Annotated in this window: 25 protein-coding genes and 7 pseudogenes (1 of these 32 running past the window's edge); 20 read left to right on the top strand and 12 right to left on the bottom strand. The window is 33.5% G+C overall.

From position 1 onward, the window contains the following. The 4 genes and pseudogenes from N3Z16_RS09470 to N3Z16_RS09465 form a co-directional block, all read right to left on the bottom strand. Positions 1-425: pseudogene (locus tag N3Z16_RS09470) on the bottom strand (IS982 family transposase); its annotated part reaches 349 nt to the left of the window's first position; the annotation flags it as partial. A gap of 80 nt (positions 426-505) precedes the next feature. After that, positions 506-745, bottom strand: a pseudogene (locus N3Z16_RS11510) (ATP-binding protein); the annotation flags it as partial. 294 nt (positions 746-1,039) lie between these two features. Further along, on the bottom strand, positions 1,040-1,396 hold the full coding sequence (locus N3Z16_RS11505) for a transposase (RefSeq protein ID WP_410519649.1): 357 nt from the start codon (positions 1,394-1,396) through the stop codon (positions 1,040-1,042). 189 nt (positions 1,397-1,585) lie between these two features. Then, positions 1,586-1,879, bottom strand: coding sequence for a transposase (locus N3Z16_RS09465; protein WP_282487167.1), 294 nt, complete (start codon positions 1,877-1,879; stop codon positions 1,586-1,588). Between N3Z16_RS09465 and N3Z16_RS09460 the strand changes: the two genes are divergently transcribed. Further along, a complete protein-coding gene (locus N3Z16_RS09460) occupies positions 1,873-2,910 on the top strand; it encodes an IS630 family transposase (protein WP_282485609.1) in 1,038 nt (345 codons plus the stop codon). The genes N3Z16_RS09465 and N3Z16_RS09460 overlap by 7 nt on opposite strands. Here N3Z16_RS09460 and N3Z16_RS09455 read toward each other — a convergent pair. The 3 genes from N3Z16_RS09455 to N3Z16_RS09445 form a co-directional block, all read right to left on the bottom strand. Further along, entirely contained in the window at positions 2,867-3,289 is a 423-nt protein-coding gene (locus tag N3Z16_RS09455; RefSeq protein ID WP_282487166.1) for a transposase zinc-binding domain-containing protein, read from the bottom strand. The genes N3Z16_RS09460 and N3Z16_RS09455 overlap by 44 nt on opposite strands. A gap of 73 nt (positions 3,290-3,362) precedes the next feature. After that, positions 3,363-3,617, bottom strand: coding sequence for a hypothetical protein (locus N3Z16_RS09450; RefSeq protein WP_282485543.1), 255 nt, complete (start codon positions 3,615-3,617; stop codon positions 3,363-3,365). A gap of 325 nt (positions 3,618-3,942) precedes the next feature. Next, the gene (locus N3Z16_RS09445) at positions 3,943-4,620 is read right to left on the bottom strand and encodes an HD domain-containing protein (protein WP_282487165.1); all 678 of its coding nucleotides are present in this window, start codon (positions 4,618-4,620) and stop codon (positions 3,943-3,945) included. A 372-nt stretch (positions 4,621-4,992) separates the two neighbouring features. Between N3Z16_RS09445 and N3Z16_RS09440 the strand changes: the two genes are divergently transcribed. The 6 genes from N3Z16_RS09440 (at position 4,993) to N3Z16_RS09215 (ending at position 36,836) form a co-directional block, all read left to right on the top strand. Next, on the top strand, positions 4,993-5,499 hold the full coding sequence (locus N3Z16_RS09440) for a nucleotidyltransferase family protein (RefSeq protein ID WP_341850351.1): 507 nt from the start codon (positions 4,993-4,995) through the stop codon (positions 5,497-5,499). A 117-nt stretch (positions 5,500-5,616) separates the two neighbouring features. After that, positions 5,617-6,552 (top strand): Rpn family recombination-promoting nuclease/putative transposase, encoded by a 936-nt coding sequence (locus N3Z16_RS09435; RefSeq protein WP_282487203.1) that lies wholly within the window; start codon positions 5,617-5,619, stop codon positions 6,550-6,552. A gap of 2 nt (positions 6,553-6,554) precedes the next feature. Then, on the top strand, positions 6,555-6,701 hold the full coding sequence (locus N3Z16_RS09430) for a hypothetical protein (protein ID WP_282487164.1): 147 nt from the start codon (positions 6,555-6,557) through the stop codon (positions 6,699-6,701). Between the two features lie 14 nt (positions 6,702-6,715). Beyond that, a complete protein-coding gene (locus tag N3Z16_RS09425; RefSeq protein WP_282487163.1) occupies positions 6,716-6,994 on the top strand; it encodes an HU family DNA-binding protein in 279 nt (92 codons plus the stop codon). A gap of 29,339 nt (positions 6,995-36,333) precedes the next feature. Beyond that, the gene (locus tag N3Z16_RS09220; RefSeq protein WP_282486201.1) at positions 36,334-36,480 is read left to right on the top strand and encodes a hypothetical protein; all 147 of its coding nucleotides are present in this window, start codon (positions 36,334-36,336) and stop codon (positions 36,478-36,480) included. A 5-nt stretch (positions 36,481-36,485) separates the two neighbouring features. Continuing rightward, positions 36,486-36,836, top strand: a complete 351-nt coding sequence (locus N3Z16_RS09215; protein ID WP_282486200.1) for a hypothetical protein — start codon at positions 36,486-36,488, stop codon at positions 36,834-36,836. Positions 36,837-37,575: 739 nt separating this feature from the next. Here the strand turns inward: N3Z16_RS09215 and N3Z16_RS09210 are convergent. Beyond that, entirely contained in the window at positions 37,576-37,977 is a 402-nt protein-coding gene (locus tag N3Z16_RS09210; protein WP_282487130.1) for a transposase, read from the bottom strand. After that, positions 37,929-38,720, bottom strand: coding sequence for a winged helix-turn-helix domain-containing protein (locus tag N3Z16_RS09205; RefSeq protein ID WP_282487128.1), 792 nt, complete (start codon positions 38,718-38,720; stop codon positions 37,929-37,931). Before N3Z16_RS09205 ends, N3Z16_RS09210 begins: the two co-directional genes overlap by 49 nt. A gap of 85 nt (positions 38,721-38,805) precedes the next feature. Between N3Z16_RS09205 and ltrA (N3Z16_RS09200) the strand changes: the two genes are divergently transcribed. The 9 genes and pseudogenes from ltrA (N3Z16_RS09200) to N3Z16_RS09160 all read left to right on the top strand — a co-directional run bounded on the left by ltrA (N3Z16_RS09200) (position 38,806) and on the right by N3Z16_RS09160 (position 45,673). Continuing rightward, on the top strand, positions 38,806-40,140 hold the full coding sequence (ltrA, locus tag N3Z16_RS09200; RefSeq protein WP_282487127.1) for a group II intron reverse transcriptase/maturase: 1,335 nt from the start codon (positions 38,806-38,808) through the stop codon (positions 40,138-40,140). A gap of 91 nt (positions 40,141-40,231) precedes the next feature. After that, positions 40,232-40,762 (top strand): annotated as a pseudogene (locus tag N3Z16_RS09195) (MFS transporter); the annotation flags it as partial. Between the two features lie 67 nt (positions 40,763-40,829). Next, positions 40,830-41,090: a helix-turn-helix domain-containing protein gene (locus tag N3Z16_RS09190; protein WP_282487125.1), complete on the top strand. Its 261-nt coding sequence runs from the start codon at positions 40,830-40,832 to the stop codon at positions 41,088-41,090. A gap of 33 nt (positions 41,091-41,123) precedes the next feature. Beyond that, positions 41,124-41,423, top strand: coding sequence for a transposase (locus tag N3Z16_RS09185; RefSeq protein WP_282485684.1), 300 nt, complete (start codon positions 41,124-41,126; stop codon positions 41,421-41,423). A gap of 7 nt (positions 41,424-41,430) precedes the next feature. Then, positions 41,431-42,249 carry an IS3 family transposase gene (locus N3Z16_RS09180; RefSeq protein ID WP_282485683.1) on the top strand — a complete coding sequence of 273 codons (819 nt, stop codon included), beginning with the start codon at positions 41,431-41,433 and terminating at the stop codon, positions 42,247-42,249. Positions 42,250-42,323: 74 nt separating this feature from the next. After that, a pseudogene (locus N3Z16_RS10850) lies at positions 42,324-43,135 on the top strand (IS630 family transposase). Positions 43,136-43,429: 294 nt separating this feature from the next. Beyond that, positions 43,430-43,684, top strand: coding sequence for a hypothetical protein (locus tag N3Z16_RS09170; RefSeq protein ID WP_282485543.1), 255 nt, complete (start codon positions 43,430-43,432; stop codon positions 43,682-43,684). Positions 43,685-43,757: 73 nt separating this feature from the next. Further along, a pseudogene (locus tag N3Z16_RS09165) lies at positions 43,758-44,887 on the top strand (IS91 family transposase). A 321-nt stretch (positions 44,888-45,208) separates the two neighbouring features. Then, positions 45,209-45,673 (top strand): hypothetical protein, encoded by a 465-nt coding sequence (locus tag N3Z16_RS09160; protein WP_282487123.1) that lies wholly within the window; start codon positions 45,209-45,211, stop codon positions 45,671-45,673. Here N3Z16_RS09160 and N3Z16_RS09155 read toward each other — a convergent pair. From N3Z16_RS09155 to N3Z16_RS09145, 3 genes and pseudogenes are all read right to left on the bottom strand, one after another. Beyond that, positions 45,633-46,133, bottom strand: a pseudogene (locus N3Z16_RS09155) (HD domain-containing protein); the annotation flags it as partial. The gene N3Z16_RS09160 and the pseudogene N3Z16_RS09155 sit on opposite strands and share 41 nt — an antisense overlap. An 86-nt stretch (positions 46,134-46,219) precedes the next feature. Next, positions 46,220-47,472, bottom strand: a pseudogene (ltrA, locus tag N3Z16_RS09150) (group II intron reverse transcriptase/maturase). 513 nt (positions 47,473-47,985) lie between these two features. Next, on the bottom strand, positions 47,986-48,171 hold the full coding sequence (locus tag N3Z16_RS09145) for a hypothetical protein (protein WP_282487121.1): 186 nt from the start codon (positions 48,169-48,171) through the stop codon (positions 47,986-47,988). 173 nt (positions 48,172-48,344) lie between these two features. On the opposite strand from N3Z16_RS09145, the gene N3Z16_RS09140 reads away from it, so the two are divergent. From N3Z16_RS09140 to N3Z16_RS09125, 4 genes are all read left to right on the top strand, one after another. After that, positions 48,345-48,584: a hypothetical protein gene (locus N3Z16_RS09140; protein ID WP_282487120.1), complete on the top strand. Its 240-nt coding sequence runs from the start codon at positions 48,345-48,347 to the stop codon at positions 48,582-48,584. Between the two features lie 126 nt (positions 48,585-48,710). Next, on the top strand, positions 48,711-48,989 hold the full coding sequence (locus N3Z16_RS09135) for an HU family DNA-binding protein (protein WP_282487119.1): 279 nt from the start codon (positions 48,711-48,713) through the stop codon (positions 48,987-48,989). A gap of 59 nt (positions 48,990-49,048) precedes the next feature. Beyond that, complete coding sequence (locus tag N3Z16_RS09130) at positions 49,049-49,252, top strand: cold-shock protein (protein WP_282487118.1); 204 nt, start codon at positions 49,049-49,051, stop codon at positions 49,250-49,252. Positions 49,253-49,403: 151 nt separating this feature from the next. Further along, a complete protein-coding gene (locus N3Z16_RS09125; protein ID WP_282487117.1) occupies positions 49,404-49,904 on the top strand; it encodes a hypothetical protein in 501 nt (166 codons plus the stop codon). Positions 49,905-57,671 lie beyond the last annotated feature (7,767 nt).

The following is a 57,671-nucleotide window of genomic DNA, read 5'->3' as shown; positions in this document are numbered from 1 at the left end:
GATGATTTGCCTTGCTTGGCAAGCCCAGCAAATGTTTTATTCCTATAGCGTCTTTTATTGTGGCAGATTTTGATTGCGGTAGTATCCATAAAATATGTGCCAGTTTCTTCGCCAAATAACATATGCAAAAGTATATTAAACGGTAAAAATAATCTAGACATTAGTTCTACAAAACGGTTATAACTTAAGGCATTCGGAAAATCGTTTTTGTGGATATACTCTATACAAGTTTTGTAAAAATATTTAAAGTTCTTTGCATGAGACGTATGATACATTACCATGATCGTCATAATCTCGCTCAAGCTCATACTACATAAGCGATTTCGCTGTTTATTGCCAGGTAATAATTGCTTTTTTTCGTAACCAGAGTAAATTTGGCAAAAATCATCTATAAAGCTGTACAATTCCGTGATATCTTTTTTCATGCCTGTGGTTGCCATTTTTTGTTAAAAAAGAGCTTTATCACAGGCATCACCATCTTGCAACCCTTGTATCTACTATATATTTATGCAATCCTTATCCCGAACTGGGGTAAATCAGATGATTGTTCCGCTGATAAGGTTTTTAGGCCAAAATCATCTAAGATCAATAAATCAACTTTTGTATAACGCTTAAAAATAGCGTCATAAGTAAAATCAGCTCTAGAACGGTAAAATTCGTTAAGCAACTCGTTGCTCCTTATAAACTTTACCTTTTTATTACGTTGGCAAGCCAACATTCCAAGAGCTTGAGATAAGTGCGTTTTACCGGTACCTACGAGTCAATCATTTATTTTGTGTAAGTTGTATTTTTTAATTCCAGTAAATCCTGCCTAAAATCCCCGCATAAAATTTCATAGTATAGGAAATTCAAAATTTGCAACCAGAAAAATCATCAATCAGCTTTTTAAAAATTCGTTTAATAAATATGTAGTTACCAGCCACAATATTAGAAATTATCAACACTTTTACAAAAATCTCTGCCAGAATCTATCTAAAAATAGGTTCAGTTTTACAAATTATGTGGCCAAGACGTGAAAGAAGTGTTCGCCATAATGATGTTATCTAGGCGTTGATAATAATTCATTGGTTCTTATTAATAACAATGGCGGAGATAAACCGTAATAAACTTGCCGCAGATTCATACATTTATTGCAATTATAGCAAAACAGAGGATCTATTTTAAAATTCAACCAAATCATTAATCTCCAACTAATGAGCTTAGTTTTCTTATGAACGATTTGATTAATTGCCTTATATACGATAGGTAATTGTACGCCCCTAGTTCTATTAGATAAAAAACCGTAATACCTAATCATTCGAAAATAACGATCTGGTACATCCATAATCAGACTAGCTATGAACTGCATCACGGGCATAGTTATGCGATCAATTGTATTATTATAGTGATCAAAAATTTAAACGTTACCTGCTTTCCGTCGTAATTTTCTATTCTTGTCTCAAATAATTTTATATACCGCCCTAAATATTCTATGTTGCGTTTATGATCATCCGATGGTTTTTAAATAAACATACCAACTGATTTTATTATAAACTACTCATCCAGTTATTAAAATTCTCAGCATTTTGATATGCGGACGGCAACTTCAAATTACTTGAGATATATTGAAAGCGAAATAACTCAAGGACTCTATGTCTCCACATTTTTTAATAGGTTCGGCAGGAAAAAATAATTTTTGCCACTTGCCTTTGCTATTTATACCGCCGCAAGTAACCGATAAATGGATATGAACATTGCGTTTTAAATCTCTACCGAAAGTGTGTAAGGCAGTAAATATACCAACCACAAGATTTTTCTTTGTAGCTATTAACCCACCAATTAAATACCCGACATAACTATTGCCAAGAAGGAAGGAATTTGTATAATGCAATAATGTCAAAAAGTGAAGATTTTAGGAAATTATCAATAAGCGCACAAGCGTCGATGAGAAAGATTGCTCTAAAACTAGTAAAAAGAGGAGAGAGTCAATCGTCGGTAGGTGAATTAATAGGAGTGAGTCGCCAGACAGTAAATGAATGGGTAAGGAGGGAAAAGAGAGGCGACAAGTACGCAATTAGTGGGAAGTTAAGAGGTAGAAAGATAGGAGAGAAAAGGCTTATAACCGAAGATCAAAGTAAAATAATACAAGGGTACGTAAATATCTCTAGACCAGAAGATCACAATATCAAATCAGCATTATGGTCAAGAAAATCAGTTAATGCACTCATCAAAAAACATTGTGGATTTTTTCTTCCCCTAAGTACAATAGGCGAATATTTAAGAAGATGGGGGTATACTGCACAAAAGCCAAAGAAGTTAGCATATGAGCAGCAACCCAAAAGGGTTCAATTTTGGTTAGATGAAGAATATCCGTCAATAGCCAAGCAAGCAGAATATGAAAAGGCAGAAATACATTGGTGCGACGAAGTAGGGATAAAACAAGAGTGTCAGGTATTACAAAGCTATTCTTTAAAAGGAAAAACCCCTGTTGTGATTCATAAATCGAAGAGATTTAGTATAAACATGATATCCACTGTTACAAATAACGGTAAGCTAAGGTTTATGCTGTACGAAGAGACACTAAAAACAAATGTATTTATAGAATTTTTACGGAGGTTGGTAAAATACTCCAAGAAAAAAATCTTCTTAATCCTAGATAATCTCAAGGTTCATCATAGCAAAAAAGTACAAATATGGACTCGGAAACATAAAAAGAAAATTTCTTTATTTTTTCTGCCTCCGTATACTCCGCAACATAATCCGGATGAATATTTAAACAACGATTTAAAAAGAAATGTAAATAGGAAACATATACCTCTTACAAAATCTGAACTCCAAGGGAATTTAAAATCTTACCTAAGGACTCTGCAAAATAACCCAGAACATATCAAAAGATTATTTCAGGCGAAAGAAGTAAAATATGCCGCCTAAGTCGGGTATTTAGTTGGTGGGTTAATATCTCCTTAATAATTCCTGCTGCAATACCGGAAATCAATCCAAACAGATCACGATTGAGCCAAAATATCGGCCATAAAGAGTCCGGCATTGTAAATGTAATGTGCTGCCATCGTGTTTTTGGTAGAACATTGCTAGCCTTACTCACCCATTGATCCGTTTGTTTCTTACCACAACGAGAACAAAACCTACCTTTACAGCTGAATGCTACCGATTTATTGCGGTTACAATCACGGCAGCTATAACGTTTAAATCCTAAATATTTCGTTCCACACGATATAACTTTAGTGACGTTGAAAATAATGCCGTATCTTAGCTTGCCGTATTTTTTAGCGAAATCGAGACCAATTACCACGGTCTAGAAAAATATGTTTTATAGATATTCCTTTACCGACTATTTCCATAAATTACTTATAGTTAATGTTTTCTTACCAAGGAATCTTTCTTCCTTTGCGTTCTAAATCAAATTCTTTACAATCAGGGCAATAGTAAACAGAATTATACTTATGATTGGGAGATATTTTTCGCAACATTATCCAGAAAGCCTTGGCTATTTCCTTATCTCCTTCGGAAAAAATCTTTTTGATCCTGCTGTAAGGAATTGCTTGCTCTTTAGAAATGGCCTTAAGAGTTTTTACCGCTAATTCATTGACCAAATGCTGCTCAGAGTGCAAGTTACTCATAACTCAATTATATATTATCTTATGTATGTCTAACATTCAGTCTTTATAACTCAAGTTAAAACAAATCAAATACCAGTATTATAATCCTCCATAAATATTTATCGGTCAAGGGTATCTTCTTTTAAGCTGCCACCGATAGGTGGCTTATCTTGTAGACATTTTCCAGTGATGAAAAGATTTACCTATACCAGTTTACTAAGCTCAATTGCCAAGTTAATGACGTATGTCATTACTTCATTTGGTTTAGTATATTCTACTAAGTACTTTGGATATTATGGAATATTTATTGTACTAATTCCTATAGGAATATTATATTACTTCGCTGTTAATCATTTTGATTCACTAGAGCGGGCAAGCTAAATTCTTTATCAAATATAGGTTCTCTGTATTGTAAATCGCTTAAAGAAACCACCTTTAGCTTAATGTTAAGGTTTACGCACTCTTTATAAATATATTCACTGATGTCGTGTAAAGATAAGTCTTCTGCAAAAATTAAAAAATTTCTAATGGATTCATTAATCTGTAGTTTCTGTTTTTCTACTGACATAAAATTCAAGGTACTTATGTTATGGGTTCTATCCATTAATTTAATTAATAACACTTCTTCATCTTGCATTTGATAAGCATTGGTAATTATTTCCTCTACACTTAACTTCGTCCCATCAGGCCTATCACGACTAAGCCTATCAACCATTTCAGCTATTCTCTGCCCAAAGCTACTATTTATCATCTCTACGGTAACTTCCGTATCTTCTACAATATCGTGTAATATGCTAGCAACTATTACATCAGTTTTTAGCTTATAATCAGATATCATATAAGCGACTTCTAAGGGATGACTATAAAACGGCTCTCCGCTTTTTCTCACCTGTACTCCATGATATTTCCTAGCCCAATAAATAGCCTTATTAACCAAATCAAAATTCAGTATATTTTTAGTATCTAATGATTTTAGCTTTTCTATCAATCTTATTGAATATTTACAAGGCGCTGAATAATCCATAATTTAAGAATTAATTAACTACATAATTATATAATAACTCCATATTAGTTGAAATATAAGTAAATTATAAATTATTTATTAAATTATTTTCTTTAATATTACAAATTAAATATTAACAGATTAAAAAATGGCACAAAATTTAATTAGGACAATACTTACAACGATTACTTAAATAGGTAAGATATTATTTGCTATAGACATAGTGTTTACGATATATAACTTAATCATATATCCCATTTACAGGGGCGTTGACAGGCTTAACCACCCTTGTTAGACTTGGGCTCCTAGTTAAACCTAACCGAATAAGCTTAAAATGGATAAGCAAACAAAAGACTTTTCGTATAACCAAGAAATTAACTTAACTTATAATCAATTACAAGCTCTCGGTATAACAGCAGAGATTTCCTGAGAGTTAAAGATCCTTATTCCATTTTACAAAAATTAACTAGAAAATCAGTTAAGCTTAAAGAAATAACTGATATTGTTGTCTTTAGAATTATAGTAAACGAACAAGACGAATGCTATACAGCGCTAAAACTTATTCAGGAAATTTACAAGGTAATACCACGAAAGTATAGAGATTACATTGACAAGCCAAAGACTAATGGTTATCGCTCCCTGCATACTGTTATTCTTTTAGGTTCATATGGATTACCTGTTGAAATACAAATACGCACTAGGGGAATGCACAATATAGCTGAAAATGGTGGAGCTGCGCATAGTAGATATAAACAAAATCAAGAACCACGGACTATTACCCCTGCAGAACTTAACCTTTTAACGAAAGCTTACGAAACCTTAGGTCAAGATAACTTAACAGAATCTGCTCTGATTGCTTATTTACAAAAGATACAGATTATTTGGAACGTAGCTTTGTAGAACTTCAAAATAAAACTAATAACGATAATTATTATAAAAACCCTTAAAAACCAATAAAACTATGGAACTTCATGAGGATTTGTGATACAATGTTTGTAAGTATTTATGACGGTAATTATGGAAAAAATATCTCCTCGCGTTGACTTGGCCTTCAAGAAAATCTTCGGTGTCGAAGAGAATAAGGATCTTCTTATTTCTCTTATAAACTCTATTGTTGACACGGAAGATCAGGTATCAGATATTACTTTGTTAAATCCTTATAATCCTAAAAACTTTAAACAGGATAAATTATCGATACTAGACGTTAAAGCTACAAATCAGGACGGTAAAAGATTCAATATTGAGATTCAGATTAGCGACGAAGCCGATTATGACAAACGAGCCCTCTATTACTGGGCAAAATTATATACCGAGCAGCTAAAGGTAGCACAGGATTATTCTGCTCTGTCCAAAGCCATAGGTATTCATATACTGAACTTTACTTCTATCCCTAAGGCAAAAAATTATCATAACGTTTTTCATATTACCGAAAAAGAGAACGGGTTTGCCTATTTCAAGGATTTGGAATTGCATACAATAGAACTCAATAAATTTACTAGCGATTCAAGTGAGGAATTAAAGGATATAGTTGCTAAAACCAGAACCGCTCTTGATATGTGGGTTGCTTTCTTAACAAGGCATGATTTACTAAAAGCAGAACGCTTACCGAAAGAACTGGATGATGAGAATTTGAAAAAAGCACTACATGTATTGGATGTTCTGAACTTTAGCGAAGAGGAAAGAGAACTTTATGAGGACCATCTCAAATGGCTTAGAATAGAAGCCAATACACTAAAAAAAACTGCAGAGAAGGCTTTAGCTGAAGGTATCTCCATCGGTAAACAGGAAGGTATCTCTATCGGTGAAGCTAGAGGTATTGAGAAAGGTATTGAAAAAGGAGAAACCAAAAAAGCTGTAGAAATCGCCAAGGCTATGCTAACAAAAAATAAACCTATGGAAGAAATAGTAGAATTTACCGGTTTAACTGTTAAAGAAATAGAAAAGTTAAAATAATCATGAGTATTGATATTAATACAAATACACATCCCATTTTGGTAAAAACAGCAATTAATATGATAAACCAGAAGCTGGATGATAAACTTATTTCATCCGTAACGGGCTTAGATTTAGAAGAAATTGCAAAACTTAAAAACAAATTATAATTTAAAGGTAATAAATGAACAAATCAGAATTTATCACCCATATCGCAGACCAACACAAATGCACAAAAATAGAAGCTGAGAAAGTAATTGATACATTTACATCTTCAGTAATTGATGCCATAGGACAAGGCAAGGAAATATCCCTTCTTGGCTTCGGTAATTTTACTATTAGTAAAGTTGCAGCAAGAAACGGACGTAATCCTAGAACAGGTTCGGCATTGAAGATTGCAGCTTACAATCAACCAAAATTCAAAGTAGGATCAAAACTAAAAGACGCGGTGAATAAAAAATAACCATAGGCTAAAATGACAGAAGTACTAGAAACTGGAAAACTGTGTGCCTTTAGTAAAAATGTATAAACTATTAATTTATAGGTGATACTATTATAAATTTTTTTAATTATCTTAAATGTTAATTAATAGTTGTGAGACGATAAAAAATTATTTAAGATTCTAAAAAAGCACCTAATTATAAGCATCCGGCAATGAAGAAACCAGCAATAGTTAGCTTAAGTTCAGCACAGCGACAAGAAGTTGTAAATACCCTAGATGAGATACTAAAAGAAAATAATTATCGTTACAAAGATTTAGTATTAGAGACGTTAGACTTTGTTAAAGTCCTAATGGAAGAGTTAAAGTCTGGAAAAATCAGTACCAATCAATTAAAACAGATATTATTGAGCCTGGATCAGGAGGCGCTAAAAAAGCTATCGGAGATTCATTAGAACCGCAAAATGAATCTCATGGTAATGGTGCTTGCGGTAACGGTAGTAATACTGATTCAGATTCTAAAGTAATAGATATTGCATCACATCAAAGAAAGAGAGCCAGTAGGACTGGTAAAGGCCGATATAGTTTTGATGATTATCCAGATGCCCCTATTAATAATATAGAGATTGAAGGTATAGGAGTTGGCGATATATGCGGGTCTTGTCATAAAGGAAAGCTTTACGAGGGTCAGGCACGTAAGTTATTACAATTCAGCGGTAATTCTCCAGTAAATGTCGAACGATACCAGAAGTCAGTATTACGCTGCAACACTTGTGGTTTAGAGTTTATGAATCATCAATCAGTAGATAAATGGACTCATAGTGCAAGAAGTTCAATTATACTGCAGAGAGTTTATGGAATGCCTTTTCATAGATTATCAAAATTACAGTCCTTATATAACGTGCCCATAGCTGAAAGTACATTATGGATTCAATCTTTAGGTGTATGGGAAGATTGTGGTTATGCTATATATCAGCAGTTATTGGCTGCAGCGAGTGAGAGCAAGATTTTTTATTCAGATGATACCGGAGCAAAAATTCTTGAAGTGATGAAGACTAATAAAACCTTGCCTGAGAAACAGCAGCGCAGTTGTAATACAACTACCATATGTACTAGAACGGCCAGAGGTGAGAGTATCATATTATACATGACTGATAATAAGCACTGTGGGGAGAATTTTGTACCAATCATGACCAACAGGGGTAATAAAGATCATTATTTTAAATTAATGGTAGATGCAAGTAGTAAAAATACGCCTAAAGTTGATGAGCAAGAGCTAGGTAAGTTAATAATAATAAATTGTTTATTTCATGGCCGGGAAAAATTTGCCGAGATAAAAGATTATTATCCCGAAGAATGCAAATATTTTCTAGATGAAATCAGTTCGATCTACAAAATTGACCATGAATGCCGAAATTATGATTCCAGAAAAAGGCTAAGACATCATAAGAAAAATAGCAGTAAGCATATTAAAAACATATATGATAAGATCAGGTATTTATATGATCAAAAATTAGCTGAGCCTAATAGCGCACTGGGTAAGGCAATGAATTATTGGCTAAACAATAAAACCGGACTGACACGGTTTTTAAAGGTTAAGGGAGCCCCTCTAGATAATAATAAATCCGAGCGGGCTTTAAAGAGCATAATATTACAGCGCAAGAATTCTCTGTTTTTCAAGACCAGGAATAGCGCTGCAATATGGAGTGGCTTAAGTAGTATAGTAAGGACATGTGAGGCAAACGGCATCAACGGCTTTGCTTATTTTAACTGGATTCAAACGAACTGGAATAAAGTACAGAAGGATGCAAGCAGTTACCTACCTTGGAAATACCTGGAGTACCGGAATAATACGGAGTTAGTGGCCGCTTAAAGGTCTCCAGTTTTTTGCCAGTTTTGCTGATAAAGGGTCACCATTATTAATTAGAATGTGCAGTGATCGATGACAGATTTGTTGGTACATTGAACCATTTAGAGATTGTATTTTATATTTGAATTTACCTTGAGAAAGTCTTTTGGTACAGAGCCAGAATCCTTGACCATCGAACGATAGGACTTTAATAGTGGTTTTGCTTTTGTTATAAAATAGAAATAAAGCCCCACTCATAGGGTTTATGGTAAGTTTTTGGTTGCAAACAGCAATAAGACCATCGATGCCTTTGCGGAAATCAATATGTATGGTTGCAACAAATATGGTTGATTGAGGCGTTAATTGGAGCATAAAAAGGTATTAATAATGCTGGTTGGATCTGAAGTGTGAATAATAAGCCTGATACCATTTGGTTTTATCATCTCGCAGGTGAAATTTAAGGGTGTCGCAGGGTTGATTAGGTGATTCTTTTGTGGCTGGTTTGGATCAGCGAAATTGAAAGGAATAAAATTAAGTGATTCAGTTACTGAAGTTTGCTGATTTTTGCTATCAAGTGAGTAATTTTGATCTTTTTGGATATTATAAAGAAAGGATCTACTGATATTTAAGGCAGCAGCAACTTGTGATATTGAATATGAAGTTAATAATTGCCTGGCATGGGCTTTTAGATGGGGAGGAATAGGAGAAAATTTACTACTTTTTTTATTATCTCGCCAGACTTGGAACTGGTTAGCAACTTCTTCTAATGTAGATATAGTTGAACTCATATTAATGCACCTATAATATATTTTAAAAGTGCATAATATTTTAATATTTTGCCCTAGTTATGCATTTTTACTAAAGGGACACGGAAAACTAAAACAGATCATAGATAAAATAGAAACCATAGAACAGGAACGCCTAGAAAGTACCGATCTCCTGAAAGATGCATTTAATGAGGCTAAATCAATGGGTTTTGACGTTAAAATCATTAAACATGTCCTTAAGCTCCGTAAAAAAGATAAGAAAAAGCTGGAGGAGGAAGATAGCCTGATTGAATTATATCGTACTGCTTTACAAATTTAAATTACTTTATGGAAAAACTAGATAACCTTCTTCAAAAGTATAAGGCCCTAACATACAACACTCCAGTACTTCATGGTCTTTATACTTCTCTAGTATGTACTCCGGTTAGCATGATCCCGTTAAAGGCACATATGGAAATGATTTTTGGTAGCAATAATATTGTAGAATGGGACTCCATTGATGAAGCACAATATTTTCTAGAAAAAAGTAAAGATTTATGGAACAGTATAATAGACATTCTACGCAACAAGTGGAAATACGTACCATTAACCTATTCTGACGAACTAGATAACCCAATTATTGAAGACTGGATTACCGGTTTTGCAATAGGTATGCATGCAATACCTTCATTTTGGCAGATATTGCTTGATAACCCAACACATCATGAACTGCTAAATCCTATAATCACTTTATATAACAGAGACAATTTACCTTCTGCGCTATTAAGATCATCAGAATCCGAAAGTTTGACAAGGGCGGAGTGTATCAAATTAATTCAAATAAATATACCGGCTGTATATGATTTTTATGATACTTATAGACGTATATGGAATGAGCGACTTATGTCTGGGTATAAAACGGGACGCAATGAACCTTGTCCGTGCGGTTCTGGCAAAAAATATAAAAAATGCTGTATGGACATCACTTTTAATTAATGATTTCTGTCATTAAGGGTATACCTCACGTAGACTACCAAAATCCGGTCTATTTTAAAGTATCGCATAATATATAATAGGTTGTTGTTATAAAACTACTTATGCTACACTACCGATAGCATATTTTAGAAAAATTCTTGCAAGCTACGCACTTTATGGGAAAATACCTCTTAATTCACGCGATTAGTTTTTAGCGCCGATGGAAGTATTACACGGAATATGGCATCCCACAAAAAACCAAATAGGTCTTTGGATTGAAACAAAAGATAAAATATACGCTCCTAATAAAAAAATAGCTTCGGGTATAGTAGGAAAAGTTAATATTCTACTCCCTACGCACAATATGGCAGCGGTCGCTTCACCCTTAATAGCGCGAGAATATAATTTAGATACACCTGATAAACTAGATTGGCAATACCATCAAGTCGGCTGTTTATATGTTACTCCTTCGATAATTAAAAATATTTTTTCTGCAGAAAGTTTTCGCTTTGCACCAGACTTTGTGTATTGGCAACAAATAGTCGATATAGTTTCTGAAATTCTAGAACATGAATTATATATACCTAGCATTAACCAAAATAACGAACCTGTTTGGACTACGTATCATCCAGACGTAGAACTGTTAGCTAAGCAAATGCCCGAGATATGTCGCTATATAGATAATAATTGTTATAGCAACATTGGATTATTGCGGCATTTTTTTGACCATACGGTTACAAATCTTGTCAAAACAACATACTTATCTAATGACCAGAGCAGAATTATTTCCGGTACTTTTTTAGAAAGTTTTTTTAATTCAAAAACAAAGAAATTCTCAGATTTAGATAAAGAGCATTGGCTAACTTGGAAATCAGCATTAGACCACAATAAGCATAACATATGTATTAAACTTGAAGCACCCGAGAATAGGGATTCTCAATGGAGTCTTGCTGTTCTCAAAAAGAGTGATGAAGATCAGTCTAAATATGAAATTATTAATAATAGATGGCACGATTGCTTAAGTGATTTGGGTTTAGCAATGCGTATTTATCCTGACCTTGAACGTGCATTTAATGAAGATAGGGTTATACCGTTTAAATTGACACAGGAAGATGCTAGATTTTTTTTTAAAGAAACAGCTTGGACCTTACAACAGTCCGGCTTTACCGTAATTATACCTTCTTGGTATACGCCGAAAGGATATAATACGGCTAAATTAAAGCTCAAACATAAAAAAACCAAAATTTCATCACAAAATGAAAATAGCTATTTTACCCTTGAAGGTATTTTATCATTTGAATACTCATTATCGCTAAACGGACAAGATATTACCGTAGAAGAATGGAAACAATTGATTGCTAATAAAGAAGAGCTAGTACAATTTAGGGGAGAATGGGTGCAGCTTGATTTGGCACATATGGATCGCATACTTGATTTCTGGAAGTACAATCAAGTAGAAGATCTAAATATTTTTCAATTACTTAATAAAGCCGCTCATCCGGATATTGAATTTGACCACAATACCGATCAATTCCTTATGTCTTTGTATAGCAAGCAAAATTTTACCATACTGGATACTCCCGGCACATTTCAAGGGACGCTTAGACCTTATCAACAACAAGGTTTTTCTTGGATAAGGTATATGGAACAAATTGGACTAAACCCATGTCTAGCCGATGATATGGGTCTTGGCAAAACTGTTCAGATTATTGCACATATAGCCGCAACCCAAAATGCGGGAAATAACCTTTTGGTTGTTCCTACTTCGGTAATCGGTAACTGGGAAAGGGAATTTGCGAGATTTGCTCCGCATATTTCCATATGCACATACCACTCTAAAGGTAAAGATCAGAATCTTACCGAGTATGATGTAGTACTGACGACATTTACCATGCTTCGTAAAAATTATAAACTTTTTACCGACATAAAGTGGCATAGAATCATCCTCGACGAGGCACAAAATATAAAGAATCCCAAGGCTCAACAAAGTAAATCCTTATTTGCTTTGAAAGCTAAGCACTATGTTGCGCTCACCGGCACGCCTATAGAAAATAGCGTAGTTGATCTTTGGTCAATATTTAACTTTCTAAATAGAGATTATTTAGGTGATTTAAAAATATTCAAGCGACAATTTCATGGGGAACCGGAAAATAGACCGCGGCTAAAACGTCTTATAGAACCGTTTATATTACGTAGACTCAAAACTGATAAATCTATTATATCCGAATTACCCGATAAAATTGAACAAAAAGTTTATTGTCAGTTAACTAAAGAGCAAGCTTCATTGTATCAGGCGGTAGTTAACCAAATAAGCGATAAAATTAAAAACAGAGAATTTGCTAGCGCGGATATGCTATCAAGTTTAACTAGATTGAAGCAAATTTGTAATCACCCGATGCAATATTTACAAGATAACAGCGAATTTGCCGCAAAAAGATCGTTAAAACTGCAACGACTTGATTCAATAATTGATGAAGCTATAGAAAACAAAGAAAGTATTTTAGTTTTTTCTCAATATAAAGAAATTTGTGAAGCCATAAATAAATTTTTTGCTCTAAAATATAATACCTATTTATTACACGGATCTATTAGCAGAACTGCAAGAGATGCCATGATCGAAGAGTTTCAGGACGAAGCTACCCCACCGTCAATATTTATTTTATCATTAAAAGCGGGAGGTGTTGGTATCACCTTAACAAAAGCGAGTCAAGTAATCCACTTTGATAGATGGTGGAATCCTGCGGTTGAGAATCAGGCAACCGACAGAGCTTTTCGTATCGGACAGCAGAAAAAAGTTTTAGTACATAAATTTATTACCCAAGGTACCTTGGAAGAAACAATAGATCAAATCATTGCGGATAAAGTTACTTTGTCCGAATCAATACTTAGCGATGATTCTTCATGGCTTAAAGATCTTAATACCCAAACTTTTATGGATTTAATAAAATTAAGACAGGAGGCTCTCTCAGGTGAATAATAAAACGTGGTGGGGAGAAAAGTTTCTAGAAGCTTTAAAGTCCTTTATAGAAGAAGGAAGGTTGAAGCGTGGAAGCGCATACCGGACGGCAAACAGGCTATCTAACTATCAACAGAAACAAAATCAAGTATCGGCTACCATGATGGGTAATATAAATCCATATTTTGGAGTTTATAAAGTTCCGTATTACAAAAGTAAAATTGTTTTCTCAAAATTATCTAATGCTGAATCGATAATTAACAATATTGAAAATGATCCATTATTACTTGCCAAACTAGTGATAAGAGAATTACCTTCCGGTATCTCTAATATCTTACCGCAAAGCAGTAAAGATATAGACACCTCCTGTTCATGTCCGGATTGGGAAAACCCTTGTAAGCATATAGCCGGATTATATTTAAAGATTGCGGAAGAAATTGATTATAACCCTTTGTTATTATTTGAACTTAGAGGAATAGAAGAGAAATTATTATCTCAAAAAATAAAAAAATATATTATTTCATCAAATTTTGTTAATAGTTCTTTAACTCCTACCGAAGTCACAGGTAAAATAGAACTTAAAAATTTCTGGGGTAACCCTCATCAGAAACTTAAAACAAGTTTAATAGTTAAAATCCCCGCCGTTTTGATTAAGAAAACGGGGATAAACCCACCATTTTGGCATAAAAGAAAATCGTTTTTAAGCAGTATGCAACACATATATCATAATGTTAGACGTTCTTGGCAGAAGCAAATAAAGCTATAAAATAAAAGAAATCCCCGCCGCAAGCAGCGGGGTATTTTAGAATTTTAGAAAAAAGCTAACTGATGGTCGTCATGCAGTTTCTTATATTCCTTGCCTTGATTTTTTACGTATTTTCCTATCATATTCTCATTTCCATGCTTACCTACCGTACTTGTGAAATATCCATCAGTCCAAAATTCTCCGCCCCATAATTGTTTCTTAACCTGTGGACATAATCTGAATATTTGACGAGCCGTAACACTTTTAATTATCGTTACTATTTTTGTTACGCTATAAGTCGGTACAGATTGTACTAAAAAATGTACATGGTCTTCATCAGTTCCTATTTCTAAAAATTTTATTTGATATCTCTTTTCTATCCCTAAACATACTTCCCTTAGCACTTGATCAACCGATACATCAAACACCGCTCGGCGATATTTTGCTGGAAATACCAGGTGATACAGTAAAACAGTAACATTGTGACTCTTGTGTATATATTTGCTCATCCCCACATCTTACGCCGCAAGCGGCGGGGAATATACCCAAAAGAGATTTAACATACAAAATAGCTGTCAATCGTAGATTAATATATTGTTAATATACCAGAATCCGGCAATTTCTAGCTTTAGAGCACCACCTCCCAGTCGTTTGCTAAAACATCTTCACCTGAAAAACTTGCAGATCTTTCTTCCTTACTTCCCTCGGTATGTTCAAGCAAATATGTTATTTTATCATCGATACCCCGGTAACCGTATATATAGACACATCTTTCACTATCTATAAAAAACCACTCTTTGCGTCTTATTCGTTTCCTTTCAAAAGCCGCCCTGACCGCCTCAACTATATCCATGATTTGTAACGCTCTTAACCTGCTTACATAACAAAAAATTAATAACCCTGAATCATTTGTTAAACTTTTATACTTCCGTTAGCAATGGCACCGGCGGTATTTTCCAGTATCTTCATATATCGATAAAATCCGTCATAAGAATCACAATATTTATTCAACTCTTCTTTATCGGCGGAATCGATAATGGTTTTAATTTGAGGCATTTCTTCTAACAATGAAATCATTACCGATATTTCATTACCGCCACTTGACAAAATATCTTTTACCTTTTGATCGATCAGAGATATTAAATTTATTTGTTCTGGCTTAAGCGACATATTAGATGCTAATAAAATTTAAATTGGATACCACATATTAACTTATTTAATAGAATTTGCACAGCAAAAATACATTAGCCATTTTATAAGGAACATAATGTACTATAGTTATGCATTAATTATTAATAATATTCCTAATACGCATAATAGTTTGCCGGCTTGTATTAAAATTTCTTGCTATTGCAGCTACAGTTTTTCCTTCCTCTAATTGATTTATAACTTCCTGTCTTTGCGACTCTAAAAACACTTTTGGTCGTCCAAGAGTCTTTCCTTGTGACTTAGCTCTAGTAAGCCCAGATTGTGTACGTTCAATTAACAAATTACGTTCAAACTCTGCAACAGCATTAATTACTCCCATAGTCATTTTTCCAGATGAACTGGTAAGATCGACTCCTCCAAGAGCCAAACAATGGACTTTGATTCCAGCTTTTTCAAGTTTGGCTACAGTTGCACTTACATCTATAGCATCACGTCCTAGTCTATCAAGCTTGGTAACGACCAAGATATCCTTACTTTCAATTTTATCCAACAGGCGAATAAAGCCCTTACGGCGTGCGGTAGGCATGGAGCCGGATATAGTTTCTGAGATTATACGATGTGGTTCAACTTTAAATCCTGCGTCTTCTATTTCTTTTATTTGATTTTCAGAATTTTGTTCTGTTGTCGAAACTCTAACGTAAGCAAAAGTGCGGGACATAACTCGGTATAAAATGTATTGAAAAGGCTGTACTAAATATTAGCTATGTTCTTAATTATGTCAATATAACTTTTGAACATAGAAACAAGCCCTGTTCAAAAACGATCCTTTTCGGATAGTTAAAATATTTGACATTAATGTGCAATAATAGTATTATTATACTTGCACATACTTGTTTATATTTGCTTGATTATTAGAATGCCACTTTCCTTTTTATTAACTGATGATTTAATTCAAGATTTAGCAAATTTAAATAATCAATTTGCTGATAAATTTGCAATCTTAAAAAATTGCAATATCGAAGAATTAGATGCGCTTCATAAATATGCTAGAGTTAGCACGATAGGAGCATCTACTCGTATTGAAAATGCATTGCTGACAGATATTGAAGTGAACTGGATTGACACAATTCTAACTATAGATGGAAAGCTTACTGCTTTTAACCGTAATAGAACTCTTATAAACAATAAGTTATCTAAAGATAGAGAAAGAAGCATAGAAGAAGTAGCAGGCTGTCGAGCTATGTTGTTATTAATTTATGCTAATCCTTTTGATTTTTTTCCTCTAAAAGAAAATGATCTCAGAGCTTTGCATTATGAACTTATGTCACCTTATAAAAAAGCAATTCCATATGCTGGAAAATATAAAATTCAGTCTAACTCAGTAATTGAAAAAAATAAGTTTACGAATGAAGAAAGGGTTATTTTTAAAACAGCAGATCCAGGACCTATTACATCCGCTGCCATGCACGACCTAATTAAATGGTATAATAACTCCATGTTCTTCTCTCCTTGGTCTATAGCTATTACAGCAGAATTAGTATATAGATTTCTAGCAATACATCCTTTTCAGGATGGTAATGGTAGATTAGGTAGAGCTATGTTTCTAATGAGTCTATTACATTCTACATCCAATGTAATATCTTTTGTTTCAAAATATATTGCTATTGACCGATGTATAGAAAAACATAAAGAAGAATATTATTATGTATTAAATCGCTGCTCCGATGGTGCGTTTAAAGAAGATCCTAAAAAATATAAAATTCAATATTTTTTAAGATTTATGATAAAAGTTTTACAGGAATCTATAGAAGATATAGAGTTATACAAAAATAGATTTAAAGCTGAAAGACTTTTATCTACCACAGCACTATCAATTCTTAATTGTTTTAAAGATAACCCAGCCATACGATTAACAACGTCTAAAATAATGAAAGATACTAATTTACCCAGACGTACTGTTGTATACACTATTAATAATTTATTAAATGCACGCCTAATTCAAAAGTATGGCCAAGGCCCGTCTAGCAGATATCAACTATGCTTTTAGCTTCCAACCTTAAAGGTATCATTGTCCAAAAATGACGCTTTTCGGACAGTTATTATATTTTTAAAATTAGCGTTCAGAACAAGGACATTGGGAATGGTATAAGTCAAATTAAAAAGTCTTTAATTTTTTTTATATTCAGGTTAAGTTTATAGTATACCTCAGTTCGGGATAAGCGCGTAGTTTAGAGATAAATCAAAACTATAATTTATTGAAGGTTTATTTTTTTTAAAGCAATATGATATAAACGTGGATAGTATATGCACAAAGGCATTGATTGGTGATCTATGTCTCGTGTGTTCAAGGTTCATTTTATTTTTTAAATAATCAAATACAGTTTCAATTATATTTCGTTTGCGTAGTAAGATTTTTTCGTTTAAATCCATTAATTTATTTGGCATATTCTTTTTAATTCCATGCACCATTTTCAATCCTCTTTCATATAAATTAATGAATAGATTTTGCTTAATATAACCTTTGTCGGCGTATATAAAACCAGTTAAATCCGTTGTTAGATCAAGCACAGGAACTCTATCATCTACGTTTCCCTTAGTCATTTTTAGCGCGATAAATTCACCTTTTTCGTTGATCACTAAATGTAATTTAAACCCATAAAAAAAGCCCATAGATGATTTGCCTTGCTTGGCAAGCCCAGCAAATGTTTTATTCCTATAGCGTCTTTTATTGTGGCAGATTTTGATTGCGGTAGTATCCATAAAATATGTGCCAGTTTCTTCGCCAAATAACATATGCAAAAGTATATTAAACGGTAAAAATAATCTAGACATTAGTTCTACAAAACGGTTATAACTTAAGGCATTCGGAAAATCGTTTTTGTGGATATACTCTATACAAGTTTTGTAAAAATATTTAAAGTTCTTTGCATGAGACGTATGATACATTACCATGATCGTCATAATCTCGCTCAAGCTCATACTACATAAGCGATTTCGCTGTTTATTGCCAGGTAATAATTGCTTTTTTTCGTAACCAGAGTAAATTTGGCAAAAATCATCTATAAAGCTGTACAATTCCGTGATATCTTTTTTCATGCCTGTGGTTGCCATTTTTTGTTAAAAAAGAGCTTTATCACAGGCATCACCATCTTGCAACCCTTGTATCTACTATATATTTATGCAATCCTTATCCCGAACTGGGGTAGTATAGGAAATTCAAAATTTGCAACCAGAAAAATCATCAATCAGCTTTTTAAAAATTCGTTTAATAAATATGTAGTTACCAGCCACAATATTAGAAATTATCAACACTTTTACAAAAATCTCTGCCAGAATCTATCTAAAAATAGGTTCAGTTTTACAAATTATGTGGCCAAGACGTGAAAGAAGTGTTCGCCATAATGATGTTATCTAGGCGTTGATAATAATTCATTGGTTCTTATTAATAACAATGGCGGAGATAAACCGTAATAAACTTGCCGCAGATTCATACATTTATTGCAATTATAGCAAAACAGAGGATCTATTTTAAAATTCAACCAAATCATTAATCTCCAACTAATGAGCTTAGTTTTCTTATGAACGATTTGATTAATTGCCTTATATACGATAGGTAATTGTACGCCCCTAGTTCTATTAGATAAAAAACCGTAATACCTAATCATTCGAAAATAACGATCTGGTACATGCATAATCAGACTAGCTATGAACTGCATCACGGGCATAGTTATGCGATCAATTGTATTATTATAGTGATCAAGAAATTTAAACGTTACCTGCTTTCCGTCGTAATTTTCTATTCTTGTCTCGGAAATAGGGGGGCGTTTTATATACCGCCCTAAATATTCTATGTTGCGTTTATGATCATCCGATGGTTTTTGTAAATCAACCACTTTCATCTGAGAGATGAAAGTTTGATCTTTGCGACTAGAAGTCGCTTATCAAGCTAAAGCTCATTCTAGCCTAATATTTGAAGTAAAGTCGGTCTCATGAGCGTCAGTGTGTTTGTTGATATATTCGTTAATCATATCATCTGTAACATTACCGCTAGTTGAACTGAAGTATCCTCTGCCCCATAAATGTCTACCCCAGTATTTCTTTTTTAGTATCGGAAATTCTTCCTGTATTCTTTTAGATGATCTTCCCTTAGCTTTCTGAACAAATTCACTAATTTTAATATGCGGAGGAATATTTGCAAATATATGGACATGGTCGCTTGATACAACGCCATTTTCTATCTTTATACTCATTTCCTCAGCTACCTGTAACACTAGTTCCCGAACACGTTTTTTTATGTCGTAAGTAAGTACCTTATAGCGATATTTCGTTATCCATACTATATGATAACGATGATAAAAAACTGAATGTGATCTTTTGTTATAGTAAGTCATAGACTTATGATGCTACCGCATCATGGCGCATTAGACAAGCTAAAGCTTTTCCATCTGGAAGATGGAGGTTTTCACCACCAAAGGGACTATAAACATACCAACTGATTTCGTATAAACTACTCATCCAGTTATTAAAATTCTCAGCATTTTGATATGCGGACGGCAACTTCAAATTACTGAGATATATTGAAAGCGAAATAACTCAAGGACTCTATGTCTCCACATTTTTTTAATAGGTTCGGCAGGAAAAAATAATTTTTGCCACTTGCCTTTGCTATTTATACCGCCGCAAGTAACCGATAAATGGATATGAACATTGCGTTTTAAATCTCTACCGAAAGTGTGTAAGGCAGTAAATATACCAACCACAAGATTTTTCTTTGTAGCTATCTCCTTAATAATTCCTGCTGCAATACCGGAAATCAATCCAAACAGATCACGATTGAGCCAAAATATCGGCCATAAAGAGTCCGGCATTGTAAATGTAATGTGCTGCCATCGTGTTTTTGGTAGAACATTGCTAGCCTTACTCACCCATTGATCCGTTTGTTTCTTACCACAACGAGAACAAAACCTACCTTTACAGCTGAATGCTACCGATTTATTGCGGTTACAATCACGGCAGCTATAACGTTTAAATCCTAAATATTTCGTTCCACACGATATAACTTTAGTGACGTTAATAATGCCGTATCTTAGCTTGCCGTATTTTTTAGCGAAATCGAGACCAATTACCACGGTCTAGAAAAATATGTTTTATAGATATTCCTTTACCGACTATTTCCATAAATTACTTATAGTTAATGTTTTCTTACCAAGGAATCTTTCTTCCTTTGCGTTCTAAATCAAATTCTTTACAATCAGGGCAATAGTAAACAGAATTATACTTATGATTGGGAGATATTTTTCGCAACATTATCCAGAAAGCCTTGGCTATTTCCTTATCTCCTTCGGAAAAAATCTTTTTGATCCTGCTGTAAGGAATTGCTTGCTCTTTAGAAATGGCCTTAAGAGTTTTTACCGCTAATTCATTGACCAAATGCTGCTCAGAGTGCAAGTTACTCATAACTCAATTATATATTATCTTATGTATGTCTAACATTCAGTCTTTATAACTCAAGTTAAAACAAATCAAATACCAGTATTATAATCCTCCATAAATATTTATCGGTCAAGGGTATCTTCTTTTAAGCTGCCACCGATAGGTGGCTTATCTTGTGAGTACAGTGGGTAAGCATGGAGACGAAAAGAAGCTACGGAACGTTAAAAATCAAGGTTCAGGCAAACCTTCTTATAAAGCCTTCCAACAAAAGCAGTTGAAACTTTTTTAGATACCTCGTAGCTCTGCTGCGAGGAGTATCGTTCAAAAACACATTCCTCAAATGTAAATGCGACAGAACCCAGGCTTCTTATATTTTCTTACTCTCATGTCTATTAAGGATACAAACTTTATTACCCACCCTTGCAGCGTAGCGTGGTCTATTGTAGCACCTCTTATACTAGTCATTTCCTCTAAATCCCTATAGCTTAAGGAGAATCTACACTTCATATATACAAACAACATTATTATCTCTGGTGAAGAACAAAATCCTTTGAAATATTTGCGTAGTTTTGAAGAAATGTGAAATGGCATTTTGTTAATTTTTAACTCAGTATATCTAATTTATAGCTTGCTGGCAACAGATCCGACAGAACCAAACAATGGATATTTGAAAACAAGAAACTGTTAGAAATAAGTGGTTCAGCAAATAAAAGCTGAACAAACAAAATAATTACAATTATACTGATAAATTGATATTTTATACCCCTAATCCAATAACTAGAAGTGTTGTCAATTTACAACTGAATATAGAATCTTAAGTAAAAGCAAAAATAAACTTTTGATTTTTTATGCTGGGTCAATAACTATAAGATGGTTAACGTATAATTATTTTAATAAAAAAGGAGAGTAAAAGCATGGGTAATAGTACAAAAGTGGTTCTGTCGCATCTGTTGCCAGCAAGCTATAAATTAGATATACTGAGTTAAAAATTAACAAAATGCCATTTCACATTTCTTCAAAACTACGCAAATATTTCAAAGGATTTTGTTCTTCACCAGAGATAATAATGTTGTTTGTATATATGAAGTGTAGATTCTCCTTAAGCTATAGGGATTTAGAGGAAATGACTAGTATAAGAGGTGCTACAATAGACCACGCTACGCTGAAAATAGATTAGATTTTTTAGAGTGCATACCAAATATAATCTAGATTTGTTAGATCGGTTACTTAGAAATGATTATTTTCTTACGGGGTTATATTTCTGTCATGATAAAAGTATTACAGATGTCGAGGTGGCTAGAATTTGTGATAGTTTACAGAATAATAGTAACGTACAATCATTATTGTTAAATGCCACCAATATAACTGATCTTAGTGTCAAAAGAATTGCTAGACTTTTGCGAACTAATTCCTGCTTGAAAAGGGTAGAACTAGCCCGTAATCAAAAGATCACTGATGGCTCTATACAAGCTTTGTATAAAGAATTTAAAGATAGATTCAACAAAAAAAATGGCTTTTTTAACAGAATGTCCTTAAATCCTCACCGTAGTATGCAAAGTCTAGATGAGGTACATAATCTTAGACCAGAAAGATTTCTCTCCGATTTTTTATTACCACAGATCCCTGTAGTAATAAAAGGAGCTATCCTTAGTTTTCCTGCTGTACATAAGTGGTCCCCCAGCTATTTTACACAAAAAATACCTAATAGCAAAATTAAATTAAATATATACGACTATTCGACTTCAATTCAGAAAAACCTGCAGTTTGTATCAATTTATACAAAAATGAGACAGGCTATTGATCTTATTGAAAATAATTTAGATGAGTTAAACATAAGATACTACTCCCAACAGAGCCTATTAGATAACTTTTCGGAAATAAAAGATGATATAAAATTACCTGATTTTGCAACTCATGTAGAATATAGCAAATTATCACAACATTTGTGGATTGGTCAAAAAAAGATACTCATTCTTATTTGCATTTTGACAATGCTGATAATGTGTTTTTACAAATTTTTGGGGCAAAGGTAGTTGTGGTTTATCCTCCATCAGATACTAAATATCTCTTCCAAAATCATCCAATGCCATATACGTTAAGCTCAGGAGAGCATTACTCTACAGTTATTTCAAATATCGATGATGTAAACAATGATCGCTCAATATTTAATCAAGCTACACCTTTCCAAGCTTATTAGAAGCGGGAGATGCCCTGTTTATTCCTAAAGGTTACTGGCACGACGTTAGATCATTGACAACTTCTATATCAGTAAACTATTGGTTCGATAATAACTTTGTTTTAGTGCCAGAAGTAGAAAATAACATTAAACACATGTTTTCAAGAGAGAAACAACAACAAAGTACTATTGTGCAGTGCACAAAAATGCTAGTAGACAAGAATATACCTAACTATGTTTATGAGTATAAAAAATGCTCTGCAGGTTGCAGTATTATTTAATGTGGCAGAAGCTACTAAGCTATTATTGGAGCATCCTAATATTATTTTAAATAATACTAACATTAAGCAATCCTATGATTATCCATTTACTCCATTTTTTTTGTCAATAATTTTTGGGTTTGGAGATATAGTAAACCTTTTTACAAGCTATCCTCAAATAGATATAAATAAAGAGTTTGAAGAATCTGGACATACTCCTTTGACCTTAGCAATTGAGAAAGGACACGTGTCAGTGGTAAGATGTTTGCTAGAAGCAGGCGCTGACCCTTATAGAGCAGATTTACACAGAAGATACCCATTAGAATTGGCAATCCAAAGTAATAGTTATTGCTGTGCCATAGAGTTATTAAAAAAAAAAAAAAGCTATAAAATTGCTGAAATTACCATATGCATATAAATCATTTAGTAGATAAAAATTTTTTGCAGAGAAAAACTTTGTTACCCACATTACATCCATTGATGCAAGTAACAAGGCATGAATTTGGTATAACAAATATATACTCAACTCTTAACTCGGATAGTTTTAATTGTGTTATAGGAGGAGACTTTTCTCAGCTAAAAACTCAAATGTCAGCATATAATATAATTAATTTTTACAAGAATAAATGTCAAGATTTTACATGGTACATGCCCCCAAACACATGGTCTAAAGAAGCACATAGAGTTCTAACCCAATTAGTAGGATTAAAAAACGTTCACCGTATGAATAGCATGGTTGTCTTACTGGATAAGATTAAAGTAAACACTCAATTTACCAAGCATTTTGAGATAAAGACCATAGAAAATGATCAAATACTACAGGACTTTAGCTCAATTCTAGAATTATTTAACTTAAATGCTAATCAATATTACCAAATGGTAAAAGAGTATGTTATAAGAACTAATATTATTAGTTCTTACGTTGGGTACTGGATAAAATCCCTGTATGCACAGGAAGTTTATATGTCAATGACAATATAATTTGTCTTTATGATTTAATAACTTTGTTAGAATTTCGTAGAAAAGGCTTCGCTACTCAAATGATTAATTTCATGATTAAGAATATAAAGAGAAACAATCTAGCTAAGTTTGTAGGACTACAAGCATCAAATGAAGGCCTATATTTGTATCCAAAATTAGGGTTCCAAAAAAAATGCGGATTATTTCACCTTTATTCAGCTGATCCTTTCTTTAATCCTAAAGGCCTATCAGCTAGCTGTGAAAAAGTCCTATAGCGTATTATACGAACAATAAAGTTTGTCGCATTTATTTTTGAGGAATGTGTTTTTGAAGTAAAACTGGAGTCAATCATTTATTTTGTGTAAGTTATATTTTTTAATTCCAGTAAATCCTGCCTAAAATCCCCGCATAAAATTTCAAATTGATTCAATGCCAAAGACCAATTTTGGATGGGCATCAACTATGTTTTTATAAAAAAACTTAAATATTTCTAGTTTAAATTTCTACTACCTTTGACTGGCTAATTAGGTCACGTATTTTAGCATTAGCTATAACAATAATTTTACGCATCAAGGCAGTTAACGCTACCATTTTTTTCTTACCACGACTAATCAGCTTCTCATAAAAAATCTTAAACTCAGATTTAGATCTTCTGGCAGCCATAGCAACCATAAATAATATAGGCTTTATATTATCTCTACCATTCATTATGCTACGATATCCTCTATATGTGCCGCTGTCATTATTCCTTGGCGCAAGACCTGTTAAAGAAGCTATCTGCTTTCTGTTTAGCGTTCCAAGTTCAGGCAGTAATATTAGTAACTGACCAGCACTATTATCTCCTACACCAGATATAGTCTTCAAAGTTTCTTTCTTGGAATTCAGATCCATATTGCCCTCTATTAAAGAACTAATTTGATTAGCAATTAACTTAATCTGATCAGATATAGCGTCAATCATAAATTGACAGCTTGCCTTAGTAAACTCAATGTTTGGGCCTTGTAATCTAGTTTTCTCGGCAATCAGCATTTTTATTAAATCCTGCTTACGCATTGCCAATTGATAAAGTTCTATAGGCCTATCGGCAACATAGCTGCTAAAAAGGCCTATAAGAAATTATGCGAACAATATTTTGTAGTGGTTGATTTATCTGGGGTTCAGGCTTTTGTGATTCCCATTTTTTAATATATTAACAACATTTAATGATAATTTGCCGCCGAAAAGTGGCGGGAATCGCTTTATTATTCGTATAATTAGTGCGTATAATGCATTTTATACGTACCTTAATAAAGAAACTATTTGTATTATACGAATCAAACATATACGCTAAGGCTATACCCTATTATTCGTATAATATAAACTAACCATGTTAGATAAATTATTAAATAATTTTAAAGATAAGATGATTGCTGAAGATATTAGCGATAACACCATAAAAAATTACCTTTCGGATATAAAAAATTTTTACAAGTGGTACCGAGAAATAGATTTTTCAGAAAATATCGAAAAAGTAACCCATTACCACTTAAATGCCTACAAAGATTATTTAATTCATAATCAACGAAAGAAAGCCTCCTCAATTAATAGAAATATTCAGAGTTTAAGAAATTTCTTTCAATTCATGACCGGTCAGAAACGCATCAAGAAGAATCCGTCCGAAAAAATAAAATTCCTGAGGCAGATTAAAAGAACGCAACCTAAAGCATTAACCAAGCATGAGATTCACAAACTGTTATCGGTAACTTCCCATTCGTCGCATGGGACAAAACAGCGCAATTATGCTCTTACACAACTTTTGCTACAGACAGGGATTAGAGTCGGCGAGATAGTTAACCTGGAAATGAGAGACCTAACACTATACGATAGATCAGGAGAAATAAGGATTGTTAACGCCAAGGGAGGTAAAGAAAGAACAATACCTTTAAATAGTTCAGCGAGAAAAGCTTTGCGGAATTATTTTGAAGGGAAAAAATTAGAGGAAAGAAAGGTAGTATTTTTAAGCAAACAAAATAAAAAAATGACTGTCAGAGCTGTGCAAAAGGTAATTAATAGCTTAGCAGGCAAAGCGGGCATAGAAAATATGAGCCCACACACTTTAAGACATACTTTTGCCATTAATTACTTAAGGTCAAACCCAGAGTGTTTAGTAGAGTTGAGCGCTCTGCTTGGACATGAGTCGCTTGATACTACTTCTATTTATACAGCGGCTTCAAAAGAAAGATTAGCCAAATACGGTAGAAAACGCGGGACAATATATCAATGAATGAAGAAAGATTATTGCTAGAATGGCTTTTATCCGGAGAAGATACAGGATTTGTTATTGAAAAATCAAGAGGCACCACAAATAGGCTTAAATATGCGGTACAAATTTGTCATTTAAGGAATAATGGTCGTTTCGTTGAAGATTGGTCGGAAATATCAATCATAGTTTTAAACCACCTGTCCAAACAACTTGAATTGGAGCTGGTGCATAATCAACTGGCATTCAATCATAAAAGTATTGAGGTTAGAATCAGAGGCGAAGTAAAACAGTATTTGGGTTTTAAAGAGTTTGATTTTAAGAATGATACCCTGATACTCAATTTTTTAGAACAGAACCCTTTGCTAATTAGTAACAAGAATGAAATAGCTAAAGAAGTTGAGAATTCTCTTATCAAAGCAAAAATACATTTACCGTGCAAAAACCAGTTAATGAGGCATGTATATAGTAAATACGACAAGACTCAGGTAAATATTTTAGAAACTTTCGCGACAAGCATTAATGCAGTACAGCACCTGTACTTAAAGAGAATATACGAGCGCAATATTCTTTTGCCTGGGATAAAGAAGCCTATTGGTGAGGTAAATATTAAAAACATTACTCTGAAAATTGAGGTAATAGAAGAATTGCTAAAATTGAATTTGGAATCTTTGCCCTGGAAATTAATCCATCCAAGCTATTCAGAGAAGCTGGCTCAAATAATTCACAAATATGATATCGCGGCGATAAGAAGGATTAAGCCAAGTACAAAACGGGATGTTATGATGGTTTGCTATTTACATGAAAGTACCAAATCCATTATAGATGCTATGGTAGGTAGCTATGACAAACTGATAGGAGAAATAGAAAGAAGAGTCAACCGAGATTACGAAATTGAGCTCAAACAACTTAGAAACAGGGCCAGAGATAGTAGTCAGAGGGCAATATCAACCCTGAAACTGTTAAGAGATCACAAGAACCGCTCGATTGTAACCTTAGAACAGTTTTGTGAGGAACTTACAGATACGAATAATAACCTCGATGATATTATTAGTGACTGTGAAAAGGTAGAGGACTTGAGGTTTATGGGAAATCAGAGTTAGCCCAAAGAAGATATGGCTATTTAACCAAGTTTTTACAAAGGTTCTTTGATTTAAAATTTAAATCAGCTACAGGAAGTGAAGATCTGATGACAGGCTTAAATGCCTATAGGCATTATCACAAGGAACAAAAATTTACAAAAGAAATGCCTACAGGCTTTATAGAAAACCCGTGGAAGAAAGGACTATATAAAAAATCAGGCGAACTGAACAGAAAAGCATGGGAGATAGGGTTATGCTTCGCGGTAAAAAAGGGATTAAGAACAGGGAATTTATATTTACCACAGAGCAAATATTACAGGGATTTTTGGGATCCTCTTTATAGTACACGGCAATGGAAACAGGAAAAAGCGATCCATTACAAGGAAATGAATGTACCCCAGCGGGGAAGCGATATCATAGCGAGACTAAAACAAGAGTTTTCGGAACAGCTTTACATGGCTACCAAATCATTTGGTCATGGCAATTTTGCTGAGATAAGAACCAATAGATTGGTGATACATAGAGATGATCCATTGCCGGAATCTGCTAAGGTTAAGGAGCTCAAAGGCATATTGGATTCTTATATCGAACCAATCAGAATAGAAGATTTACTCTTCCACGTTCAAAAACAGACGGGCTACGGTAGAGCTTTTAAACCAATAGAGGGGAACAAAACCAGAGATGTGATACTACCGAATATTTTAAACGCAGCAATAACGGGTCACGCGACAAATTTGGGGTTATATGGAATTAGCAGGAACTGCAGGGGTATTAGCGGTGATAAGCTGAGTTATGTCTCCAACTACTATATTAACTCGGCCAATCTTAAAAATGCCAGTGATATTCTGATCGCAGCACAACAAAATTACTGGTTAACTAAAATAATTGGGCTAGGAGAGCGTAGTTCATCAGACGGAATGAGATTCCGCACAAGTCATAAGGGCTTATACTCCTCCATGCATCCAAGATATTTTGGTGCTCTTGATAGGGGCATAACGATATAACTCATATGTCTGACCAATGCAGTGTTTTTAATACAGAAATTTTATCATGCGCGGTTAGGGAAGCGGTTTATGTATTAGACGGATTACTGGATAACCAGAATATATCTCGGCCATTTGAACATTCTACGGATACAGCCGGTTTTACGGAGGTATTATTCGCGTTATGCTATTTATTAGGTATATCTTTTCAACCCCATTTTAAGGATCTAAAAGATCAGCAGTTATATTGTTTTGATAGAAAGGCTACAAGCTATCCTGAATTATTTAGTAAAGAAAAAATAGATGAAGCTTTGATATGTGAACAATGGGATGACATAATCAGATTGGTATGTTCGCTGAAAATGGGATTAGTTAAACCTCATATAATTGTAAAAAAATTGCATGCACAGGAAACCTTTACAAAACTGGCAAAAGCATTGGTACATCTAGGCAGAATAGTTAAAAGTACATACATACTCAGGTACCTGCATGATGAAAAATTACGCTATGCGGTAAGACAAAATTAAATCGTGGGGAATCCAGGCATGCACTCGCAAGGTATGTATTTTTTGCGGATCAGGGATCATTTAAGACAAATGATTACGAAGAAATGATGAACAAAGCCAGTTGTCTTAGTTTTGTGTCAAATGCAATGGTACTATGGAATACGGAGCAAATGCAAAAGGTATATGAAATGTTAAATCAGAAAGGTTTTAAAGTAGATGAAGAAGATATGGCAAGGGTTTTACCCCTATCAACAAAAAATACATTGGTGCATGGCCAATATTCTTTTTAGGAAAGTAGAAGTTTTTAATCTCTTTTGGGTATATTCCCCGCCGCTTGCGGCGTAAGATGTGGGGATGAGCAAATATATACACAAGAGTCACAATGTTACTGTTTTACTGTATCACCTGGTATTTCCAGCAAAATATCGCCGAGCGGTGTTTGATGTATCGGTTGATCAAGTGCTAAGGGAAGTATGTTTAGGGATAGAAAAGAGATATCAAATAAAATTTTTAGAAATAGAACTGATGAAGACCATGTACATTTTTTAGTACAATCTGTACCGACTTATAGCGTAACAAAAATAGTAACGATAATTAAAAGTGTTACGGCTCGTCAAATATTCAGATTATGTCCACAGGTTAAGAAACAATTATGGGGCGGAGAATTTTGGACTGATGGATATTTCACAAGTACGGTAGGTAAGCATGGAAATGAGAATATGATAGGAAAATACGTAAAAAATCAAGGCAAGGAATATAAGAAACTGCATGACGACCATCAGTTAGCTTTTTCTAAAATTCTAAAATACCCCGCTGCTTGCGGCGGGGATTTCTTTTATTGAACTCCAACAGATAACCTGCTTTGCAGGTTACTTTAGAAAAAAGTAACTGTCAAGATAATATTAATGGGCTATTGTTCGTATAATACGCTATAGGTCTTTTTAGCAGCTATGTTGCCGATAGCCCTATAATTGCAATAAATGTATGAATCTGCGGCAAGTTTATTACGGTTTATCTCCGCCATGTTATTAATAAAAATCAATGAATTATTATCAACGCCTAGATAACATCATTATGGCGAACACTTCTTTCACGTCTTAGCCACATAATTTGTAAAACTGAACCTATTTTTAGATAGATTCTGGCAGAGATTTTTATAAAAGTGTTGATAATTTCTAATATTGTGGCTTGTAACTACATTTTATTAAACGAATTTTCAAAGTTTTGATTAACAATTTTTCTGGTTACAAATTTTGAAATTCCTATACTATAAAATATTTAAAGGTAACATATATGAAATGCAGATACACCAAATATTTATTGTGGTTCATGCTCGGTGCACTAATAAGTTTAGTTGAATATACAAGATTCTTTTCAGAAAATATCGCCGATAACTGTCAGCACTTACATCATCAAGCCCATATAGCTTTACATAATGAAAAATACGAACACGTTATAGAAATATGCGATCAAGCAATAAAGGTGATACCTCCCCTGATAATAGATACCTAATATACGTTAAGAAAGCGAAGCATTAAATAAATTGCATCGTTATGAAGAAGCACTTAAAAGTGCAGACTTAGCAGTTACCATTTATCCTAAAAAGGAAGAGGCATATTTAGTTAAGGTAGATGCTTTATTTACTTTAGCATTGCAGAAGAAGAACTTACCACTATTCTAGAAGAAATTGAATCAATAAACTCACATACACCTCTTAAGCCCTTATTAAATTCTTTAAGACTAGAGCGCGGTAAAGTACAATACCCATAATGGGTTTCAGCATATTATATTAAGGAGTATAATGTTGTATAGACCTTACTTTTTTTATCAAATATCGTTCTATTTTGAGTATATTCTTAAAAAAACCATTCCAAAACTGGTATCAATTGAAAAAGCAAAAGAATAGGTTTGGATTTTGGTTTTTGGAATAAGAAAATCTTTCATAATCATTAAGCTTTAATTTTAGATTCTAAGTTTTTAATTTCTTTTCTAGATAGACCCGTAAAATCCATGATTTCTTCAATATCCTTACCTTTACTTATTTAGCGGCCATTGCAATTTTTTCTTCAGCTTTACCTTCAGCTTTACCGATTTCTATACCTTTTTCTTCAGCTGAAACTATATAATCTCTTTCTTTTAGTGATTCATTACGGTAAGCGGTGTATTCTTTTCTTTCGGAAGGAGTCATTTTAAAGATGTTCAATCTATCTGCTACCTTTTTCATATAAGGAGATTTAAAATCTTCTTTTACTTCAGAATGTTTCATCATGTAGAGCTATTCGTCTAATTCATTTTTAATGACATCATTAAATAGCGGAACCAATATTACAAAATATTCGGGCAAGATATTATGAGCATCAAAAAACCTCATGCCAAGATCCGCAATATGTAGGTTTTGGGGATGAGATTTATCTATTTCATGGAAAACGGTTTTACCGTAATGTAGAGGAGCTTTTATATTACCGAACGGAAAATACAGTAGGTTAATATGTATTATCTTTTTAATTGTAGAATAATCATCGTTACTGGAGATAGTCTACTATTAATCTAGAACTGTTAAAACAAGCCTTATGTAGAAACAGGCTCGTGTAAGAACGATCTATTTCTACGATATATTTATTACCCGTATCGTCTTCTACTACAAGATCGGCTATACTTGACTTTAACTCTTTAAGATTCTTTGTTACTGGCAGATTCAAGTAATGCTTTAATCTTTATAGGCTTATAACCGCATGAACTTATTAATGCAGAGATAAAGGCCTCTACGATATCGTAATCTCCTTTGTCTTTGATGGCATAATCAAAGGAAACTAAATCGCTCATGGGTTTTAATTCGGTATATTGTTAATTATGAATTACTGAAGTCTATTATAGCATAAAATCTCTACAGCTACAAATCATAAGCAATATTTTAGTGTCTTAATAAACGTTGGTTTATTATAATAGCTTTCAATTATATTCATCGAAAATACACCGGCACCAATCCAAGTAGCTAGAAATGGCAAGTATAGCTAAAACATTTTTTATTACCGCCTCTACTTGGCACAATGAGCGCATATACGGTCATACTACCAGAAAGGATTTAAGCAGTTTGGCCTCATTTGCTTATATGGGATTGATAGGTCTGGTTATTGCTAGTCTGATTAATTTCTTTCTTCGCTCTGCTGCACTGGATTTTGCTATCTCTTTATTATACTGCTTCATTTCTTTGGGATCAGAAGAAGTAATGATTAAATCTGATTATGGCAACAGATTACATGATTGATGATTTTACTTAAATTTAAAGAGCTGAAACGATACTATCATCTTTACCAACAAAATAACATATTTGGTGTTATTACTCTTATCTGCGTGTGTGGTGCTTTTGATAGTAAAAGAGGAGGATACAAATTTATTGCTTGTAAAAATCAGTTAAAACTATACTATATTGACTCGGCAAAATAACAAAAATCAGACTAAGCAGAAAATATTGTCTGTATTAACTGTCAAAATATTTGTGAACATTCCAATAAATTAAATATGGAGAAAAAATTGTATAACCCAATAATGGAGTGGGCTTGGACAAATGAACTATGCGTTGCCGAATTAATAGGCTATGCTGCTGCATTTTGCGGCACTGTATCGCTTATTCCTCAAATAGTAAAATTATGGAAAGAACGCTCAGCAAAGGCTATATCTGCTACTATGTATTTAATTTATACCCTTGGAGTGGTGCTATGGTTAATTTACGGCATCATGATTAATTCAATTCCATTAATCATTGCAGAAATAATCACTCTTGTTTTATCTATTGCTATTCTGATAATGAAATATTTATGGAAATGATAATAAAAAATCTTTATTAATAACAAGACTTACTATCTAATCTTAAAGATTAGATTTAATAATAAATCTACCGTAAAATAATTAAAATCTATAAGTATGAACAAGGAAAGTTCGACATTACCTAAAAACATTATTTTAAACTGGTTGTATTCTACCGATATGCACGTATCATTGGATAAATTAGGAAAATGGCTTGAGCAGAATACAAACGGCAAATAAAGCTAGTTGATACAGATGCTCAGGATAAGGTAGTGCAAAACAGTAATAATCCACTCTATAAGGAGTGTACATAAGTGAAAGTAATGAAAGATACTGATTAAAATTCTAACTATTATAATTTTAACAAATAAAAACAATAACTTGGGGCTACTCTTATGAAAACGTTTATATTTATAGTCCCTTTGGTGGTGAAAACCTCCATCTTCCAGATGGAAAAGCTTTAGCTTGTCTAATGCGCCATGATGCGGTAGCATCATAAGTCTATGACTTACTATAACAAAAGATCACATTCAGTTTTTTATCATCGTTATCATATAGTATGGATAACGAAATATCGCTATAAGGTACTTACTTACGACATAAAAAAACGTGTTCGGGAACTAGTGTTACAGGTAGCTGAGGAAATGAGTATAAAGATAGAAAATGGCGTTGTATCAAGCGACCATGTCCATATATTTGCAAATATTCCTCCGCATATTAAAATTAGTGAATTTGTTCAGAAAGCTAAGGGAAGATCATCTAAAAGAATACAGGAAGAATTTCCGATACTAAAAAAGAAATACTGGGGTAGACATTTATGGGGCAGAGGATACTTCAGTTCAACTAGCGGTAATGTTACAGATGATATGATTAACGAATATATCAACAAACACACTGACGCTCATGAGACCGACTTTACTTCAAATATTAGGCTAGAATGAGCTTTAGCTTGATAAGCGACTTCTAGTCGCAAAGATCAAACTTTCATCTCTCAGATGAAAGTGGTTGATTTTATTTTGTACAATCTCTTCATCAGCTTTGGCTGCTAGGATTGCGGTTGTATATCATAGCGGTTATGGTCATACCGAAGTAATTGCTAAAGCTGTTTACAAAGGTACGCTTGAGATAAAAGGAACTGAATCAAAGTTAATTAAAGTTAACCCTGAGGGTAAGATACCAGAAGAAGCTTGGCATATTCTTGAAAAATCTGATGCTATTATTTTTGGGGCTCCAACTTATATGGGTTCTCTATCAGGACCATTTAAAATGTTTATTGATATACAACTTCAAAAATATTTTTTGAACAAAAATGGAAAAATAAGGTTGCTGGAGGTTTTACTAATAGTGGAGGCTTAAGCGGTGACAAACTATCATCAATACTGGAATTGGTAGTTTTAGCTGGTCAACATGGAATGATTTGGGTTAGTCCAGGTATATTACCGGAATCACCATATGCTCCTGAAAATATTAATCGTTTAGGTAGCTATCTTGGTGTTATGGCACAATCAAATCAAGGAGCCCCAGAAACAACAACAGCTTCGGGAGATATTAAAACCGCAGAGCTTTATGGGAGACATATTGCAGAAATCACAGAAAAATTGGTTAAGTGATTTAATGAATTTAATAATTAAAAAGATAAAAGTTAAAATTGTACAATGAAGTTATACATTTTTGGTTTAATGAATTAACGCCAAGCGATTGGTTTATAGTCCCTTTGGTGGTGAAAACCTCCATCTTCCAGATGGAAAAGCTTTAGCTTGTCTAATGCGCCATGATGCGGTAGCATCATAAGTCTATGACTTACTATAACAAAAGATCACATTCAGTTTTTTATCATCGTTATCATATAGTATGGATAACGAAATATCGCTATAAGGTACTTACTTACGACATAAAAAAACGTGTTCGGGAACTAGTGTTACAGGTAGCTGAGGAAATGAGTATAAAGATAGAAAATGGCGTTGTATCAAGCGACCATGTCCATATATTTGCAAATATTCCTCCGCATATTAAAATTAGTGAATTTGTTCAGAAAGCTAAGGGAAGATCATCTAAAAGAATACAGGAAGAATTTCCGATACTAAAAAAGAAATACTGGGGTAGACATTTATGGGGCAGAGGATACTTCAGTTCAACTAGCGGTAATGTTACAGATGATATGATTAACGAATATATCAACAAACACACTGACGCTCATGAGACCGACTTTACTTCAAATATTAGGCTAGAATGAGCTTTAGCTTGATAAGCGACTTCTAGTCGCAAAGATCAAACTTTCATCTCTCAGATGAAAGTGGTTGATTGATAGTATTCATATTGATCAAATTATTATTGAGCGTTTTGGTAGCTTACATAAGCAAGCTGTACAAGGAGAATTATATGACTGGAGATTTTCTCCCCAAGGGGGTTTAGCAGAAATTATAATTTTAGATCAATTTTCCAGAAACATACATAGAGGTCACGCAAAATCATTTGATAATGATGGTATGGCTTTGGTATTAGCCCAAAATATGATAGAAAAACAACAAGACAAACAATTAATTCCAAATATGAAAGCTTTTTGTTATTTACCGTTTATGCATAGTGAATCACAAATAATTCATAAAAATGCCTTAGAGTTATACAATCAAGTTGGTTTAGAGCAACACCTTAAATATGAATTAAAGCATAAAGTAATCATTGATAAATTTGGAAGATATCCACATCGTAATCCTATTTTAGGTCGTTTTTCCACACAAGAAGAATTAGATTTTTTAAAAACATCTTTTTAAAAATTTATAGATAAACTTAAAAATTTAAATTAATTAATTAAAGACTTATTATGAACAAAGCAGAATTTATAGACCATATCGCAAATCAACAGGGATGCACAAAAAGAGAAGCTGAAAAGGATATTGATATAAGTAAGATTTAATAAGTTATACTATTATGCAAATCGGTACTCTCAAATGGTTCAATTTTACTAAAGGGTATGGTTTTATAGAACCTAGCGACAGATCAAGAGGCATATTCCTCCATATCTCAGCTTTAGAACAAGCTGGTATCAAGAATATTGACTCAGGACAGAAACTCAGTTTTGAGACTGTAACACAAAAAGGCAAGTTATCGGCTACTAATATTAAGTTACTATAGTAGTGGAAGATTAAGTATTTAAGCTCTTATGGATAACATTAACTAAACAAGAATTGATGATTTTAAATAAAGCTGTAGTTTCCTTGATCAAAAGTCATCAAAATGTGGATTTTAAAAAAGCAGCTACTGGAACAGCTGATTATAGATAATTTACCAAAGGAAGAGGCAAGTAATATCATGAGAACCATTGCAGATTCATATATCGAAGAAGGGTTTAACAAGGGTATCTTACAGGGTATTGAGAAAGAAGAAAACAAAAAAGCCATAGAAATCGCCAAAGCTATGCTACTAGACGGATATGCCATTGAAAAAATATCTAAAATTACAACAGGTTTAACTGTTGAAGGAATAGAAAAGTTAAAATGATCATGAGTAATAATATTAAAACAAATACAGATTTTATTTTGGAAAAAACAGCTCTTAACATGTTAAAACAACAGCTGGGCGATAAGTTAATTTCTTCCGTAACAGGACTTAGTTTAGAGGAAATAGCAAAGCTAAAAAGTAAGGCTTAAAAGATATGAATAGAACAATCTTACGTAATCTTGAATACCTTAAGCAAAACTATAAACCCAGTGAAATACAGAAGCTTTTAAATAGCAGAAAAATTAAAAGAGAAGTGTACCAAGAATTGAAAGTATCTGAGTATGTTTTAAATAATTATATAAAGCATTATAAACTTTCTGGTATAAACAAAAAGGGACAAAGACCATTAGATAAAAACAGTATAGAAAACAAGAAACCACGAAAGGTATCGGTTGATAATTCTGTCTTTCGAGAAATGGAAGATCCTGTAGAGAGTTTTCAAGAAAAACTGGCTAGAAAGAAAGAGGCAAGGACATTAAAGGAGTTAAGAGATCCCTATTATTGACCACAGAAATATATTGTAAGAAAGTATACAATTGTCGCTAACCGTACCCAAAATACTATATGCCATAATCACTAATTAATTAAGGGCTTAAAATCCATAAACAAAAAAGAAATTATCGCCTGTATTAAACAATACAAATTAAAATAACAGGTAATCTCAACAATTATTTAATAAACAGTTGAAAAGTATCCTAAATAGCTGTTTTAATTGGAGAATGTTTATAAAATAACCATTACTCTTAATGAAAGTATCAGAACAGAAAAGCCTTACAAGAGAACAGAAAGAAGCTGTAGGATTATTATCTATAGGGACTTTTCTTGAATATTTGTGCGTCCAGTTAAGGCGCTTATGTTGAGTGAGAGATAAACTCACCACGGTAAAAGTTAGAGCCGTGTAACTAGGATAGCAATATAATGCGAAATCATTATATTGAAGCCTATCGACAAACCAATTTAAAGAATTGGTGTGACTGTTCAGGTCGTAATGCAAATGAACACATTGGTAGCCTCGTAAAAGAATTAAGTCTGAAGGTTGAGCCTCTAAGTATTAGGTGAAAACAGTAAAACAAAATGAAATCTAACTGACACGTTTTGTTTCTTCAGCGGGGTAATAGTGACGACATGAACAGATATTAACCCACCAACTAAATACCCGACTTAGGCGGCATATTTTACTTCTTTCGCCTGAAATAATCTTTTGATATGTTCTGGGTTATTTTGCAGAGTCCTTAGGTAAGATTTTAAATTCCCTTGGAGTTCAGATTTTGTAAGAGGTATATGTTTCCTATCACATTTCTTTTTAAATCGTTGTTTAAATATTCATCCGGATTATGTTGCGGAGTATACGGAGGCAGAAAAAATAAAGAAATTTTCTTTTTATGTTTCCGAGTCCATATTTGTACTTTTTTGCTATGATGAACCTTGAGATTATCTAGGATTAAGAAGATTTTTTTCTTGGAGTATTTTACCAACCTCCGTAAAAATTCTATAAATACATTTGTTTTTAGTGTCTCTTCGTACAGCATAAACCTTAGCTTACCGTTATTTGTAACAGTGGATATCATGTTTATACTAAATCTCTTCGATTTATGAATCACAACAGGGTTTTTCCTTTTAAAGAATAGCTTTGTAATACCTGACACTCTTGTTTTATCCCTACTTCGTCGCACCAATGTATTTCTGCCTTTTCATATTCTGCTTGCTTGGCTATTGACGGATATTCTTCATCTAACCAAAATTGAACCCTTTTGGGTTGCTGCTCATATGCTAACTTCTTTGGCTTTTGTGCAGTATACCCCCATCTTCTTAAATATTCGCCTATTGTACTTAGGGGAAGAAAAAATCCACAATGTTTTTTGATGAGTGCATTAACTGATTTTCTTGACCATAATGCTGATTTGATATTGTGATCTTCTGGTCTAGAGATATTTACGTACCCTTGTATTATTTTACTTTGATCTTCGGTTATAAGCCTTTTCTCTCCTATCTTTCTACCTCTTAACTTCCCACTAATTGCGTACTTGTCGCCTCTCTTTTCCCTCCTTACCCATTCATTTACTGTCTGGCGACTCACTCCTATTAATTCACCTACCGACGATTGACTCTCTCCTCTTTTTACTAGTTTTAGAGCAATCTTTCTCATCGACGCTTGTGCGCTTATTGATAATTTCCTAAAATCTTCACTTTTTGACATTATTGCATTATACAAATTCCTTCCTTCTTGGCAATAGTTATGTCGGGTATTTAATTGGTGGGTTAATAGGACATAGGTAGCAACTGGAGAGGCCCTCCTCATCCCTAGAGAAATACTAGGAGCAAGATCTTTTCTATAACGAGATATATCTCGGAAAAGAAGAGAAGATGAGAGGGAGTCGGATAGGGGCATAGTAGTGATGAAGCAAGGTAATGCTTGTGGAGCGAAGGCCTCTTACTTAGAAAACATCTTCTAACAAAACGAGAGGTAAAGGAGAATGATAAAAACTCCAATTTTATTACAAGATCTGAGGAAGAAGATATACATTCAAGCGAAGTCTGAAAAGACTTGGCGATTCTGGGGCATTTATGTACATATGTGTAAAATTGAAACCTTAAGAGAATCGTATCGTCTGGCACGAAAGAACAATGGAGCACCAGGCATTGACAAGATGACCTTTGAGGATATAGAAAGAAACGGTGTTGAATCGTTTCTTCACCAGATACACAATGAACTTAAATCAGAGACTTACTACCCTTTACGAAACCGTCTAAAAGAAATACCAAAAGCAAGCGGAAAAGGTATGCGCAAGCTTTTAATTCCTTCCATACGGGATCGTGTGGTTCAGGGTGCTTTAAAACTCATTCTTGAACCTATTTTTGAAGCAGACTTTCAACAAGGATCTTATGGATACCGACCTAGTAAAAATGCACAAGAAGCAGTGCAAAGAATAGCAGATGATCTCGTTAAGAAGAAAGGAAACGTCATTGATGCCGATCTTAAGGATTATTATGGCAGCATCAGACATGATATTCTTCTTACCAAATTAGCTAAAAGAGTTAAAGATTCATCTGTTATGAGGCTTCTGAAGCTAATAATTAAGGCGGGAGGTAAAAGTGGAATTTGTCAAGGAGGCCCTTTATCACCTCTGTTAAGCAACATCTATCTGACTTCAGTGGATGAGATGCTTGAAAGAGCAAAAGAGGCTACAAAGATTGTAATTCAAGGCAAAAGCTACACTAACCTAGAATATTATAGATGGGCCGATGACATTGTGATTTTAGTTGATAGTTATCAAAAATGGGAATGGCTCTTTAAAGCTGCTTATAAAAGGCTTCGAGAAGAACTTAGTAAGATTGGAGTTACGCTGAACACTGATAAAACTAGACTTGTATATGCAGAAAAAGGTAACACTTTCTCTTTCCTTGGTTTCCGCTTCAAACGAATACGGACAAGGCAAGGAAAAGAAGGAGTACTGCGCCTCCCTAAAATAGAAAGTCGTACAAAACTGTTGAGAAAGCTCAAAGAAGTATTCCGACAACATCGATCACATCATGTAAGACAAGTTATCGATGAGATCAACCCAATTCTAAGAGGTTGGGTATCCTATTTTAGGATCGGGAACTCAAGTGAATGCTTTGCATTTATCAAAGACTGGGTAGAAAAGAAGCTGAGAAGACATCTTATGTATGCCCAAAAGCGTCAAGGATTTGGATGGAAGAGATGGAGTAAAGAGACACTTTATAAAACCTTAGGGTTATATAATGGATACCACCTCTTGAAAGTAACTCCTGTTCAATTAGGTCTCATAAACTTGGATACGAAATTCTAAGGGAAAGCCCGTTGCGGGAAAACCGCACGGCGGGTTTGACGTGGCGGGGGCAGGAAACGTGGCTCTTGAGTTTGGAGTATGCGCGCCTGACCTCGACCCTACTGATTTGATGCTCTACGTTCATATGGCAGTACTGCTTAATGAATTATTTTTTCCAAAAACTGATCCTTTTACTGCTTCTTTATTATCGGCTTTTTCTTTTTGTTCCATCTTTGTTTTTAGACCGTTTGGGGCTTTGATATTTGGCTATATTGGTGATAATGTAGGTCGCAAGGCCACAGTTATAATAACCACTTTTTTGATGTCTATATCATACGTAGTAATGGCTACTTTGCCTACTTATGCACAAGTAGGCATAACAGCATCTTGGGTTGTTACTATTTGTCGGATGATTCAAGGCATGTCTTCTATGGGAGAGATAGTAGGGGCAGAAATATATCTAACCGAGGTTGTAAAACCGCCACTGCAATATCCAGTTGTAATGATGATCGCTGTTGCTTCTATTCTAGGAGGCGTATTTGCTTTAGCACTGGCTTCTCTTTTTACGAGTTACGGATTCAATTGGCGATATGCTTTTTGGGTAGGTACTGTAATAGCTTTAGTGGGCGCATTAGCAAGAACTATTAACCCACCAATTAAATACCCGACATAACTATTGCCAAGAAGGAAGGAATTTGTATAATGCAATAATGTCAAAAAGTGAAGATTTTAGGAAATTATCAATAAGCGCACAAGCGTCGATGAGAAAGATTGCTCTAAAACTAGTAAAAAGAGGAGAGAGTCAATCGTCGGTAGGTGAATTAATAGGAGTGAGTCGCCAGACAGTAAATGAATGGGTAAGGAGGGAAAAGAGAGGCGACAAGTACGCAATTAGTGGGAAGTTAAGAGGTAGAAAGATAGGAGAGAATATAATGGTACCCAAAAACTGGACTGCTAAAAATGAAGAATGAGATATAATTTCACAACAAGGAAATGGAAATTATATGTCTAAAAAAGCGAAGCAATATAGTGCGACGGAAAAAACAAAAATTGTTATAGAAGCAATAAAAGCTGAAATGACAATAGCACAAATAAGCAGTAAGTACGGGGTTCATGCAACTCAAATACAAGCATGGAAAAAAAGAGGTATAGAAAATTTAGTTAGTGGTTTTCAAGTTAAGCCGGCAACAAAAGATCCAGACAATCAAGATTTGATAAAACAATTATATGAACAAATAGGACAGTTAAGCGTTGAGCGTGACTGGCTGAAAAAAAAATCTACATTGTTTGGACTTGGAAACTAGGAAAAGTATGATTGATAATAATTGTATAAATCTAAGCATTGTTAGGCAATGCGATCTACTTTTAATTAATAAATCTACTTATTATTACAAGGCAAAAGGAATAACTACAAGAGACTTAGAAATAATGAAAGTAATTGATGAAATCTATACAGAGCATCCGTATTTCGGGGCCAGAAGAATGTCCAAGCATCTTGTACCGTTTGGAATTGTTATTGGTCGCAAAGCGGTAAGTCGTTATTACGGAATAATGTCAATAGAAGCCATTTATCCTAAAATGAATTTAAGCAAGCGCAACCAAGCTCATAAGGTATATCCTTATCTTTTAAAAGGCGTTGAAATTACTAAGACAAATCAGGTATGGAGCACCGATATAACTTATATTAGAATGGCACAAGGATTTGTATATCTAGTAGCCATTATTGATTGGTTTAGCCGTTATATTCTGAGCTGGAAGGTTTCTATTAGCTTAGAAAGTGATTTTTGCATCGACGCACTAGAAGAAGCCCTAGAAAAGCACGGTCAACCTGAGGTTTTTAATACCGATCAAGGTTCTCAATTTACGTCAAAAAATTTCATCTACGAACTTGTTAAACGTGAAATCAAGATTAGCATGGACGGTAAAGGTAGGGCTTTAGATAATGTATTTATTGAAAGATTTTGGCGTTCATTAAAACAAGAAAAAATATATTTGATAATTTTAAATACTGTCAAGGAGGTAAAAAATGCTATAACAGATTACATAACTTTTTATAATAGTAAAAGGATGCACCAATCCTTGGAATATTTAACTCCAGAACAGGTGTATTTAACAAAAATTATTGGCTAATATTATAACGCAAATTATATCTCATAATTTCTGATTTTTAGTCTAGACAAATTGGGCCACCTTAGAAAAGGCTTATAACCGAAGATCAAAGTAAAATAATACAAGGGTACGTAAATATCTCTAGACCAGAAGATCACAATATCAAATCAGCATTATGGTCAAGAAAATCAGTTAATGCACTCATCAAAAAACATTGTGGATTTTTTCTTCCCCTAAGTACAATAGGCGAATATTTAAGAAGATGGGGGTATACTGCACAAAAGCCAAAGAAGTTAGCATATGAGCAGCAACCCAAAAGGGTTCAATTTTGGTTAGATGAAGAATATCCGTCAATAGCCAAGCAAGCAGAATATGAAAAGGCAGAAATACATTGGTGCGACGAAGTAGGGATAAAACAAGAGTGTCAGGTATTACAAAGCTATTCTTTAAAAGGAAAAACCCCTGTTGTGATTCATAAATCGAAGAGATTTAGTATAAACATGATATCCACTGTTACAAATAACGGTAAGCTAAGGTTTATGCTGTACGAAGAGACACTAAAAACAAATGTATTTATAGAATTTTTACGGAGGTTGGTAAAATACTCCAAGAAAAAATCTTCTTAATCCTAGATAATCTCAAGGTTCATCATAGCAAAAAAGTACAAATATGGACTCGGAAACATAAAAAGAAAATTTCTTTATTTTTTCTGCCTCCGTATACTCCGCAACATAATCCGGATGAATATTTAAACAACGATTTAAAAAGAAATGTAAATAGGAAACATATACCTCTTACAAAATCTGAACTCCAAGGGAATTTAAAATCTTACCTAAGGACTCTGCAAAATAACCCAGAACATATCAAAAGATTATTTCAGGCGAAAGAAGTAAAATATGCCGCCTAAGTCGGGTATTTAGTTGGTGGGTTAATACATTAAAAGAAACCGTAGATTTTGCCGATGCTAAACGTAGAATGGAAATAACTTTACAAAAAGATTTAACAAACGAAATATTAAAGAACAATTATCTTTACCAACAAAAGGGCAACAAGATAAGCCACCTATCGGTGGCAGCTTAAAAGAAGATACTCTTGACCGATAAATATTTATGGAGGATTATAATACTGGTATTTGATTTGTTTTAACTTGAGTTATAAAGACTGAATGTTAGACATACATAAGATAATATATAATTGAGTTATGAGTAACTTGCACTCTGAGCAGCATTTGGTCAATGAATTAGCGGTAAAAACTCTTAAGGCCATTTCTAAAGAGCAAGCAATTCCTTACAGCAGGATCAAAAAGATTTTTTCCGAAGGAGATAAGGAAATAGCCAAGGCTTTCTGGATAATGTTGCGAAAAATATCTCCCAATCATAAGTATAATTCTGTTTACTATTGCCCTGATTGTAAAGAATTTGATTTAGAACGCAAAGGAAGAAAGATTCCTTGGTAAGAAAACATTAACTATAAGTAATTTATGGAAATAGTCGGTAAAGGAATATCTATAAAACATATTTTTCTAGACCGTGGTAATTGGTCTCGATTTCGCTAAAAAATACGGCAAGCTAAGATACGGCATTATTTTCAACGTCACTAAAGTTATATCGTGTGGAACGAAATATTTAGGATTTAAACGTTATAGCTGCCGTGATTGTAACCGCAATAAATCGGTAGCATTCAGCTGTAAAGGTAGGTTTTGTTCTCGTTGTGGTAAGAAACAAACGGATCAATGGGTGAGTAAGGCTAGCAATGTTCTACCAAAAACACGATGGCAGCACATTACATTTACAATGCCGGACTCTTTATGGCCGATATTTTGGCTCAATCGTGATCTGTTTGGATTGATTTCCGGTATTGCAGCAGGAATTATTAAGGAGATAGCTACAAAGAAAAATCTTGTGGTTGGTATATTTACTGCCTTACACACTTTCGGTAGAGATTTAAAACGCAATGTTCATATCCATTTATCGGTTACTTGCGGCGGTATAAATAGCAAAGGCAAGTGGCAAAAATTATTTTTTCCTGCCGAACCTATTAAAAAAATGTGGAGACATAGAGTCCTTGAGTTATTTCGCTTTCAATATATCTCAAGTAATTTGAAGTTGCCGTCCGCATATCAAAATGCTGAGAATTTTAATAACTGGATGAGTAGTTTATACGAAATCAGTTGGTATGTTTATTTACAAAAACCATCGGATGATCATAAACGCAACATAGAATATTTAGGGCGGTATATAAAACGCCCCCTATTTCCGAGACAAGAATAGAAAATTACGACGGAAAGCAGGTAACGTTTAAATTTCTTGATCACTATAATAATACAATTGATCGCATAACTATGCCCGTGATGCAGTTCATAGCTAGTCTGATTATGCATATACCAGATCGTTATTTTCGAATGATTAGGTATTACGGTTTTTTATCTAATAGAACTAGGGGCGTACAATTACCTATCGTATATAAGGCAATTAATCAAATCGTTCATAAGAAAACTAAGCTCATTAGTTGGAGATTAATGATTTGGTTGAATTTTAAAATAGATCCTCTGTTTTGCTATAATTGCAATAAATGTATGAATCTGCGGCAAGTTTATTACGGTTTATCTCCGCCATTGTTATTAATAAGAATCAATGAATTATTATCAACGCCTAGATAACATCATTATGGCGAACACTTCTTTCACGTCTTAGCCACATAATTTGTAAAACTGAACCTATTTTTAGATAGATTCTGGCAGAGATTTTTATAAAAGTGTTGATAATTTCTAATATTGTGGCTTGTAACTACATTTTATTAAACGAATTTTCAAAGTTTTGATTAACAATTTTTCTGGTTACAAATTTTGAAATTCCTATACTATAAAATAACTTTGCTATCTTTATTTTTTATCCAGTGCGGATGGTCAGTATGTTTTTACTTTACATATATTTATTGTGGTAATTTTTTAAAACAGAACTTAGGATTCACGCCTGATGAGGTGATACATCAGAACTTTATTATTTCGATCATTGCATTAACTGGTTACATTATCATAACCTGGCTATCTTATAGGATACATCCTCTAAAAATATTACAGTTTAAGTTATGGGTATTTTTTCCATTTGCACTAATTACCCCATATTTATTAGATAATATAGATAATCATATACAATTATTTTGTATTCAAGCATTCTTTGTACTATTTGTTCTCAGTACTAATCCTGCTACGCCGGTTTTTTATACTCATATTCCTATTTTTAAGCGCTTCACTTTCGGGAGTTTTATATATGCCCTATCAAGAGCTATAATGCATATAACAACCTCTTTTGGACTTGTTTATCTAGAGAAATATTTTGGTCACTGGGGTATTGCAATCCTGATGATACCTATGAGTATAGCATTTGGTTTTGGGTTGTTTCATTTTAAGAAATTAGAGATAACAGCGGGGAGGTATGATCATTAAAAGAAAATATAGACTTTTTTTTGTAGGGCTTGTTTTTCTGTTTGGAATCATAATACATACAGCTTTCGGTCAACTGACTTTCTATTTCTAATAATCCAAGATACATCGAACTAGCTATAAAGTTTGCTAGAGTTTCAGTAATAGTTTTTTCTATTTTTTTAGCGCTTAGACTTCCTATAGTTTGAATGTTATGCAACCTATCAATTAACTTAATTAGCAACACTTCCTTATCAGCTTTTTTATAAGCATTGTTGATTACTTCCTCTATAGTTAACTTAGTACCATCAGGTCTATCACGGGTAAGCATGTCAACCATTTCAGCTATTCTCTGTCCAAAAGTACCTTCTATCATCTCTACAGTAACTTCCGTATCTTCGATAATATCATGCAATATACTAGCTACTATTACATCAGTTTTAAGCTTATGATCAGAAATCATATAAGCGACCTCTAAAGGATGGGTGTAATAGGAGAGTAGACCAGTGGAACTTCCCCACTAGTCTCTCGCAAAACGGTGCGTGAACCTCTCAATTCACACCGCTTCCATTAGGCAAACGTATCTATTATTCCTTTTTCCCAGTGTACAAATAAACTTGGATCTCTTTTAGCAATTTCTTTTAAAAGTTTTCCTGCTTTTGCTTTACTACCTTTAAACTTTTTATACTTACGCATAAGCCACTTAAGAATATTCGTATTAAAATGTCGCATCACTGATTTATATAGCTCTGTAACATGATATTTTCCGTAATATTCTATCCACCCTCGCAGGATTGGATTATATTTCTCAGCTATATCCTGTATACTAACGTCAGTTTTACGACTAACACTACTCTTGCGTATCTTTGCTCGCATTGATTTCTGTGCGTCTTTACTTACTGCAGGGTTAAAACTTACAAATATACTATTATCTTTGCTGTTTTTAACCTTTCGTCGCCTAAAGCTATATCCTAAAAACGTAAACTCTGTATTTGGATATTCACCCTTACGCTTATCATCTTTGCAATAAACAATCTTTGTCTTTTCTGGATGTAGCTCTAATCCACATTCTTTAAACCTTTGCTTCAGTGCTACTAACAGTTCTTGCATTTCTTGTTCGCTATCCCCGTGTACTAAACCATCATCAGCATACCTACACCATTTTAGTTGTCGGTATTGCCTGTTCATCAATTGTCAAACACATAGTGTAAAAACAGGTTACTTAATATAGGACTAATCACCCCACCTTGCGGTGTGCCTTTTGTTCTGATACTTACCTCACCATTTGGTAATTCTATAGGTGCTTGTAACCATCTTTCTATATATAATAATACCCATTTGTTATCTGTGTGTTTTCTTACTGCTTTTAATAATAGTTCGTGTGGTATATTATCAAACAATCCTTTAATGTCGAACTCTAATATCCAATTACTCTTCCAGCATCGCTGACGAGTAATACCTATAGCTTCTAATGCTGATTTTCCAACTCTATAACCATAAGAATCTGGATAAAAATAAGGTTCTACTAAAGGTTCAAAAACTAACTTCACTACCATCTGTGCTATTCTGTCAGATATAGTTGGTACTCCCAAAATCCTTTCACCTCCAGTTTTCTTAGGTATTGCTACCGCCTTGACTGGTGGTGGAAAATAACTACCTGATGATAGCCTATTCCATAGTTTATAAAGATTGTCTTGTAAGCTTTCTTCAAAGCTTGTCAGAGTTTGCTGATCTACTCCAGCAGCACCATCCTTCGCTTTGACTAGTTTAAAAGCTTTCATTACTAGTTTCTTTGGAATGGTAAATGGTTTTGTTGCACTCAAAATTTCCTCCTTTTGCAAGTTGCATTTTAAATGTAACTACCTAACGCAATCCCTTCGCTCCACTCCCATTACAGAAGTTTCTTCACTACTACGAATTGCTCCGCCCTAGTTCCTTGCGTCGGTACTCTCATATTCAAGGTATCCACCTCTTATATTTCTCCCTTAACATCAAGGCGACTAGTTCCCATAGTTCCTTATAAAAGCCTATGATCAGACTCACGCTACCTTTACGCCGGACACCACTTGCACAGTAATCAGGTCTCTTGCAAATTGATCCTAGAAGGGAACCTCACTTCCAGTTTTGATGTCATATTGTAAGACTTACGACGCGTTGTCAGTAGTTCACGTTAGTTCGTCTTTCTGATCCACACCTGCCAAGTCTATTCTTGACTTTTCCTCAACGCTCACAACCATCACTCTTTATGACAGCTACTTGAGGTGGTTTGAAGCCTGCTCCTGAAAACCGACTCCGAAGGACCTACCTTCATCTTTTATAAAGCTTACAAGGATTTGTTACTTCCTCCTTGCTTCTCTATGGCACACTGGCTCACCACTCTTTCTTTTCTGATTGCCGTGATACTTCTTAGCCCAGTAAATAGCTTTATTAATCAAATTAAAGTCCAGTACATTTTTAGTATCTAATGATTTTAGTTTTGCTATTAATCTTATTGAATATTTACAAGGCTCGGAATAAAACATAAATGATATTACTCAATATTAATAAAATATCTTATCATTCTTTCTAATGAATAACAATTAATTTTGTTAGTTAATATATTTTTAACCTATAGACTTTACAATCTTTACTTATGTTGCCTACAAATTTTGTAATAACTAATACACAAATCATTATATATCAGATGAGGATTGTTTTGGAAAATAACATAATCAAAGACATTATTAAAACTCTTTCACAATTTGGAGAAGTAAACTATAGAATGACCATCAATGGTGTTAAGTTTTATAGGTCCGGTAAGTTATTTGGTAAATTATATAATGAACAGTTGTATTTGTTATATAAAACTGATCAGCTGACCCAAGTATTACCAGAAGATATGAATAACTTACAACTTATTCTAAGCATTGCATATCTTATTGCAGGAGTCGGTTAATTATCTAGCTATATCACCCTTAATGTAAAAACATTAAAGCTAAAAAATTAAAATTTAGTTTACTAAATCAAGTGTAATGTTAAAATGCTCAAGGTCTAGATTTTAAACTAATTAATAAGGATAATTATGCATAAAGAAGAATTTAGTAAACATATTGCCCAGCAACACAATATCACCCAAAAAGCTGCTCACGACGTTATTGATACATTTACATCTTCAGTAATTGATGCGATGGGACAAAGTAAGGAAATATCCCTCGTTGGCTTTGGTAATTTCAGTATAGGTAAAGTGGCCGCAAGAACAGGAAGGAATCCTAAAACTCAAGAACCTCTACAAATACCGGCTTATAACCAACCCAAATTCAAGGCAGGGCAAAAACTAAAAGACGTAGTAAACAAGAAATAACAAGTAATTTTAAACAAAATAAGCTAAGATAAGTTTTTAAAATCAATAAAAAAAATATTATGCATATAGGAATCGTAAAATGGTTTAATTCAACAAAGGGATACGGTTTTATAGAACCAAATGACAAATCACGTGATGTATTTATACATATATCAGCATTAGAGCAAGCTGGGCTAAGAGAGTTAAACGAAGGGCAAAAAGTTAAATACAACACAGAGTCTCACCAAGGCAAAATATCAGCAATCGATATAAGGTTAGTATAATTGGTACTTAAGGTGCTTTGTAGAATATATAGCAACTTATCAGGAATCTTTGGGATGTATTGCATCAAAGCTTTTGAAGTTATTTCGTTTTTGCTGCAACTAAAATTAGTAAATTAATATAAATATCCTCTGCAAATTACTTAAATAAATTATGAGAGAAATTAAAGGATATAGTAAACGAAAAATGAAATGTAATAATACCAAATATTTACTTTCATTAATATTTGTTAGTTTAATAAGTGTTGTGATATATAAAACATTCTTTTTAAATGGCAATACAGAGAATCGGCATCATCAAGCCCATATAGCTTTACACGATGAAAAATATGAACACGTTATAGAAATATGCGATCAAGCAATACAACCTAATACTTCTCCTATTAATAGATATTTTGTGTATGTAAAGAAAGCAAAGGCATTAAATAAATTGCATCGTTACGAGGAAGCACTTAAAAGCTCAGACTTGGCCATTGCGATTTATCCTAAAAAGGAAGAAGCGTATCTAGCTCAAGTAGATGCTTTGTTTAATTTAGGGTTGGAAGAAGAATTAATAACAGTTCTAGAAGAAATTGTATCAATAAATCCACATACTCCTCTTAAACCACTTTTAAATTCCTTACGTTTAGAACGTGGTAAGGTACAATATCAATAATAAAATCTGTAGCTATTTAAGGTATTTGTTATTAAAATTTAGTTACCATAAAATTCGAGACTGATTGGTATTTAGTCTGGAGTTTGAAATAAATAATTATACTCAATTTTTCTTCCCGTTAGTTATTTGGCTAATATTATGCGGTGGAAACTATTACTAAAAACCATTAGCTACGGCATCACACATATTATGTGTTGCAACAGCTGTTTTCCTATTTAATTACCAAAAATTTATCGATGTCATTAAGGATCGGGATAATTGAACCGTTAGCACAAACCTGTGTATTTGACATACATGATTACTTCTGGGAAGGAAAATAGTAGCAGTATAGCTATCTTAGGAAAAATGCTTTCTAATCTCAAGTCTTCACTGCTATGGGATAAATTAATACGAATAGTAGTGAGGTTGCTGAAAAGATAAGGCTTAGTATAAAAATATAGATAAAAGATGTTTCAGCTAAATAACCGCATACTAATGAAGATATAAAGGTACTAAGACCACTAAGAAAAGAAAATATTAAAAAATGCAATAGTCGATAGATAAAATCATTCAGCGAAACCACACTTTTTTAAGTACAGCATTATTACTCCATCGTTAAATCTCCCTAAAAAGAAAATACAAGAAACTGCTATTATACCAGATGAAGATTTTAATGCTAACCTAAGCTTTAACAAATTAAAGCTATTTGCCTTAGCTATTGCTTCTACTTTTTTGACCTCACTAAAAAAGATAAGATAAGGGCTACAAAGTTTATACAACAAGCAAATATGAATAAGGTGGTGATATTATCTTCTAGACAACCTATGTAATAAGCATAACAACTAACCAGTAACGGAGCTATAATACAACCCAGGGTTTTGAAATATTTAAAAATGCTAAAGCCATCCCTTTATTTTTGCACTTACACCAATAAATGCGTCTCTGGGAACAGCAAAAGCCCATTACTAATTCGCTCCAAGATTTTATTAAGAAAAATAGTAGTAACGCTAGGAAAACAAAGAATAATTTTAGAGCACAACGCTATAAATGACGGAATAAAAAAAAGGCGCTTATCTTTTACACGATCAAAAGTACTACCGGTAATCAGACAAAGCATATTTGATAAAAATTCTGAGGAGCCTTCAATTATTCCTAGCATAAGCAAAGATAGATCTAATCCTTCGGTGGTAAGTAATGGTATCAAAGTCATCCCAATAGTAGTTGAGACCCCAAAAATAAAATTCATTAAAAATATATAAGTCATTCACTCCTAATAAATTCAGGATTATCCACTCTGTAGTAGTATCTGTATCATAGATACAGGACCGATTTTTCAAGACAAAATTTTTACTAATCTAGTTTCCTGTTTTGGCTATTTTTAAGCGGCAATTTTAGATAATCAAGATAAATATTTATTCGCTTCTTATAACTACATTCAAAAAAATACATTACTTAATAAAGAATTTTAAATAAAATAATTGTTTATTTTAGGTCTGGGTATAGCCTGCACAATTAGGTTGCGTTATTTATACAGAATTACTTTAACAGTATCACAAATAAAAAGTTAATTTCATTTATATATGATCAAATTTCCGGGTTTCATACTTAATATAATTTTCAGTTGTAAGAGCATGGAACTTGTAATAACCTGTTTAGATTCGTTAGGTACTTCGGTACATATAAAATATATTGAACTATTTTCAAAAAATGCAACACGAGGATATAGAGAATCTAGCTGTTATTTTAAATAATTCAGGCCATTACAGAGTCACTAAAAAATATCAGAGGCCGGAATATTATAATACCGGCGATGAAGATGATAAAATGATCGCTGTTTTTCTGGATATTGAGGCAACAGGTCTATCCTATACACAGGATAAATTGATAGAACTTGGAATGGTCAAGTTTGAATATAACAGGCAAGGCTCCATCTTTCGCTTGCTGGATGATTTTAGCGGCTACCAAGATCCGAGTATCCTGATACCTAAGTATATTACAGAACTTACGGGAATTAATGATGATACGGTAAGAAGCCATAAAATTCAAGAAAGTGCGGTTGCTAATTACTTGCAGGATGTTGACCTGATTATCGCTCACAACGCTCAGTTTGATCGTACCTTCCTTGAAGTGAAGCTACCTTCCCTTCTCTTCCTTCAAAAGCTTGGGGTTGTCTAATGTATGATGTTGACTGGGATAAAGAAGGAATCTCAAGCCGTAAACTAGAATACATTGCTTATAAATTTGGGTTTTTTCATGAAGGACACAGAGCAATAAATGATTGCCTTGCCGGGGTTCACCTTTTAGCACAGAAGTTACCAAAATCACAGGTACCGGTATTAAAAGAGTTACTTACTCAATCTGCAGCTATCAGATTCAAACTATATGCAGTTAATTCTCCATATGATAGCAAAGAACTGTTGAAAGCACGAGGTTATAGATGGAGCATGAATCAGAACCCTAAATATAGGGCTTGGTCTATTGAACTGAACGAAGATAAGGTAGCCGAGGAAATAAATTACCTACGTTCTAGCATTTATAGTACATCTTCAATTAATATACCTGTAGAAATACTTGATGCTCATAGTAGATTCTCAAGTACAAACAACAAATCCAATAATTATGTAAAATACCGAGATAAGCTGGAATGGTTTCAAAAACTCTGTACATCTTAAAAAGATACACATGAGTATACATAATCAAAATGTTAAAGAATATCTATCGGGTAACATCGAGCGCATTACTTATCATAATCCTGAAAACGGATTTTGTGTTCTACGGGTTAAGGTTAAAAACCACAAGGAGCTAGTTACCGTTACAGGAAACGTCCCTTCCGTATCTGTCGGGGAATATATTAAATGTAGCGGCATTTGGTACAATGATCGCAATCATGGTAAGCTTAAGCGCTTAATCAAACCGACATCAGGTTTTAAATCAATGAGAACAGCTTATGCAACTGTCAAAGGTTTTGAGGTAATGCGAATGTTTAAAAAAGGAAGATTCAACTTCTGGAAATATGGACAAGGTATTTTCGGGGAAATTAGAATCATTACTGATAACTTACTTGCTTGCTAAACCATTGGTATCATATCTTGGAACTAATTCGTTTCATCTCCTTATTTGCAATAGGGCCCTACTTTTTAGCTTTGCTATTTCGTCTAAACTTAAGTCCGTTACCAAAGAAATAAGTTTATCGTCCAGCTTATGTTTCAGCATGTTAATCGCCGTTTTCTCTATACCCTTCTGGTATACCTTCTACGATTTGTTCATTCCGTGACACTGATCCTTGTAACAGAAGACTGAAATATGTTCCCCAATCACTGTTCCACACAAAATTACCAAATAAAATAAATTATTCATCTTGATTTATGTACATTATTCATATAATCTAAATATATCATTATAAATTTTTTACAACGATTTTATGGTTAATAAAGCTAATAAAGGCCACAGGCTTAAATATTCATATTTATTTAAATTATTAAAAAAATTCTTCTCCTTTAAGAAAGAAACATTTTATATGATTGCTTTGGTAACAGGTGGTTTATTTTTCTCAGTATTTACCTTTTATATATTATTATATTTTCCACCTGAATGGATAAATGCCTCGGAGCAGATAAACCAACGGTATTTACATTTTGTTAATTAAAATTATAACTTGTTAGGATTAAAGAGCAACGCTGGTGCTAAAACAAATGTAAGGCCTAAATTGGCTGTACTTTGATCTTAATAGCTATTTCGCTACCATTGAACAGCAAGTTGATCCTTCACTTAGAGGGAAACCGGTGGTAGTTGTTCCCTTGCTCTCTGACTCTACCTGCGCTATTGCCGCTAGCTATGAAGCTAAACTAAAAGGCATTAAAACAGGCACTAAGATTTACGAAACAAAGAAACTAGCCCTAACCTTATATGTGTCAAAGGTAGGCACAAGCTATACGTAGAGTACCACAAACGTATTTTTGCTGAGATCAATAAGCTATTATTTGTAGACGTAGTATGCTCTATAGACGAAGAAGCCGGTAAGTTAACCGGTAAATATCAACAGGAGGAAGAAGCTATTCGGTTTTCCCAGAATATTCCATAAAGATACCGTATTTACCAATAGGAATTTACTGTTGAGGTCTGAGTTGTTGTATAGATTCTGGAGGGAAATATCTATAGAACGTTGTCCTACCGATAGAAATTGTTTTGATAATATCAGAAATAAACGGATAATTTTTATTATCTTTGAGCATGGCTTTTGCCGTACGTATTTTATTATCACTCATAAGCTTCGGTCTTCCACCGACTCTAGCGTTTTTACGCGCAGATTTTAATCCGGCTTTTATATTTTCTACGATAATCTCTCTATGGAACTTGTCATTTTCAGAAGACGATTTCAATTATTTTTTTGTACCATCAATTTATGTGCACCTGATCTTAATTCACCTTTAGGATCGAGATACCGATAGAGGGTCTGGCGAGTAATACCTAGTTCCTTGCAAAGATCTGAGATCTTAGTTTCTGACTTTTCCATAGCCACTTGGGCAATCTGCAGTTTTATAGGTGTCATTTTAAATTTTCTGCCACCTTTTCTTCCACGTGCTCTTGCTGAAGCTAACCCTGCCTTAGTCCTCTCAGAAATCAGCTCTCTTTCATATTCAGCTAATGAAGCAAAAATACTAAAGATTAACCTTCCATTAGCAGTGTTAGTATCAATATCTGCTCCTTGTCCAGTTAGTACCTTAAAACCTATGCCTCTGTTTTGTAGATCATGGACTATATTGATTAAGTGATGTAAATTTCTTCCTAATCTATCAAGCTTCCAAACTATTAACGTATCTTCTTTACGGAGAGCTTTAAGACAAGCCTGTAAATGTGGTCGATCATCGAGCTTTCCACTTGCATAGTCGCTATATATGTTTTCTTCTTCAACTCCATATGCTTTAAGTGCATCTTGTTGTAGATCTAAATTTTGGCTTCCATCAGATTTCGAAACCCTGGCATATCCTAATAGCATAAAATATCAATTTATCAGTAGAATTGTAATTATTTTGTTTGTTCAGCTTTTATTTGCTGAACCACTTTTTCTAAAAGTTCCTTGTTTTCAAATATCCATTTTTCTGCTAATGGAATTTCTGCATAAGGTTCTAAGGTAATTTTACCATTATCTTCTACTGTTACTCTATAACTACTAACATTATTAGTAATTTCACCAAGTGTTATTCTTCCCTTTGCATCAGGTCGTAAAATGATTGCATCTGTCATATATTACTTCTATTAAATTTTATATTTTTAATGATATAATAATATAATTTTTGTATATGGCAATTATTTGATTTTTACAATTAGTAAGTAACTACAAAAACCCACTTACTAATATTGAGAAATGGGGATTTATCAATTTTGTAGCAAATAAGTAAAAAATCTTTAAAGAGCATTGTAATTCAAACGAGCGTTTGTGGCACTAGCTAAATCACCTAATAAACTAACAATAAATGTAGTAGCTTAAAACCCTTGAAAGATAAGAGCTTTTTAGGTAAAAAACAACTTTTTTGCTAAAACCTAGATTGTCACCTAACCTGTATCTTATACTAAGTAATGCAAAAGGTCATTAAAAACTGATTATATAACAGAATGTGATCTCTGAAAATAAGTATTATAAAATTTATTTAGTATACTATTGTTAAATGTAAGTTATCTATTTCTTTTTTAATAAAACTAAAAGTATTATACTAATTTAATATAATACTTCTATTATTTAAAAGTTGTAATTAGTAAATGCTTATTATATAATAATATTAATTACTTAATATATTGTAGGAAAGTAATATTATGTATATTAATACACTTACTATCTCCCCTAAAGGACAAATAGTATTACCTAAAAAAGTTAGAAAATTATTAAATACAAATGTAGTAACTTTAGAAGTTAATGATAATAAACAAGTTGTGATTTCTCCAATTAATGACGTTGCAGGTTCTCTTGCTTCTTATCAAAAAGATACTACCCTACCCTTTGCCCAAATCAGAGAGCAAGCCTGGAATAATTCTGTGTCAGTTTTAAAGGATAAATAGGATAAGAATGAAATATATTTGTGATACTAATTTTATAATTCGCTACTTGACTGCAGATAATCAGGAAATGTTTTTAAAAACCAAGGAACTATTTGATCGGGCAAAGACAGGTGAAGTTAACCTTACAATTGAACAAGCAGTATTTACTGAGGTGGTTTTTGTCTTATCATCATTCTACAAAGTTCCAAGAGACAAAATAAGTCAGACTTTAAGTGAATTATTAGCATATAAAGGAATAGATAGCGAGAAAGAAGTTTTGTTACTAGCCTTAAATTATTATCAACAACTAAATATGCATATTGTGGATTGCTTACTTCTAGCAAAATCTAACTTTTGTAAATGCCCTATCTTATCTTTTGACCAAGCATTAAATAAGAACTTAGAGAAAGATATATATCCTTAAAATTGTTCATATTACACTTCAATAAATTACGGGCATAAATACCCCAATGGGGTGTTAATTCAGCAAGCCAGAAAAGCTATAGAACAATTGCATTAAGCTAATAATAACTTTACAATTAATGTTATAAGCTGCTCTTATTGAACAATAAATAAAATATTTAAAGGTAACATATATGAAATGCAGATACACCAAATATTTATTGTGGTTCATGCTCGGTGCACTAATAAGTTTAGTTGCATATACAAGATTCTTTTCAGAAAATATCGCAGATAACTGGCAGCACTTACATCATCAAGCTCATATAGCTTTGCACAATGAAAAATACGAACACGTTATAGAAATATGCGATCAAGCAATAAAGGTTGATGCCTCCTCTGATAATAGATACCTAATGTACGTTAAGAAAGCAAAAGCATTAAATCAACCACTTTCATCTGAGAGATGAAAGTTTGATCTTTGCGACTAGAAGTCGCTTATCAAGCTAAAGCTCATTCTAGCCTAATATTTGAAGTAAAGTCGGTCTCATGAGCGTCAGTGTGTTTGTTGATATATTCGTTAATCATATCATCTGTAACATTACCGCTAGTTGAACTGAAGTATCCTCTGCCCCATAAATGTCTACCCCAGTATTTCTTTTTTAGTATCGGAAATTCTTCCTGTATTCTTTTAGATGATCTTCCCTTAGCTTTCTGAACAAATTCACTAATTTTAATATGCGGAGGAATATTTGCAAATATATGGACATGGTCGCTTGATACAACGCCATTTTCTATCTTTATACTCATTTCCTCAGCTACCTGTAACACTAGTTCCCGAACACGTTTTTTTATGTCGTAAGTAAGTACCTTATAGCGATATTTCGTTATCCATACTATATGATAACGATGATAAAAAACTGAATGTGATCTTTTGTTATAGTAAGTCATAGACTTATGATGCTACCGCATCATGGCGCATTAGACAAGCTAAAGCTTTTCCATCTGGAAGATGGAGGTTTTCACCACCAAAGGGACTATAAATTGCATCGTTATGAAGAAGCACTTAAAAGCGCAGACGTAGCAGTTACCATTTATCCTAAAAAGGAAGAGGCCTATTTAGTTAAAGTAGATGCTTTGTTTAATTTAGGAGCAGAAGAAGAGCTTACCGCCATTTTAGAAGAAATTGAATCAATAAACCCACATACGCCTTAAGCCCTTATTAAATTCTTTAAGATTAGAACGCGGTAAAGTGCAATACCCATAATGGAATTCAACACTCCTATTAAGGAGTACTATGTTGCATAAACCTTACTTTTCACTAAATATCGTTCTATTTTAATTATACCCGATTAC

Source organism: Candidatus Megaera polyxenophila, assembly GCF_029982035.1.
Taxonomy (GTDB): Bacteria; Pseudomonadota; Alphaproteobacteria; order Rickettsiales; family Rickettsiaceae; genus Megaera; species Megaera polyxenophila.
The sequence above is the reverse complement of the archived record's forward strand: the minus strand, read 5'-3'. Positions and strand labels throughout refer to the sequence as shown.

Coding starts and splice junctions, on each gene's coding strand:
- N3Z16_RS09190 (WP_282487125.1), top strand. CDS start 40,830: ATGTCAAAAAGTGAAGATTTTAGGAAATTATCAATAAGCGCACAAGCG.
- N3Z16_RS09145 (WP_282487121.1), bottom strand. CDS start 48,171: ATGTTTTATTCCGAGCCTTGTAAATATTCAATAAGATTAATAGCAAAA.
- N3Z16_RS09460 (WP_282485609.1), top strand. CDS start 1,873: ATGTCAAAAAGTGAAGATTTTAGGAAATTATCAATAAGCGCACAAGCG.
- N3Z16_RS09205 (WP_282487128.1), bottom strand. CDS start 38,720: ATGCCCCTATCCGACTCCCTCTCATCTTCTCTTCTTTTCCGAGATATA.
- N3Z16_RS09185 (WP_282485684.1), top strand. CDS start 41,124: ATGTCTAAAAAAGCGAAGCAATATAGTGCGACGGAAAAAACAAAAATT.
- N3Z16_RS09450 (WP_282485543.1), bottom strand. CDS start 3,617: ATGAGTAACTTGCACTCTGAGCAGCATTTGGTCAATGAATTAGCGGTA.
- N3Z16_RS09215 (WP_282486200.1), top strand. CDS start 36,486: ATGAATAGAACAATCTTACGTAATCTTGAATACCTTAAGCAAAACTAT.
- N3Z16_RS09135 (WP_282487119.1), top strand. CDS start 48,711: ATGCATAAAGAAGAATTTAGTAAACATATTGCCCAGCAACACAATATC.
- N3Z16_RS09170 (WP_282485543.1), top strand. CDS start 43,430: ATGAGTAACTTGCACTCTGAGCAGCATTTGGTCAATGAATTAGCGGTA.
- ltrA (WP_282487127.1), top strand. CDS start 38,806: ATGATAAAAACTCCAATTTTATTACAAGATCTGAGGAAGAAGATATAC.
- N3Z16_RS09125 (WP_282487117.1), top strand. CDS start 49,404: ATGAGAGAAATTAAAGGATATAGTAAACGAAAAATGAAATGTAATAAT.
- N3Z16_RS09435 (WP_282487203.1), top strand. CDS start 5,617: ATGGAAAAAATATCTCCTCGCGTTGACTTGGCCTTCAAGAAAATCTTC.
- N3Z16_RS09220 (WP_282486201.1), top strand. CDS start 36,334: ATGAGTAATAATATTAAAACAAATACAGATTTTATTTTGGAAAAAACA.
- N3Z16_RS09425 (WP_282487163.1), top strand. CDS start 6,716: ATGAACAAATCAGAATTTATCACCCATATCGCAGACCAACACAAATGC.
- N3Z16_RS09130 (WP_282487118.1), top strand. CDS start 49,049: ATGCATATAGGAATCGTAAAATGGTTTAATTCAACAAAGGGATACGGT.
- N3Z16_RS09180 (WP_282485683.1), top strand. CDS start 41,431: ATGATTGATAATAATTGTATAAATCTAAGCATTGTTAGGCAATGCGAT.
- N3Z16_RS09445 (WP_282487165.1), bottom strand. CDS start 4,620: ATGGATTATTCAGCGCCTTGTAAATATTCAATAAGATTGATAGAAAAG.
- N3Z16_RS09430 (WP_282487164.1), top strand. CDS start 6,555: ATGAGTATTGATATTAATACAAATACACATCCCATTTTGGTAAAAACA.